The organism is Pseudomonas sp. URIL14HWK12:I12 (assembly GCF_003097135.1).
Classification (GTDB): Bacteria; Pseudomonadota; Gammaproteobacteria; order Pseudomonadales; family Pseudomonadaceae; genus Aquipseudomonas.
Map to the genome: position 1 here is coordinate 115,344 of NZ_QEQL01000003.1, position 57,671 is coordinate 173,014.

At 63.3% G+C, this 57,671-nt stretch carries 50 protein-coding genes, 1 tRNA gene and 1 pseudogene (2 of these 52 cut by a window edge); 43 read left to right on the plus strand and 9 right to left on the minus strand.

Features of this window, described 5'->3' with window-relative positions; all coding sequences use genetic code 11:
- Positions 1–2 carry a 2-nt sliver of a hypothetical protein gene (locus F474_RS22550; protein ID WP_125483377.1) on the plus strand. 571 nt of this gene lie to the left of the window's left edge, so only 2 of the gene's 573 nt are visible here; the start codon falls outside the window, past its left edge; its stop codon straddles the left edge of the window (only 2 of its three bases are visible, at positions 1–2).
- A 35-nt stretch (positions 3–37) separates the two neighbouring features.
- On the opposite strand, the gene F474_RS10625 is transcribed toward F474_RS22550, so the two are convergent.
- Positions 38–1,120: a site-specific integrase gene (locus F474_RS10625; protein WP_256577703.1), complete on the minus strand. Its 1,083-nt coding sequence runs from the start codon at positions 1,118–1,120 to the stop codon at positions 38–40.
- Between the two features lie 105 nt (positions 1,121–1,225).
- Positions 1,226–1,302, minus strand: a tRNA-Arg gene (locus F474_RS10630).
- 305 nt (positions 1,303–1,607) lie between these two features.
- On the opposite strand from F474_RS10630, the gene gabD reads away from it, so the two are divergent.
- The 3 genes from gabD to F474_RS10645 all read left to right on the plus strand — a co-directional run bounded on the left by gabD (position 1,608) and on the right by F474_RS10645 (position 5,847).
- Complete coding sequence (gabD, locus tag F474_RS10635) at positions 1,608–3,056, plus strand: NADP-dependent succinate-semialdehyde dehydrogenase (protein ID WP_097084376.1); 1,449 nt, start codon at positions 1,608–1,610, stop codon at positions 3,054–3,056.
- Positions 3,057–3,198: 142 nt separating this feature from the next.
- Positions 3,199–4,476: a 4-aminobutyrate--2-oxoglutarate transaminase gene (gene gabT / locus F474_RS10640; RefSeq protein WP_097084377.1), complete on the plus strand. Its 1,278-nt coding sequence runs from the start codon at positions 3,199–3,201 to the stop codon at positions 4,474–4,476.
- Positions 4,477–4,611: 135 nt separating this feature from the next.
- The gene (locus F474_RS10645; protein ID WP_097084378.1) at positions 4,612–5,847 is read left to right on the plus strand and encodes an HDOD domain-containing protein; all 1,236 of its coding nucleotides are present in this window, start codon (positions 4,612–4,614) and stop codon (positions 5,845–5,847) included.
- Positions 5,848–5,895: 48 nt separating this feature from the next.
- On the opposite strand, the gene F474_RS10650 is transcribed toward F474_RS10645, so the two are convergent.
- Both F474_RS10650 and desA read right to left on the minus strand, forming a co-directional pair.
- A complete protein-coding gene (locus tag F474_RS10650; protein WP_097084772.1) occupies positions 5,896–6,885 on the minus strand; it encodes a sensor domain-containing diguanylate cyclase in 990 nt (329 codons plus the stop codon).
- Between the two features lie 148 nt (positions 6,886–7,033).
- Positions 7,034–8,218, minus strand: a complete 1,185-nt coding sequence (gene desA, locus F474_RS10655) for a delta-9 fatty acid desaturase DesA (protein ID WP_097084379.1) — start codon at positions 8,216–8,218, stop codon at positions 7,034–7,036.
- A 138-nt stretch (positions 8,219–8,356) separates the two neighbouring features.
- Here desA and dibA point away from each other — a divergent pair, with 138 nt between their 5' ends.
- From dibA to F474_RS10715, 12 genes and pseudogenes are all read left to right on the plus strand, one after another.
- A complete protein-coding gene (gene dibA, locus F474_RS10660) occupies positions 8,357–10,249 on the plus strand; it encodes a phosphodiesterase DibA (RefSeq protein ID WP_097084380.1) in 1,893 nt (630 codons plus the stop codon).
- A gap of 99 nt (positions 10,250–10,348) precedes the next feature.
- Complete coding sequence (oscA, locus tag F474_RS10665) at positions 10,349–10,531, plus strand: sulfur starvation response protein OscA (protein ID WP_097084381.1); 183 nt, start codon at positions 10,349–10,351, stop codon at positions 10,529–10,531.
- 95 nt (positions 10,532–10,626) lie between these two features.
- Positions 10,627–11,646, plus strand: coding sequence for a sulfate ABC transporter substrate-binding protein (locus tag F474_RS10670; RefSeq protein WP_097084382.1), 1,020 nt, complete (start codon positions 10,627–10,629; stop codon positions 11,644–11,646).
- 61 nt (positions 11,647–11,707) lie between these two features.
- Entirely contained in the window at positions 11,708–12,526 is an 819-nt protein-coding gene (gene cysT / locus F474_RS10675; RefSeq protein WP_097084383.1) for a sulfate ABC transporter permease subunit CysT, read from the plus strand.
- A 10-nt stretch (positions 12,527–12,536) separates the two neighbouring features.
- Positions 12,537–13,397: a sulfate ABC transporter permease subunit CysW gene (cysW, locus tag F474_RS10680; protein ID WP_097084384.1), complete on the plus strand. Its 861-nt coding sequence runs from the start codon at positions 12,537–12,539 to the stop codon at positions 13,395–13,397.
- A 3-nt stretch (positions 13,398–13,400) separates the two neighbouring features.
- Positions 13,401–14,369, plus strand: a complete 969-nt coding sequence (locus F474_RS10685; RefSeq protein ID WP_097084385.1) for a sulfate/molybdate ABC transporter ATP-binding protein — start codon at positions 13,401–13,403, stop codon at positions 14,367–14,369.
- A 208-nt stretch (positions 14,370–14,577) separates the two neighbouring features.
- Positions 14,578–15,150 (plus strand): alpha/beta hydrolase, encoded by a 573-nt coding sequence (locus F474_RS10690; protein WP_097084386.1) that lies wholly within the window; start codon positions 14,578–14,580, stop codon positions 15,148–15,150.
- Positions 15,151–15,167: 17 nt separating this feature from the next.
- A pseudogene (locus F474_RS10695) lies at positions 15,168–15,977 on the plus strand (sigma 54-interacting transcriptional regulator); the annotation flags it as partial.
- Between the two features lie 103 nt (positions 15,978–16,080).
- Complete coding sequence (locus tag F474_RS10700; RefSeq protein ID WP_097084388.1) at positions 16,081–16,866, plus strand: MetQ/NlpA family ABC transporter substrate-binding protein; 786 nt, start codon at positions 16,081–16,083, stop codon at positions 16,864–16,866.
- A gap of 84 nt (positions 16,867–16,950) precedes the next feature.
- Positions 16,951–18,033, plus strand: coding sequence for an efflux RND transporter periplasmic adaptor subunit (locus tag F474_RS10705; protein WP_097084389.1), 1,083 nt, complete (start codon positions 16,951–16,953; stop codon positions 18,031–18,033).
- Entirely contained in the window at positions 18,030–19,094 is a 1,065-nt protein-coding gene (locus F474_RS10710) for an efflux RND transporter periplasmic adaptor subunit (protein WP_097084390.1), read from the plus strand. Before F474_RS10705 ends, F474_RS10710 begins: the two co-directional genes overlap by 4 nt.
- Positions 19,091–22,132, plus strand: coding sequence for an efflux RND transporter permease subunit (locus tag F474_RS10715; RefSeq protein WP_097084391.1), 3,042 nt, complete (start codon positions 19,091–19,093; stop codon positions 22,130–22,132). The genes F474_RS10710 and F474_RS10715 overlap by 4 nt, the downstream gene beginning before the upstream one ends.
- A gap of 5 nt (positions 22,133–22,137) precedes the next feature.
- Here the strand turns inward: F474_RS10715 and F474_RS10720 are convergent, their stop codons facing one another.
- From F474_RS10720 to tcyJ, 4 genes are read right to left on the minus strand one after another with little or no spacing between them, the layout of a single operon-like run.
- Complete coding sequence (locus F474_RS10720) at positions 22,138–22,761, minus strand: bifunctional 2-polyprenyl-6-hydroxyphenol methylase/3-demethylubiquinol 3-O-methyltransferase UbiG (protein WP_097084392.1); 624 nt, start codon at positions 22,759–22,761, stop codon at positions 22,138–22,140.
- A 39-nt stretch (positions 22,762–22,800) separates the two neighbouring features.
- Positions 22,801–23,547 carry an L-cystine ABC transporter ATP-binding protein TcyN gene (tcyN, locus tag F474_RS10725; RefSeq protein WP_097084393.1) on the minus strand — a complete coding sequence of 249 codons (747 nt, stop codon included), beginning with the start codon at positions 23,545–23,547 and terminating at the stop codon, positions 22,801–22,803.
- A 3-nt stretch (positions 23,548–23,550) separates the two neighbouring features.
- A complete protein-coding gene (gene tcyL / locus F474_RS10730) occupies positions 23,551–24,219 on the minus strand; it encodes a cystine ABC transporter permease (RefSeq protein WP_097084394.1) in 669 nt (222 codons plus the stop codon).
- Entirely contained in the window at positions 24,216–25,007 is a 792-nt protein-coding gene (gene tcyJ / locus F474_RS10735; RefSeq protein WP_097084395.1) for a cystine ABC transporter substrate-binding protein, read from the minus strand. Before tcyJ ends, tcyL begins: the two co-directional genes overlap by 4 nt.
- A gap of 212 nt (positions 25,008–25,219) precedes the next feature.
- Between tcyJ and epsC the strand changes: the two genes are divergently transcribed.
- From epsC to F474_RS10815, 16 genes are all read left to right on the plus strand, one after another.
- Positions 25,220–26,164, plus strand: coding sequence for a serine O-acetyltransferase EpsC (epsC, locus tag F474_RS10740; RefSeq protein WP_097084396.1), 945 nt, complete (start codon positions 25,220–25,222; stop codon positions 26,162–26,164).
- Between the two features lie 505 nt (positions 26,165–26,669).
- Entirely contained in the window at positions 26,670–28,022 is a 1,353-nt protein-coding gene (locus tag F474_RS10745) for an OprD family outer membrane porin (protein ID WP_097084397.1), read from the plus strand.
- Between the two features lie 163 nt (positions 28,023–28,185).
- Positions 28,186–28,824: a peroxiredoxin gene (locus tag F474_RS10750; RefSeq protein WP_097084398.1), complete on the plus strand. Its 639-nt coding sequence runs from the start codon at positions 28,186–28,188 to the stop codon at positions 28,822–28,824.
- Between the two features lie 261 nt (positions 28,825–29,085).
- The gene (locus F474_RS10755; protein ID WP_097084399.1) at positions 29,086–29,976 is read left to right on the plus strand and encodes an acetaldehyde dehydrogenase (acetylating); all 891 of its coding nucleotides are present in this window, start codon (positions 29,086–29,088) and stop codon (positions 29,974–29,976) included.
- The gene (gene dmpG, locus F474_RS10760) at positions 29,973–30,968 is read left to right on the plus strand and encodes a 4-hydroxy-2-oxovalerate aldolase (RefSeq protein WP_097084400.1); all 996 of its coding nucleotides are present in this window, start codon (positions 29,973–29,975) and stop codon (positions 30,966–30,968) included. The genes F474_RS10755 and dmpG overlap by 4 nt, the downstream gene beginning before the upstream one ends.
- Positions 30,969–30,991: 23 nt before the next feature.
- The gene (locus tag F474_RS10765) at positions 30,992–32,542 is read left to right on the plus strand and encodes an amino acid adenylation domain-containing protein (protein WP_097084401.1); all 1,551 of its coding nucleotides are present in this window, start codon (positions 30,992–30,994) and stop codon (positions 32,540–32,542) included.
- Between the two features lie 31 nt (positions 32,543–32,573).
- Entirely contained in the window at positions 32,574–33,545 is a 972-nt protein-coding gene (locus F474_RS10770; RefSeq protein ID WP_218275575.1) for a chlorinating enzyme, read from the plus strand.
- Complete coding sequence (locus tag F474_RS10775) at positions 33,539–33,769, plus strand: acyl carrier protein (RefSeq protein WP_097084402.1); 231 nt, start codon at positions 33,539–33,541, stop codon at positions 33,767–33,769. The genes F474_RS10770 and F474_RS10775 overlap by 7 nt, the downstream gene beginning before the upstream one ends.
- 52 nt (positions 33,770–33,821) lie before the next feature.
- Entirely contained in the window at positions 33,822–35,255 is a 1,434-nt protein-coding gene (locus F474_RS10780; RefSeq protein WP_097084403.1) for a class I tRNA ligase family protein, read from the plus strand.
- 16 nt (positions 35,256–35,271) lie between these two features.
- The gene (locus tag F474_RS10785; RefSeq protein WP_097084404.1) at positions 35,272–35,886 is read left to right on the plus strand and encodes a LysE family translocator; all 615 of its coding nucleotides are present in this window, start codon (positions 35,272–35,274) and stop codon (positions 35,884–35,886) included.
- Between the two features lies 1 nt (position 35,887).
- The gene (locus F474_RS10790) at positions 35,888–36,280 is read left to right on the plus strand and encodes a cupin domain-containing protein (RefSeq protein WP_097084405.1); all 393 of its coding nucleotides are present in this window, start codon (positions 35,888–35,890) and stop codon (positions 36,278–36,280) included.
- A complete protein-coding gene (locus tag F474_RS10795) occupies positions 36,273–37,016 on the plus strand; it encodes a thioesterase II family protein (RefSeq protein WP_165830303.1) in 744 nt (247 codons plus the stop codon). Before F474_RS10790 ends, F474_RS10795 begins: the two co-directional genes overlap by 8 nt.
- A gap of 25 nt (positions 37,017–37,041) precedes the next feature.
- Positions 37,042–37,638, plus strand: a complete 597-nt coding sequence (locus tag F474_RS10800; protein ID WP_165830304.1) for a LysE family translocator — start codon at positions 37,042–37,044, stop codon at positions 37,636–37,638.
- Positions 37,635–38,618, plus strand: coding sequence for a quinone oxidoreductase (locus F474_RS10805; RefSeq protein ID WP_097084407.1), 984 nt, complete (start codon positions 37,635–37,637; stop codon positions 38,616–38,618). Before F474_RS10800 ends, F474_RS10805 begins: the two co-directional genes overlap by 4 nt.
- Before the next feature lie 128 nt (positions 38,619–38,746).
- The gene (locus tag F474_RS10810) at positions 38,747–39,565 is read left to right on the plus strand and encodes an AraC family transcriptional regulator (protein ID WP_097084408.1); all 819 of its coding nucleotides are present in this window, start codon (positions 38,747–38,749) and stop codon (positions 39,563–39,565) included.
- A 180-nt stretch (positions 39,566–39,745) separates the two neighbouring features.
- The gene (locus tag F474_RS10815) at positions 39,746–40,765 is read left to right on the plus strand and encodes a branched-chain amino acid aminotransferase (RefSeq protein WP_097084409.1); all 1,020 of its coding nucleotides are present in this window, start codon (positions 39,746–39,748) and stop codon (positions 40,763–40,765) included.
- 12 nt (positions 40,766–40,777) lie between these two features.
- Here the strand turns inward: F474_RS10815 and treR are convergent, their stop codons facing one another.
- Positions 40,778–41,482, minus strand: a complete 705-nt coding sequence (gene treR, locus F474_RS10820; protein WP_097084410.1) for a trehalose operon repressor — start codon at positions 41,480–41,482, stop codon at positions 40,778–40,780.
- Between the two features lie 203 nt (positions 41,483–41,685).
- Between treR and treP the strand changes: the two genes are divergently transcribed.
- The 11 genes from treP to F474_RS10875 all read left to right on the plus strand — a co-directional run.
- Complete coding sequence (treP, locus tag F474_RS10825; RefSeq protein WP_097084411.1) at positions 41,686–43,128, plus strand: PTS system trehalose-specific EIIBC component; 1,443 nt, start codon at positions 41,686–41,688, stop codon at positions 43,126–43,128.
- A 32-nt stretch (positions 43,129–43,160) separates the two neighbouring features.
- The gene (gene treC / locus F474_RS10830) at positions 43,161–44,813 is read left to right on the plus strand and encodes an alpha,alpha-phosphotrehalase (protein ID WP_097084412.1); all 1,653 of its coding nucleotides are present in this window, start codon (positions 43,161–43,163) and stop codon (positions 44,811–44,813) included.
- A 139-nt stretch (positions 44,814–44,952) separates the two neighbouring features.
- Complete coding sequence (locus tag F474_RS10835; RefSeq protein ID WP_097084413.1) at positions 44,953–46,164, plus strand: carbohydrate porin; 1,212 nt, start codon at positions 44,953–44,955, stop codon at positions 46,162–46,164.
- A gap of 50 nt (positions 46,165–46,214) precedes the next feature.
- The gene (ptsP, locus tag F474_RS10840) at positions 46,215–48,746 is read left to right on the plus strand and encodes a phosphoenolpyruvate--protein phosphotransferase (protein WP_097084414.1); all 2,532 of its coding nucleotides are present in this window, start codon (positions 46,215–46,217) and stop codon (positions 48,744–48,746) included.
- 2 nt (positions 48,747–48,748) lie between these two features.
- Positions 48,749–49,060, plus strand: coding sequence for a PTS transporter subunit EIIB (locus tag F474_RS10845; protein WP_097084415.1), 312 nt, complete (start codon positions 48,749–48,751; stop codon positions 49,058–49,060).
- Between the two features lie 105 nt (positions 49,061–49,165).
- Positions 49,166–51,823, plus strand: a complete 2,658-nt coding sequence (locus F474_RS10850; protein WP_256577704.1) for a glycosyltransferase — start codon at positions 49,166–49,168, stop codon at positions 51,821–51,823.
- Entirely contained in the window at positions 51,823–53,262 is a 1,440-nt protein-coding gene (locus F474_RS10855; RefSeq protein WP_097084417.1) for a radical SAM protein, read from the plus strand. The genes F474_RS10850 and F474_RS10855 overlap by 1 nt, the downstream gene beginning before the upstream one ends.
- A gap of 12 nt (positions 53,263–53,274) precedes the next feature.
- Positions 53,275–54,084 carry a hypothetical protein gene (locus F474_RS10860; protein ID WP_097084418.1) on the plus strand — a complete coding sequence of 270 codons (810 nt, stop codon included), beginning with the start codon at positions 53,275–53,277 and terminating at the stop codon, positions 54,082–54,084.
- 2 nt (positions 54,085–54,086) lie between these two features.
- Positions 54,087–55,262 carry an MFS transporter gene (locus tag F474_RS10865; protein WP_097084419.1) on the plus strand — a complete coding sequence of 392 codons (1,176 nt, stop codon included), beginning with the start codon at positions 54,087–54,089 and terminating at the stop codon, positions 55,260–55,262.
- Positions 55,259–56,056 carry a hypothetical protein gene (locus tag F474_RS10870; RefSeq protein ID WP_097084420.1) on the plus strand — a complete coding sequence of 266 codons (798 nt, stop codon included), beginning with the start codon at positions 55,259–55,261 and terminating at the stop codon, positions 56,054–56,056. The genes F474_RS10865 and F474_RS10870 overlap by 4 nt, the downstream gene beginning before the upstream one ends.
- 279 nt (positions 56,057–56,335) lie before the next feature.
- Positions 56,336–57,671, plus strand: the 5' portion of a protein-coding gene (locus tag F474_RS10875; RefSeq protein ID WP_305881861.1) for a ShlB/FhaC/HecB family hemolysin secretion/activation protein. Its footprint extends 353 nt past the window's final position; the window shows 1,336 of its 1,689 coding nt (coding positions 1–1,336); it begins with the start codon at positions 56,336–56,338; the stop codon falls past the right edge of the window.

Genomic DNA, 57,671 nt, shown 5'->3' on the forward strand with positions numbered 1-57,671 from the left:
AACCTCCCATAGCATTCATTGATGCGGCGAGGAGACGTCACGCCAGCTTCGCTGCCAGCTCCTCCGCCGTAATGTTGTAATACCGTTTTAGCATGTTCACCTCCCGGTGCCCTGTCACGCTTGCCAGCTCGATCAGGTTCGGCAGCTTGGTCGCGAGCCTGCATGTAGCCTCATGACGCAGATCATGAAAGCGCAGATCAAGCAGGAAGTCCTCCTGAGGTGTTACGCATGCTTGACCACAGTCTGCCAAGTATTTTGCCCGTGCACGCTCCAGACCTCGTACAAACGCCTTCTTCAGAGCATCAGCGGAGGTAGGAAATACTTGACCACACAGGGAGCGCGGCAGTTCTCTCAATAGTTGGATGGCTTTGGGAGAGAGCGGAATCGTCCTTGGCAAACCATTCTTGGTCGCCGGTAAATGTGCGGTCCGGCGGTCCAGGTTCACGTGCTTCCAACGCAGCTCGAAGATCTCACCACGGCGCATGGCGGTTTCAATCGCCAGTTGGACGATGGGGCGTATCCAAGGATTGTGAGAGGCATCAGCATAGGTGCCGTCCGAACGGCGTTCGCACGGCTCCAACGCGCTGAGGATGTATTGCTCTTCAGCTGGATCAAGCCGCCGTGAGCGTTCGTCGTTGTAGCTTGGCCGGCTAACCATCCGCACCGGGTTCTCCGCGAGATGAATACCCCACTCGCGCCGGGCGACCTCGATCACGCATTGGAACAAAGCCAGCTCACGCTTCACCGTGTTGCCCTTGCGAATCTTCAAGCGCTCGTCACGGTAGCGGGCAAAATCCGAGGAGGTCAGGGTGGCGACGATGCGCGTTGCCAGCGGATGACGCTTGAGCGCTTCGAGTCGTTTGATTTCCGAATACGCGCCTTTGTGTTTCGGAGCGATCTCGAAGATGTATCGATCAATGAGCTGATGAAAGGCGGTGCGTTCAGCCTCAACGCGAGAGACAAAGATGCCCCGGTCGATTTCGCTTTCGATCATACGTGCCCAGGCTTGGGCGTCGGCTTTGGTTTCGAAGGTTTTGCGCTGGGCTGGATAGCCCTTACGGCGAATTTGCGCTTCCCACTGATACTCGCCGCGATTCCTGATTGTTGCCATTTCGACCATTCCCGCCGCACTTGAGTGTGGCAAATTTGTGGCAAAAACGACTTTCAGGACTAGGACAGGTTTTTATCAGAAGCGCTAACCCTTTGTGACACAAGGGAAAGAAGATGGCGCACTCGGCGGGATTCGAACCCACGACCCCTGCCTTCGGAGGGCAGTACTCTATCCAGCTGAGCTACGAGTGCAACGCGGGCGCCATGATACCCATCACAACCGCGCGCGTCCATGCCTGAAACGACCACAACGTTTTAACCGGGCCGCTTCTTATTCCAGAGGCTGTAACAGAAGCGTTTCAGCTTCAAAACCGGCCCCGTTCTTTTTTTCGAACACCCTCTTGTCCTTTATAGGCGTAGAACCTAACATCACGTTTGAGATTTCGAACGCCCTTGCGGGCTCGGTGGTGGGCGGTGAATCATGGCCGCCCCAGCGGCCTTTCCTTCAGGCCACACAATAAACAGCGAGGCGGCAGCCCCGCCCCAAGGAACCTGACATGCAACTCAAAGACGCGAACCTGTTCCGCCAGCAAGCCTACATCGATGGCGCCTGGGTCGACGCTGACAGCGGCCAGAGCATCAAAGTCAACAACCCCGCCACCAACGAAATCCTCGGTACCGTGCCGAAGATGGGCAAGGCTGAAACCCGCCGTGCCATCGAGGCTGCCGACAAGGCCCTGCCGGCCTGGCGCGCGCTGACGGCCAAAGAGCGTTCGGGCAAGCTGCGTCGCTGGTTCGAGCTGATGATCGAGCACCAGGATGACCTGGGCCGCCTGATGACCCTGGAGCAGGGCAAGCCGCTGGCCGAAGCCAAGGGTGAGATCGCTTACGCCGCGTCGTTCCTTGAGTGGTTCGCTGAAGAAGCCAAGCGTGTCTACGGTGACACCATTCCAGGCCACCAGCCTGACAAACGCCTGATCGTGATCAAGCAGCCGATCGGCGTGACCGCAGCCATCACCCCCTGGAACTTCCCGGCGGCGATGATCACCCGCAAGGCTGGCCCGGCCCTGGCGGCAGGTTGCACCATGGTGCTCAAGCCTGCATCGCAAACCCCTTACTCGGCACTGGCGCTGGCCGAGCTCGCCGAGCGCGCCGGTATTCCGAAAGGCGTGTTCAGCGTCGTGACCGGCAGCGCGGGTGAAGTGGGCAGCGAGCTGACCGGCAACCCGATCGTGCGCAAGCTGTCGTTCACCGGCTCCACCGAGATCGGCCGCCAGCTTATGGCCGAATGCGCCCAAGACATCAAGAAAGTGTCGCTGGAGCTCGGTGGTAACGCGCCATTCATCGTGTTCGATGACGCCGACCTGGATAAAGCCGTCGAAGGCGCCATCGTTTCCAAGTACCGCAACAACGGCCAGACCTGCGTGTGCGCCAACCGCCTCTATGTGCAGGACGGGGTGTATGACGCCTTCGCCGCCAAGCTCAAGGCAGCGGTAGAAAAACTGAAGATCGGCAACGGCCTGGAAGAGGGCATCACCACTGGCCCGCTGATCGACGAAAAGGCCGTGGCCAAGGTTCAGGAGCACATCCAAGACGCGCTGAGCAAAGGCGCCAAGGTGATTTCCGGCGGCAAGGCCCACACCTTGGGCGGCACCTTCTTCGAGCCCACCATCCTGGCCGACGTGCCCAAGGATGCGCTGGTGTCCAAGGACGAGACCTTCGGCCCGCTGGCGCCGCTGTTCCGCTTCAAGGACGAGGCCGAAGTGGTCGCCATGGCCAATGACACCGAGTTCGGCCTGGCCTCGTACTTCTATGCCAAAGACCTTTCGCGCGTTTTCCGTGTGGCCGAGGCGCTGGAGTACGGCATGGTGGGTATCAACACCGGCCTGATCTCCAACGAAGTCGCTCCGTTCGGTGGCGTGAAAGCCTCGGGCCTGGGCCGCGAAGGCTCCAAGTACGGCATCGAGGACTACCTCGAAATCAAATACCTGTGCATCAGCGTCTGATGCGCACGGGCCTGGCGTAACGCTCAGGCCCGCTACCCCAGGCGCCAGGGCCCACCGCAGTCGATCATCGTATGCTGCGCTGGCCACCCCTGGCGCTCAATCCTTGAACCACGCCGACGATGAGCGGCGAAAGAGGACTGTCATGAGCAAGACCAACGAATCCCTGATGCAGCGCCGCATGGCGGCCGTTCCCCGTGGCGTCGGCCAGATCCACCCGATCGTTGCCGACCATGCGAAGAACTCCACCGTCACCGACGTCGAAGGCCGTGAATTCATCGACTTCGCCGGCGGCATCGCGGTGCTGAACACCGGCCACCTGCATCCCAAAGTGGTGGCGGCGGTCGAGGCGCAGCTGCACAAGCTGACCCACACCTGCTTCCAGGTGCTGGCGTACGAGCCCTACATCGAGCTGTGCGAGAAGATCAACGCCAAAGTGCCCGGTGACTTCGCCAAGAAGACCCTGCTGGTCACCACCGGCTCCGAAGCGGTCGAGAACGCCGTCAAGATCGCTCGTGCCGCCACCGGCCGCGCTGGCGTAATTGCCTTCACCGGTGCCTATCATGGCCGCACCATGATGACCCTGGGTCTGACCGGCAAGGTCGTGCCGTACTCGGCAGGTATGGGCCTGATGCCTGGTGGCGTGTTCCGTGCCCTGTACCCATGCGAGCTGCACGGCGTGAGCACCGACGACGCCATCGCCAGCATCGAGCGCATCTTCAAAAACGACGCCGAGCCGCGCGACATCGCTGCGATCATTCTGGAGCCCGTGCAGGGTGAAGGCGGCTTCTACGTGGCGCCGAAAGACTTCATGCAGCGCCTGCGCGCCCTGTGCGACAAGCACGGCATCCTTCTGATTGCTGACGAAGTGCAGACCGGCGCCGGCCGCACCGGCACCTTCTTCGCCATGGAGCAGATGGGCGTTACCCCTGACCTCACCACCTTCGCCAAGTCCATCGCTGGCGGCTTCCCGCTGGCGGGCGTGTGCGGCAAGGCCGAGATCATGGACGCCATCGCCCCCGGCGGCCTGGGCGGCACTTACGCCGGCAGCCCGCTGGGCTGCGCCGCCGCGCTGGCCGTGCTGGAAGTGTTCGAGGAAGAGAAACTGCTGGAGCGCTGCGTCAGCGTCGGCGAGCACTTGACCGGCAAGCTGCGTGACATGCAGGCCAAATACCCGGTGATCGGTGATGTCCGCGGCCTGGGTGCGATGATCGCAGTCGAGCTGTTCGAAGGCGGCGATTCGCACAAGCCTAACGCAGCGGCCGTTGCCCAAGTGGTGGCCAAGGCACGCGAGAAGGGCCTGATCCTGCTGTCGTGCGGCACCTACGGCAACGTCTTGCGTATCCTCGTGCCATTGACGGCTGAGCAGGCGTTGTTGGACAAAGGCCTGGCGATTCTGGAAGAGTGCTTCGCCGAGCTGTAAGCCAAATGTGATCCATTCGGCAGAAAAGCCCGCCATTTGGCGGGTTTTTTTTTGCGTAATGGCACCATCGGGTCGTTAATGTTCTTACCTGCTGTAAGGGGCTTGAAAGCTGACCCCTCAAGGAGATTCTGGATCATGGCCGACCCCCACTCCGCAACCCCCAAGGTGCTGATCGCCGAGCCCGATGGCTGGGCGCGCGAGATGCTCACCCAGCTGATGCTGGACGTGCGCTGTGACGTTGACCTGACGGTGTGCGAAGACGGGCACCAGGCTTGGGCCGGTATCGCCAGAAGCCCCCACTTGATCATCGCCGCGCGTGAGCTGCCCGGCATTGACGGGCTCGAGCTGCTGCGCCGGGTTCGCAAGCAGCCCCGGCGGGTGCCCTTCATCCTGATGAGCGAGCGCAGCGATGCTGCCAGTGTGCGTGAAGCCCTGCCGCTGGCCCCCACTGCGTACCTGACCAAGCCGTTGAACGTGGCGGCCTTGCGCGAGCGCCTTCACACCTTGCTGCTCAACCCGGAAGAAGAGGTTTTTTGCGAAACACCGTCTTTGATGCCCGGTATCAGCCTTGAAAGCTTTCTGGAGTCGCGCCGTGAGGTTTCAGACGGCGCGCCGGTGATGGCCGACGTGCAAGCAGCGGTCAAACGCAGCCTGCAGGCGCGCAACCTCGACCTGCGGCAACTGGAAGAAGACATTCGCACAGATCCTCAGATCACCGCTGTGCTGATCTCTGCCGCCAACAGCGCGGCGCGCCATCGGGAAGGGGTGGTGCAAACCCTCATGCAGGCCCTTACCCGGCTCGGTGCCACGCAAAGCATGAACCTGATACTGGGCCTGGCGCTCAAGCGTAGCGCCCGGCTGAGCGACCCGATGCTGGCGGAGTACGCCGAGACCTACTGGAAACTCTCGCTGCACACCGCAGAATTCGGCCGCACCTTGGCGCGGCTGACCAGTATCGACCAAGAGCGTTGCTACTGCGCAGGCCTGCTTCACTGCCTGGGTGACCTGGCGCTGTTACGGTGCCTGCAGGAGTGGAAGCTCGCGGGCGGGGCGCTTGACGAGGCGCAGATCCAGCCGGCGCTGGACCAATATGGCGCAGGGTTTGGGTCGGCCCTGCGCACGCGTTGGCGCTTGCCGCTGGAATTGCGCGAGTTGATCGCTTCGATCTATGCGCTAGGGGGCGGGGTGTATTCGAGGGATAACCTGGTGATGAACCTTGCCGGCCAAATGGCCCGCATCGGCCCGGAAGACGATCAGCTCGAGGCCGTGGCCAGCGGTAAGACGGCGCGCCTGCTCAAGCTCAGCCGGGTCGACCTGGGGCGCTTGCGCAAGGCGCCATTGGTAGCGGCAGCGGGGCAGTCTCTGGATTGAAGAGGTTGGCTGGCGAGCAGCGGCCTGCCTGGGCAGCGATCGGGCTGATCAGCCGATGATGATCTGGTTCTTGCCCTGGCGCTTGGCCTGGTACATGGCCGCATCCGCCCGGGCGTAGAGGTTGTCCAGCGCCTCGTCGTTCTCGGCCAGGGTGGTCAGGCCCTGGCTGACGGTGACACCGAACTGGTGGCCGTCGCGGTTGAAGCCCAGCCGTTGGATTTCGCGCTGTAGGCGCTCGGCGATCTGCTGAGCCATCTCAAGCCCACACCCCGGGAAGACGGCCGCGAACTCCTCGCCGCCAATGCGGCCGAACAGGTCGCCGCGGCGAAAGGTGGTCTTACCGGCTTCGGCGATGTGCTGCAGCACATTGTCGCCTTCCTGGTGGCCGTAGGTGTCGTTGATCTGCTTGAAGTCATCGATGTCCAGCAGCAGGAACGACATCGGTGTGCCGTGCAGCCGAGCCTGCTCGAACTCGCGGTGGGCACATTCGAAAAAATGCCGGCGGTTGCTGCTCTGGGTCAGGACGTCAGTGGTGGCCAACCGTTGCAGCTCGGCCTCCAACTGCTTCTTTTCAGTGATGTCTTCAGTGATGCCAACCACCACCACCCGCTCGCCGGGGGTCTGTTGCTGGCTGATGAAGCACTTGTCGCTGACCCAACGGATCTGGCCGTCGGCGCGGATGATCCGGTATTCGCGATCTTCGATGGAGCCGCGCTCGAGCACTTCAGCCAGGCTGCGCTCGGCGTAGTCCAGGTCGTCGGGGTAAATGCTGTTACGCCACTCGTTGTAGTCGGCGAGCAACAGCCCGGCCGAGCGGCCGAAAATGCGCTCATAGGCGGGGCTAACGTAGATCATCTGCTGCAGTTGCCAATCGAACGCCCAGAGCACGGCATTGACGCTGGCGAGCAGCGTGCTGAAGAGATATTCCCGCTCACGCAGGCGCGCCGCTTCGCCTTGGGCGTGCATCAGGGCCAGCAGCGTCTCGGCGGCTTCCGGTATGGGGGTCGCGGGCGGTTGTGGCGGATGCTTCTCGACCATCATTACGGCTACTCGTCACGGTGCAGGGTGGCTCACCGGCGGGCGCCTGAGCTCTGGCCCACAGATGTTGCAGAACATGTCGTAAGAGCAGAAAAATGCTTCGAAGTTCCCGCCCGGCGCCCGTTTCGGGGCGCCAGGCTGAGCCAGGTCAATGCCCCGCCGGGCGCAGCGAATAGCTTTTGAGCTGCTGCGCGAAATCGCGCAACGCCTGGATGCCACTGGCTTCGGCTTCGTGGATCCATTGGCCGGTGGCGCCCAGCAGGTCGTGGCCATTGGCGCTGGCCTTGGCCCAGATTTGGGCGAGGGCCAGGCGCTTTTCGTAGATCACTTTCAACGCCTGGCTGTGTTCGAGCATGTGCTCGATGCGCGCTTGATGCTGGTCGCTGAGCAGGCTGGTTTCGCGGGCCAGCAGGCGCTTGGCGCGGCGGAAGCGATGGCGTACAGACGCATCGACCTGGCTGAGCTCCAGCCGCACGGCAGGTGCGATCACTTGGCGGCGGTACTGGGCCATCAGCTGGAAGCGGTTGTTGACCAGCGCAAGAGCGGTGTCCATGTCGAGCAGGCTCTTGCCCTGGACTCGATGCGGTACCGGCGCGACGCGCTGCACCTTGGCCAGGCGCAGGGCGCTGAGCACGCGGATCCAGAACCAGCCGATGTCGAACTCGAAGCGGCGCACCGAGAGCTTGGCGGAGTTGGGGTAGGTGTGGTGATTGTTGTGCAGCTCTTCGCCGCCGATCAACACGCCCCAGGGCACCAGGTTGGTCGCCGCATCGCGGCACTCGAAGTTGCGATAACCCACCGCATGGCCCAGGCCGTTCACCACACCGGCCGCCCACACGGGAATCCACATCATCTGCACCGCCCACACGGTGATGCCCAGCACGCCGAACAGGGCCAGGTCGATCAATGCCATCAGCACGATGCCGCCCATTGGGAAGCGCGTGTAGAGGTTGCGCTCGATCCAGTCATCGGGGCAGTTCTTGCCGTACATGCGCAAGGTTTGCTCGTTGCCGGCTTCTTCGCGGTAGAGCTCGGCGCCCCGCCGCATGACGGTGCCCAGGCCCAACACGACGGGGCTGTGTGGGTCTTCAGGGGTGTCGCACTTGGCGTGGTGCTTGCGGTGGATAGCGGTCCACTCGCGGGTATTCATGCCAGTGCTGAGCCACAGCCACAGGCGGAAGAAATGCTTGACCGCCGGATGCAGCTCTAGCGAGCGGTGGGCGGAGTAGCGGTGGAGGTAGATGGTCACGCTGAGAATGGTCACGTGCGTCATCAGCAAGGTGACGCCTACCAGTTGCCAGGCGGAAAGGTCGAGCAAACCGTTGTACCACATGGTCGATAACCTCGAGATTGGAGCGCTGGTTGTTGTATCGGCAGCCTTGCCTGTTGCAACAGCACGTTTGGCTGATAGGGGCCGGGAGGCCAAAGGGCTTATACTCCGGCACATTTGCGTAAGGGCTTTTCTTGCTTTATGGCTTCTCCCTACCGTAGCGCCCTGGTGGTCGCCGGCTTGTATTTCAGCGCTTGCGTGCTGTGGTGGCTGGCGACCGGCCGGCTATTGAACACCCTTTTCGATGACAGCACGGCCATTGCCCACGGGCAAATGGTAAGTGGATATGTCTGGGCAGCCGGCAGTGCCCTGGTGTTGTTTGCCTGGCGCAGCCGCCTGCTGCGCGTGATGGGGCGAGAATACCGTGCGCGCCGGGAGCGTCTCAACATGGCTGCGGCCGTGTTCGACAGCACCTTGGAAGGCGTGCTGGTTACCAATGCCCAGAATGTGATCGTGCACGTGAACCGTGCGTTTATCGACATCACCGGTTACAGCCAGGAAGAAGTGCTGGGCCAGAACCCTAGCAAATTCAAATCTGGCCGCCATGATGCCGCGTTCTACCGGCAGGTTTATACACAGCTCGACCAGGAGGGGCACTGGAGCGGCGAGATCTGGAACCGCCGCAAGAACGGCGAGATCTATCCGCAGTGGCAAACGATCCGCGCGGTGCGCGACGAGTTCGCCCGGGTCACGCATTACGTGGCGGTGTTTTCCGACCTTTCAGTGGCCAAGCGCTCCGAGCAGGAGCTGGCACGGCGCGATCATTATGATGCGCTTACCGAACTGCCCAACCGTGCGCTGATGCAAGACCGCGTCGAACAAGGCCTGCGCCAGGCGCAATCGGAAAAGCACGGCGGCGCGCTGCTGATGATCGACCTGGATTATTTCCAGAACATCAACGACAGCTACGGCCATGGCCTCGGCGACCGGGTGCTGCGCGCCGTCGCCCAGCGGCTGGCCACGCACTTGCGCCCCACCCAGACCCTGGCACGGCTGGGGGGCGACGAGTTCGCCCTGTTCGACGAGCGCTGCGGCCAGTTGGCCGAGGCGGCGGCGTTGGCGCGGCGGCTGCTCGACCAACTGGTGGAGCCGTTCGAGCTGGGCGACCGTTCGCTGTTCGTTTCGGCCAGCATCGGCATCAGCCTGTTCCCCAACGACGCCAGTGATGCCGAGCAATTGTTGCGCAACGCCGACTCGGCCCTGTTCAAGGCGAAACAGAGTGGCCGCGCCGGCTACGCCTTTTATACCGAGGCGCTGACGGCCCAGGCCCAGCAGCGCCTGGAGGTCGCCACTGAGCTGCGCCGGGCGATCGAGCAGGGCGAGCTGCGTGTGTTCTATCAGCCCGTGGTGCACTTGGTAACCGGCAAGTTGGCCGGCGTCGAGGCACTGGTGCGTTGGCAACATCCCGAACGCGGGCTGGTGCCGCCGGGCGAGTTCATTCCGGTGGCCGAGCACAGCGGGCTGATCGCCGACATCGATCGCTGGGTGCTCGCCGAGGCCTGCCGGCAGCGTGTGCGCTGGATCGAAGCCGGCTGGCAGGAGGGTTTTATGGCAGTGAACCTCTCCAGCCGGCTGTTCGGCCGCCCTGAGCTGGAACGCTGGGTGGCTGAAGCCCTTAGCGACACCGGCCTGCCGCCCGCTTTGCTGGAGCTTGAAGTGACCGAAAGCGCGATCATGGACGACCCCGATACGGCGCTGGAGCAGCTGCACCGCCTGCGAGCCTTGGGCCTGCACCTGGCGATCGACGACTTCGGCACCGGTTACTCCTCATTGCTGAGGCTCAAGAACCTGCCGGTGAACAAGCTCAAGATCGATCAGGGCTTCGTGGCCGGCCTGCCCGGCGACGACAGCGATGCGGCAATCGTCCGTGCGGTGATCGTGCTGGCACGCAGCATGGGCATGACGGTGCACGCCGAGGGCATCGAGCACCCCGAGCAAGCGCGTTTTCTGCTTGAGCACCAATGCGAGCTCGGCCAGGGCTATGGTTTCGGCAGGCCGGTGCCACCCGAGCAGATAGAACTAAAAAACATATAAAAATTCTTAAACATTATTTTTAAGAATATCTACTCCCTCCTATAGTGCGCTCATCCCGGCGGCAAACGCCGGCTTTCCCCAGGTGAAAGGAGCACATTCATGAGCGCACCCCTGCGTAGCGTCGACGGGCAGGACGAAGCTGCCGTTCTGCGTGAGATTCAGAGCGCGTTGCGCGACCTGCGTTTCGGCGCCGTGGAGATCACGGTGCACAACGCTCAGGTCGTGCAGATCGAACGCAAGGAAAAATTCCGGCTGCAGAACACCGGCGGCAAATCGCACTGACCGCTGGCACCTGCCTGCGCGCCTGGCCAATCGCTGCCGCCAGCAGGCCCCATAATTAGAACTGCCCATAGAATTGCCATCAGGAGCAACACACCATGTCTTTGCGCCGTTATGCACTGGCTGCCGCGATCAGTGCGGTTTTTGCGGGGCCCGCGATCGCCCAGGATTACAAGCTGCTCAACGTTTCTTACGACCCGACCCGCGAGCTGTACGTGAAGTACAACGCCGAGTTCGTCGACTTCTGGAAGAAAGCGCACCCCGGCGACACCGTTGAAGTGCAGCAATCCCACGGTGGCTCGGGCAAACAGGCGCTGTCGGTGATCAACGGCCTGAAGGCAGACGTGGTGACCTTGGCGTTGGCCGGTGACATCGACGCCATCGCCGAGAAAACCAAGAAGCTGCCCGCCGACTGGCAGAAGCAGCTGCCCAACGCCAGCACGCCCTACACCTCCACCATCGTGTTCCTGGTACGCAAGGGCAACCCCAAGGGCATCAAGGACTGGAGCGACCTGGTCAAGGACGGCGTATCGGTGATCACGCCCAACCCGAAAACCTCCGGCGGGGCGCGTTGGAATTTCCTGGCCGCCTACGCCTATGGCCTGAAAGCCAATGGCGGTGATGAAACCAAAGCCAACGCCTACATCAAAACGCTGTTCAAGCACGTGCCGATCCTCGACACCGGTGCACGCGGTGCGACCATCACCTTCACCGAGAAAGGCCAGGGCGACGTGTTGCTCGCTTGGGAAAACGAAGCCTTCCTGGCACTGGACGAGAACAACGGTGAGGGCAAGGCCAAGTACGACATCGTCGTTCCGCCGACTTCGATTCTGGCGGAGCCGCCGGTGGCGGTGGTGGAGCAGAACGCCGAAAAGAATGGCAATGCCGCCATTGCCAAGGCCTACCTGGAACACCTCTACAGCCCGGCCGGCCAGCGCATCGCCGCACAGAACTACTACCGCCCGCGTGACGAGAATGTGGCCAAGCAGTTCGAGAAGCAATTCCCGAAAGTGGAGCTGGTGAAGATCGACGACCCGATTTTCGGTGGGTGGGCCAAGGCTCAGCCTAAATTCTTCGGTGATGGTGGTATCTTCGACCAGATCTACCAGCCGCAATAACTTACCGCGTAGCTCAAGCCCGGATCAGGTCCGGGCTTCGTTCGTTCGAATAAGGACACCTATGTCGCGTCGCATCTCCCCTGTCATACCCGGCTTCGGGTTGACCCTGGGCTACACGCTCTTGTACCTCAGCCTGATCGTGCTGATTCCTCTGGCGACCATGTTCATTTTCGCTGCCAGCCTGACCTGGGCTCAATTCTGGGCCATCATCAGTACGCCCCGGGTGCTTGCAGCGCTCAAGCTCAGTTTCGGCACAGCGCTGTTCGCCGCCGTCATCAACGGGCTCATCGGCCTGCTGCTGGCCTGGGTGCTGGTGCGCTATCGCTTCCCAGGGCGCCGGCTCATCGAAGCGATGATCGACCTGCCGTTCGCGTTGCCCACGGCGGTAGCGGGCATTGCCCTGACGGCCCTGTACGCCCCCAACGGCTGGGTTGGCCAGCTGGCCACCAGCCTGGGCTTCAAGATCGCCTATACCCCGCTTGGCATCACCCTGGCACTGACCTTCGTGACCCTGCCGTTCGTGGTGCGGACGCTTCAGCCGGTTCTGGCAGACATCCCCCGCGAGGTGGAGGAGGCCGCCGCCTGCCTGGGGGCCAAGCCGTTCCAGGTGTTCCGCCACGTACTGGCCCCCGCGCTGCTGCCGGCCTGGCTCACCGGGTTCGCGCTGGCGTTCGCACGGGGCGTGGGTGAGTACGGTTCGGTGATTTTCATCGCAGGCAATATGCCGATGAAAACCGAAATCCTGCCGCTGCTGATCATGGCCAAGCTCGATCAGTTCGACTACCCCGGCGCTACCTCCATTGGCGTGTTGATGCTGGTGGTCTCGTTCATCCTGTTGCTGCTGGTGAACCTGCTGCAGCGCCGCGTCGAAACACCCTGAGGGCCCCGTCATGAATTCAAACACAACGCCGGCCAACGCGGCACGGCGCGGCAGCCCGGCTGCCCGCGCGGTGCTGATCGGCCTGGGTTACCTGGTGTTCGCGCTGTTTTTGCTGCTGCCGTTGGCTATCGTGCTGACCCAGGCGCTCAAGGCAGGTGTGGGCACGTTTTTCGAAGCGATGATCGAGCCCGACGCGATCAGCGCACTGAAGCTGACTTTGCTCGCCGTGGTTGTGTCGGTGCCGCTGAACCTGGTGTTCGGCGTGTCGGCTGCCTGGTGCGTGAGCAAGTACCAATTCAAGGGCAAGAGCATTCTGGTCACCTTGATCGACCTGCCGTTCTCGGTGTCGCCAGTGATCGCCGGCCTGATCTACGTGCTGCTGTTCGGCGCGCAGGGCCTGCTGGGGCCGTGGCTGGAGGCGCACGATATCCAGATCATCTTCGCCCTGCCGGGCATCGTGCTGGCGACGGTGTTCGTGACCGTGCCTTTCGTAGCCCGCGAGTTGATCCCGCTGATGCAGGAGCAGGGCACCCAAGAGGAGGAGGCTGCACGCCTGCTCGGCGCCAACGGCTGGCAGATGTTCTGGCATGTGACCCTGCCGAACATCAAATGGGGCCTGATCTACGGCGTGGTGCTGTGCACCGCGCGGGCGATGGGCGAGTTCGGCGCGGTGTCGGTGGTGTCCGGGCATATCCGCGGCCAGACCAACACCCTGCCGCTGCACGTCGAGATTCTCTACAACGAATACAACATCGTGGCTGCCTTCGCCGTGGCCAGCCTGCTGTTGATCCTTGCGCTGCTCATCCTGCTGCTCAAGCAGTGGAGCGAAGCCCGCCTTGACCGCCAGCGCAACAGCGCCGCGGAGGAATGAACCATGTCGATCGAAGTTCGTAACGTCAGCAAGCGCTTCAACAGTTTCCAGGCTCTCGATGCCATCGACCTGGACATCCAGAGCGGCGAGCTGGTGGCGCTGCTCGGCCCTTCGGGCTGCGGCAAGACCACCCTGCTGCGCATCATCGCCGGGCTGGAAACCCCCGATCAGGGCAGTATCGTGTTTCACGGTGAGGATGTGTCTGGCACCGATGTGCGTGATCGCAACGTCGGCTTCGTATTCCAGCATTACGCGCTGTTCCGCCACATGAGCGTGTTCGACAACGTCGCCTTTGGCCTGCGCATGAAACCGCGCAACGAGCGCCCGAGCGAAACGGTGATCGCGCAGAAGGTGCACGAGCTGCTGAACATGGTGCAGCTCGACTGGCTGGCCGACCGCTACCCCGAGCAGTTGTCCGGCGGCCAGCGCCAGCGTATCGCCCTGGCCCGGGCGCTGGCCGTAGAGCCCAAGGTGCTGCTGCTCGACGAACCGTTCGGCGCGCTCGACGCCAAGGTGCGAAAAGAGCTGCGCCGCTGGCTGGCGCGCTTGCACGAAGACATCAACCTGACTTCGGTGTTCGTGACCCACGATCAGGAGGAGGCGATGGAAGTCGCCGACCGCATCGTGGTGATGAACAAGGGCGTGATCGAGCAGATCGGCTCGCCGGGCGAGGTGTATGAAAAGCCGGCCAGCGATTTCGTCTATCACTTCCTGGGCGACTCCAACCGCCTGCACCTGAGCGACGACCGCCATGTGTTGTTCCGGCCCCATGAAGTGTCGCTGTCGCGGCATGAGGTCGAAGGCCACCATGCGTCCGATGTACGCGACATTCGCCCACTGGGTGCGACCACCCGCGTAACGCTGAACGTCGAAGGGCAGCCAGACCTGATCGAGGTGGAAGTGGTGAAAGACCACGACGCGCTGGTCGGGTTGGAAAAGGGCCAGGCGTTGTTCTTCCGGCCGAAGGTCTAGCCACTGAGCACTTGGTTTGAAAGCGTGGGAGGGCGGCTAGCTGAGCGACGTGCTGACCCGCGCGTCGCGCAGCTAGCCGCGAGCCGCCCTCTCACAACGACTTTCTATAAAAGTTCTAGTTATTAATAAATAATTTCTTATTCCTTAAAGAATATAAACCCCCTCCCTATACTGGCACCCGTTCCCCCGTCCTTTCGGAGCCGCTGCCATGCACGCCGATACCATTCGTTACCTCATCCTGCCTGGCTGGCAAAACTCCGGGCCTGACCACTGGCAAACCCATTGGGAGCAACTGCTGCCCAATAGCGCTCGGGTGCAGCAAGCCGACTGGCAGGCACCTAAGCGGGGTGCCTGGGTTCAGGTACTGGATGACGCGGTGGCCGCCAGCGAGCACCCCGCCATCCTCATCGCTCACAGCCTTGGTTGCATCACTGTTGCGCATTGGGCCGCACAGGCCGGTACGGCGGCGCTGGCCAAGGTGCGAGGGGCCTTGCTGGTGGCGCCTGCGGATGTCGAGCGGCCCAACTGCCCCACGGCACTGGCCGGCTTCGCCCCCATCGCCCGGCAACCGTTGCCGTTTCCCAGCCTGCTGGTGGGCTCGGACAACGACCCGGCGGCCAGCGCGCCGCGCGCGTTGGAATTGGCCCGCGCCTGGGGCAGCGAGGCTGGCGTGCTGGCGGGTGCTGGCCATATCAACGCCAAGGCCGGCTATCACCACTGGGAGCAGGGTTTCGCCTACCTCTACCGCCTGCAAACCCGGCTGCGCCAACGCGCCGCCTGACCTGACCGGAGCCTGTGATGTCTGTTCTGCAAACCGGCCAGGAGCCGCTGCTGACCTTTTCCGAGAGCGAGCGCAGCCCGTTGTCGATCCGGGCGCGCGCCCTGGTGTTCATCGACCCGCGCTCGCTGCAATTGCGTCACGACCTGGAGCGTTTGGCGCCGACCCATGTGCCGGTGCTGATCCGTGGTGAAACCGGCACTGGCAAGGAGTTGCTCGCCCGCCATCTGCACAAGGCCAGCAACCGTACCGGGCTCTTCGTTTCGGTGAACTGCGGGGCGATCAGCGCGCGCCACGCCGAGGCTGAGCTGTTCGGCTACGCCGCCGGCACTTACGCCAGCGCTGCAGGCCGCACCGGCTGGTTCGGCTCGGCCAACGGCGGCACCCTGTACCTGGATGAGATCGGCGACCTTCCGTTGGGCCTTCAGGCCACGTTGCTGGCTGCACTGGAGAACCACGAAGTAACCCGCGTGGGCGCTCAGCACCCAACGCCCCTGGACGTGCGGCTGGTGGTCGCGTCGAGCATCGACCTGGCCTTGGCCGTGGCAGCAGGCAAATTCAACGCCCGGCTATTCAGTTACCTGAACGAAGGCCACCTGGCATTGCCGGCGCTGCGCCACCGCCCGGGCGACATCCTGCCGCTGGCCGAGTACTTCCTGGGTATCTATTGCCAGCGGCTTGGCCTTGCAATGCCGGTGATCAGCCCCGAGGCGCAGGCGCACCTGGAGCGTCATCCCTGGTCGGGCAACACGCGTGAGCTGGAAAATGTCGTCCACTTTGCCTTACTGGTGTGCAACGGCGAGCAAATCTTGCCTGAGCACCTGAATCTGCTTCAGTTATAACCGTCAACGTAAATGTTATTTCGCCAGCATCTAACAAGGCGGTATCGTTGCCGCCATGCCCGCAACCCGCGCTTAACTACTGGATTTTTCGATGAAAAAAACAATTCTGCTGACCGCCTTCTCTGCCGCACTGTCCTTCGCAGGCCTTACCCAGGCTGCCGAGGTGCTTAAGGTGGGTGCTACCCCCGTTCCACATGCTGAAATCCTCGAGCTGGTCAAACCGGTGTTGGCCAAGGAAGGGGTCGACCTGCAGATCAAGGTCTTCACCGACTATGTGCAGCCCAACGCCCAGGTCGCCGAGAAAAACCTCGACGCCAACTACTTCCAGACCCTGCCTTATCTCGAAAGCTTCAATAAGGGCAAAGGCACCAACCTGGTGACCGTAGTCGGCGTGCACGTCGAGCCTTTCGGTGGTTACTCGAAGAAGTACAAGAGCCTGAACGACCTGCCTGAAGGCGCCACCGTTGCGATCCCCAATGAGGGCAGCAACAGCGGCCGGGCCCTGTTGCTGCTGCAGAAAGCTGGCCTGATCACCCTGAAAGACCCGAAAAATGCGCTGGCCACCCCCAAAGACATCGCCCAGAACCCTAAAAAGCTCAAGTTCAAGGAGCTGGAATCTGCCGTGCTGCCGCGCGTGTTGGATCAGGTCGACCTGGACATGATCAACACCAACTATGCTCTGGAAGCCAAGCTCAACCCGGCCAAGGATGCGCTGATCATCGAGGGTTCCGATTCGCCTTACGTCAACTACCTGGTTGCCCGCCCGGACAACAAGGACAGCGACGCTTTGCAGAAGCTCGCCAAGGCCCTGACCAGCCCCGAAGTCAAAGCCTTCATCGAGAAGAAATACGACGGCGCGGTACTGCCGGCGTTCTGATCGACACTCCTGCCGTGCTTGCAGGAACCCCGCCGCCGGAGCACAGTCGCATGCTCATTGGAACTGGCGTGCAAGGGAGCCTGCATGGGGCACAGGGGTAAAAAAGCGGCAGCTTCGCTGCTGCTGATGGCCACGGTGGCGCTCGCCGCCTGTGGCCGCGAAGCGCCGGTTGAGCCGGATACACCGAGGGTGCAGGTGCTGGAAGTCAAACCCGCGACCTACAACCCTCGCGTGCAACTGACCGGCGACATCCGCGCCCGGGTGCAAACCCAGCTCGCCTTCCGCGTCAGCGGCAAGATCACCGAGCGCAAGGCCGACGTGGGCGACCGCGTCACCCCTCGCCAGGTACTGGCTCGCCTGGACCCCAAGGACCTGCAGAACAACGTCGACTCGGCCAATGCTGCCGTGGCGGCTCAACAAGCCCGCGTGACCGAAGCCCGTGCCGCCTTCCAGCGCCAGGCCATTCTGCTGCCCAAGGGCTACACCAGCCGTAGCGAATACGACAATGCCCAAGCGCAGTTGCGGGCCAATGAAAGCTCGCTGGCCGCAGCGCAGGCGCAACTGGCCAACGCCCGCGAACAGCGCGGCTACACCGACCTGGTGGCCGATGCGCCCGGTGTGATCACCGCACGCCATGCTGAAGCCGGGCAGGTGGTGCAGGCCGCTGCGCCGATCTTCGACCTGGCCCGCGACGGCGAACGCGATGCCGTGTTCAACGTTTATGAAGCACTGGTGGGCCAGGCTGCCGAAGGCACGCCGGTGACGGTCAGCCTGCTGGAAAACCCCGCCATCAGCGTCGTTGGCCAGGTGCGCGAAGTCACACCGGCCGTGTCGTCACAGAGCGGCACGCTGCAAGTCAAAGTGGCGTTGCCTGAACTGCCCACTGCCATGCGCCTTGGCGCGGTGGTCAGCGGCAGCGTCGAGACCCCCGGCAAGGCCATGGTCGAGCTGCCGTGGGCGGCGCTGACCAAGGACGTGCACGACCCTGCGGTGTGGTTGCTGCAAGAGGGCAAAGTGGTGCTGCGCAAAGTGGTGGTGGCGCGCTACCTCACCGGCAAGGTGATCATCGCCGACGGCCTGCAGGCCGGTGATACGGTGGTGGTCGCTGGCGGGCAGGTGCTGCATCCGGATATGAAAGTCGAAGTCGCCCAGCGGGTGAACCCATGAAGCGCCTGTGGATGATAGGGCTGCTGGCATTGGCCGCCTGCTCCAAGCAAGAGGCTGCCGAGCCGCCGCCGCGGCCCGTGCTTACCGCCACGGTTCAGAGCCTGGACATCGCCCATTGGGGCAGCTTCGCCGGGAATATCCAGGCACGCTACCAGAGCGAAGTCGGCTTCAGGATCGATGGCCGGATTGCACGCCGTTTAGTGGATGTCGGCGATGAAGTGCGCCAAGGGCAGTTGCTGGCGGTCCTTGACCCTACCGACCAGCAGAACCGCCTGCGCGCCAGCGAAGGCGACCAGGCGCGCCTGCAGGCGCAGTGGCTCAATGCCCAAGCGGATGCCAGGCGCCAACAGGAGCTGTTCGACCGTGGCGTGGGTGCACGGGCCCAGCTCGACACCGCCAACGCCAACCTGAAAGCCGCCGCCGCTTCCCTGGACCAGGCCAAGGCATCGGCCAGCCAGGCACGCGACCAGCTCACCTACGGCGAATTGCGCGCCGACCATGATGCAGTGGTCAACGAATGGCGCGCAGAAGCCGGCCAGGTGGTGGCGGCAGGCCAGGTGGTGGCGGTGCTCGCCCGGCCCGACGTCAAAGAGGCCGTGATCGACCTGCCCGCCGAGCTGGTGGATCAACTGCCCCCGCAGGTAGCCTTCATGGTGCAGGCACAGCTGGACCCCGCCACCACCAGCGCCGCCACGGTGCGCGAGATCGAGCCCCAGGCCGATAGCACCACCCGCACCCGCCGCGCGCGGTTGACGTTGGCGCAGCAGCCAGTGGGCTTTCGCCTCGGCACGCCGATCCGCGTGAGCCTGAGCAGCGCCATTGCCGAGCGCCTGCAAGTGCCGGCGCGCGCCATTCAGGAAGTCGACGGCCATACCCAGGTATGGCGCCTGGACACCGCCAGCCACAAGGTCAACCCGCTCAGCGTTCGGGTAGTCGGCCGCAGCCAGGACCACGCCATTGTCGCGGGGGACCTCAAGGCTGGCGATCAGGTGGTCACCGCTGGCCTGAACAGCCTCAAACCCGGGCAACCGGTCAAAGCCGAACAAGGACGCGCGCAATGAGCAAGGGTTCGTTCAACCTCTCCGATTGGGCGCTGCGGCATCAATCGTTCGTCTGGTACCTGATGTTCGTGGCCCTGCTGATGGGCGTTTTTTCCTACATGAACCTGGGCCGCGAAGAAGACCCGTCCTTCACCATCAAGACCATGGTGATCCAGACCCGCTGGCCCGGCGCTACCCAGGACGAAACCCTGCAGCAAGTGACCGACCGCATCGAGAAAAAGCTCGAGGAGCTGGATTCGCTCGACTACACCAAGAGCTACACCCGCCCCGGCGAATCGACGGTGATGCTGTTTCTCAAGGACACCACCAGCGCCAAGGCCATCCCGCAGATCTGGTACCAGGCGCGCAAGAAGATCGACGATATACGCGGCCAGTTCCCCCAGGGCTTGCAGGGGCCGGCCTTCAACGATGAATTCGGCGATGTGTTCGGCTCGATCTACGCCTTCACCACCGACGGCCTGAGCATGCGCCAGCTGCGCGACTACGTGGAGCAGGTGCGCGCCGAAATTCGCTCGGTGCCGGGGTTGGGCAAGGTCCAGGTGATCGGCGCCCAGGACGAAGTCATCTACTTGAATTTCTCCACCCGCAAGCTGGCGGCGCTCGGGCTGGATCAAAACCAGGTGGTGCAGGCGCTGCAGGCGCAGAACGCCGTTACCCCTGCCGGGGTAATCGAAGCCGGGCCCGAACGCATCAGCGTGCGCACCAGCGGGCAGTTCCATTCCGAACAGGACCTGCGCCAGGTCAACCTGCGAGTGGGCGAGCGCTTCTACCGGCTGGCGGACATCGCAGACATCCAGCGTGGCTACAGCGATCCGCCCACCCCGCTGTTCCGCTTCAACGGGCAACCGGCGATCGGCCTGGCCATCGCCATGCAGGATGGCGGCAACATCCAGACCTTCGGCAAGGCGTTGCACGCGCGCATGGACGAAGTGACCGGTGATCTGCCGATCGGGGTGGGTGTGCACGTGGTCTCCGACCAGGCGCAGGTGGTGGAGAAAGCCGTGGGTGGCTTTACCAGTGCGCTGTTCGAGGCCGTGGTGATCGTGCTGGTGGTCAGCTTCGTGAGCCTGGGGCTGCGTGCGGGCCTCGTGGTGGCTTGCACCATCCCGCTGGTGCTGGCGATGGTGTTCGTGTTCATGGAATACAGCGGCATCACCATGCAGCGGATTTCCCTGGGTGCGCTGATCATCGCCCTGGGCTTGTTGGTGGACGATGCGATGATCACGGTGGAGATGATGGTCACGCGGCTGGAAGCCGGCGACAGCCGGGCCGACGCCGCCACCTACGCCTACACCTCAACCGCCTTCCCGATGCTGACCGGCACCTTGGTGACGGTGGCGGGCTTCGTGCCCATCGGCCTCAACGCCAGCTCCGCCGGGGAGTACACCTTCACCCTGTTCGCGGTAATCGCCGTGGCGATGCTGGTGTCCTGGGTGGTGGCGGTGTTCTTCGCCCCCGTATTAGGCGTGCACCTGCTCAGTGAAAAGGTCAAAAAACACGAAGAGAAAAAGCCCGGGCGCGTGGCGCGGGCGTTCGATGGCGGGCTGGTGTTCGCCATGCGCCATCGCTGGCTGACGATCATCGGCACGATCGTGATGTTCGCCCTGGCGCTGTTCGGCATGCGCTTCGTGCAGAACCAGTTCTTCCCATCCTCCGACCGCCCTGAGGTGCTGGTAGACCTTAACCTGCCACAGAACGCCTCCATCAACGAGACCCGCCGAGTGGTCGACCGCTTCGAAGCCTCGCTCAAGGATGACCCGGACATCGCTCGCTGGAGCACCTACATCGGGCAAGGGGCGGTGCGTTTTTATCTGCCGCTGGACCAGCAGTTGGAAAACCCTTTCTATGCACAGCTGGTTATCGTCAGCAAGGGCCTGGAAGAGCGCGGCGCCTTGATGGCGCGGCTCAATAAACACCTGCGTGAAGATTTCGTCGGGGTGAGCGGGTTCGTTCAACCGCTGGAGATGGGCCCGCCGGTAGGGCGGCCCGTGCAGTATCGAGTCAGTGGGCGCGATGTGGACCAGGTGCGCAAGCATGCGATGGAGCTGGCTGCCTTGCTCGACCGCAACGAGCACATCGGCGAGATGGTTTACGACTGGAGCGAACCGGGCAAGGTGCTGCGTATCGACATCGCCCAGGACCGCGCTCGGCAACTGGGTTTGTCGTCCAAGGACGTTGCCGACCTGATGAACTCGGTGACCCAGGGCCAGACGGTCACCCAGGTGAACGACAGCATCTACCTGATCAACGTGATCGGCCGCGCCGAGGACGCCGAGCGTGACTCACCGGAAACCCTGCAGAACCTGCAGATCGTCACGCCCAGCGGCACGTCCATCCCGTTGCTGGCCTTCGCCACCGTGCGTTATGAGCTCGAGCAGCCGCTGGTGTGGCGCCGCGACCGCCTACCGACGATCACCCTCAAGGCGTCGGTGCGCGATGCCATGCAGCCGACAGACCTGGTCAACCAACTGCAGCCGGAGATCGACCGCTTCGCCGACGGCCTGCCTGAGGGCTACAAGGTCGCTACCGGCGGCACGGTCGAGGAGAGCGGCAAGGCGCAAGGCCCGATCGCGCATGTGGTGCCATTGATGCTGTTTTTGATGGCCACCTTCCTGATGATCCAGCTGCATAGCGTGCAGAAGATGTTCCTGGTGGCCAGTGTGGCCCCGTTGGGGATCATCGGCGTTGTCATCGCGCTGGTGCCCACGGGCACGCCGATGGGCTTCGTGGCGATCCTCGGCATTCTGGCGCTGATCGGCATCATCATCCGCAACTCGGTGATTCTGGTCACGCAGATCGACCAGTACGAGCGGGACGGCTACCGCCCCTGGGACGCTGTTCAGGAGGCGACCCGCCACCGCCGCCGGCCCATCCTGCTGACGGCCGCAGCAGCCAGCCTGGGGATGATCCCTATCGCTCGCGAGGTGTTCTGGGGGCCGATGGCCTACGCGATGATCGGCGGCATCATCAGTGCCACGGTGCTGACGCTGATGTTCCTGCCGGCGCTTTACGTGGCGTGGTACCGCATCAAGGAGTGATGCGCCTACCCCTTGCGCCAGGCGCTCGCCAGCCAGGGCTGCTGCTCACGCGGTAGCCCGGCGGGGCGGTAATAGTGCTCCAGCTCCTGAAAGCCCGCGGCCTGCATGACCTGGCGCCACTGCTCGATGCTGTGAAAGGCGCCATAGCGTTGCCCTTTGAAACCCTCTTGGCCCTCGCCTCGCGGGTTGGAGCTGAACAACACCCCGCCCGGCTTCAAGGTGGCGTGCAGCTCGGCCAGCACCCGAGGCAGTTCCTGGCTCGGCACATGGAAAAGGCTGGCGTTGGCGAACACGCCGTCGAAATGCTCGGCGGGCAGCGCCAGCCCCAGGAAGTTCTGCTCCCACACCTCGCAACCACTGGCCTCACGGGCCATGGCGACGAACGCCGCGCAGCCGTCCAGGCCCACCGGTGAATGGCCGCGGGCCTTGAGGGCGCTCAGGTCGCGGCCGGGCCCGCAACCGAAGTCCAATATCACTGCCTTTTCAGCAGGCAGGTAGCGCAGCAGGGCATCGATGTTCTGGCTTACGTCGTGGCCGGCTGTGCCATCGCGGAAGGCTTCGGCCACGGCCTGATAATCGGCCAGGGTGCGGGTGCTGAGGTGTTGCAGGTCTGCCGGGCTGAGGGCCATGGCGGGCTCCGGTGGGTCAGGTGGCACTGTAGGTTGGGCTCAGTGGGCGAGAAACTTGCTGAGGAACTGCCGTGTGCGTTCGTGCCTGGGGTTGGCGAACAGCGCCTTGGCCTCCCCCTGCTCGACAATGTGGCCCTGGTCGAAAAACACCACGCGGTTGGCCACGTCCCGGGCGAAGGCCATTTCGTGCGTGACGATGATCAGTGTGCGCTTTTCTTCTGCCAACCCACGGATGGTCGCCAGCACCTCGCCCACGCGCTCGGGGTCCAGCGCGGAGGTGGGCTCGTCGAACAGAATCGCCTGGGGCTCCATGGCCAGTGCCCGGGCAATGGCCACCCGTTGCTGCTGGCCACCGGACAACTGGCGTGGGTAGGCATCTTCTTTACCGGCCAGGCCCACCTTGGCCAACAACGCCACGGCCGCCGCCTGGGCTTGCGGGCGAGGCACCCGCCGCACCACCAGCGGGCCCTCCATCACGTTTTCCAGCGCGGTGCGGTGGGGGAACAGGTTGAAGTTCTGGAACACGAAGCCTACCTGCTGGCGCAACGCCCGCACCTGCGCCTGTTGCTGGCTGAGCGGGCGAGTGCTGTCGATCTGAAGATCGCCGATGCGCACGCTGCCGGTGTCTGGTGTTTCGAGCAGGTTCAGGCAACGCAGGAAGGTGGTCTTGCCCGAGCCGCTGGGCCCGATGATCGCCACCACTTCACCCGCGTCGACCCGCAGGTCGATGTTCTCCAGCACAACCTGGCCGTTGAAACGCTTGCTCAGCCCTTTTACGTCGATCATCGGTCAGCGCTCGGCAGCATGGCGGTTGACCCTGGACTCCAGGCGCTGCTGCAGGTGCGACAGCACCGTGGCCAGCACCCAGTAGAGCAGGGCGGCGGTCAGGTACATGGCGAACACCTCGAAGGTGCGCGCCGTGACCAGTTGCGCCTGGCGGAACAGCTCAGGCACTTGAATGGTGGCGGCCAGTGCGGTGTCCTTGACCAGCGCGATGAAGCTGTTGCCCAGTGGCGGCAAGGCGGTGCGCGCAGCCTGGGGCAGCACGGTACGGCGCAGGGTTTGCCAGCGGGTCATGCCCAGCGAGGCGCTGGCCTCCCATTGGCCCGGCTCGATGGCGCTGATGGCCGCACGCAGGATCTCGCTGGCGTAGGCGGCCATGTTCAAGGAAAACCCGATCAGCGCGGCTGGCAGTGGTTCGAGCTGGATACCCAGCGATGGCAAGCCGTAGTAGATCAGAAACAGCTGCACCAGCAGGGGCGTGCCGCGAAAGAACGACACATAGCCGCGTGCTACCCAGCGCAGCGGGGCGACTGCCGACAGCCGCATCAGGGCCATGGCGAAGCCCAGCAGCAGGCCGAAGAACATGCCGCCCAGGCTCAGCACCACGGTGAACCAGGCGCCCTGCAGCAGAAATGGCAGCGACTGCCAGGCGACGTTGAGGCTTTCCTGGTTCATTGAGTGACGTCAGCACCGAACCATTTGTTCGACAGCGCCGCCAGGGAGCCGTCGTCACGCATGGCCTTGAGGGCCTTGTCGAGTGCTTCCAGCAGCTCCGGCTCGCCCTTGCGTACGGTAATGCCCGACTCGATGCGGGAGAACGGCTCGCCGGCAGCGGCCAGCTTGCCGTGGGTTTTCTTCACCATCTCAAGCGCCGCCAGGCGGTCCACCAGTACCACGTCGATGCGGCCGTTGTTCAGGTCGGCGATCTTGCTGGGGTCATCTTCATAGGTGCGCACCTCGGCCTTGGGCACATTGGCGCGTACCCATTGCTCGTAGTTGGTGCCCAGGCCTACACCGACCTTTTTGCCCGCCAGGTCCTGGGCGGTCTTGATGGTGCCCTGGTCGGCCGTGCGCGTCAGCGCCTGAATGCCAGAGACGGTATAGGGCGTTGAGAAGTCGTATTTCTTGCGGCGCTCATCGGAGATGCTCACCTGGTTGATGACGACGTCCAGGCGCCGCGACTCCAGGGCCGCCAGCAGGCCATCCCATTTGGTGGTCTGCAACTTGGCCTGCACGCCGAGCTTGGCTGCGATGGCCTGCGCGAGCTCTACCTCAAAGCCGGTGAGCTTGCCGCTTTCATCCACGAAGCTGAACGGTGGGTAGGTGCCTTCAAGGCCCACGCTGATGGCCTTGTTGGCCTGGATCTGCTGCAGTTGCTCACCAGCGTGCACGGTGCCGGAAAGCAGCCCGGCGATGGCCAGGGCGGTGAGGGCGAACGGGCGTAGCGTTGCGAATGCGGGCATATCGGCTCCTTGGCTTGAATAGGCAGGGCGCCACCCGCGGCGTGGGTAGGCGACTTGCGACTATAAGTACCGCCCAGGCCCCGGGCAACCGCTATCGATGCGGAACCCGCCGCGCCGGGTGGCGCTCACACAGGTGTGTGACAGCGATGGCGCACGCGCGTGCTGGCGGTTTAGAGTGGCCCGCTATCGGCCTTTGATGCAGGAGAACAACCTTGAACGAGCGTGTACCTGGCCAGGCGCCATCGGAGCCTTGGCAATTGCAGGAGATCGTTGGCCAACTGCGCACCGCCCGCCAGGCCTGGCGCCGGCAGAACGGCCGCAGTTGCGGCCACAGCGGCGGCCGGCAGTTGCCTTCCCGCGAGGCGATGGCCGATATCCTCGCGCAGTTGTGCAGTGCCTTGTTCCCGATGCGCCTGGGGCCGGTGGACCTGCGCGAAGAGAGCGAGGACTTCTACGTCGGCCATACGCTCGACGCCGCCCTGAACGGCCTGCTGCTGCAAGCGCGGCTGGAGTTGCGCTATGCCAACCGCCAAGGCCCGTGCGATGTGGAGTCGCTCGACGCCAGTGCCTTGCGGCTGGTGCAGGGGCTGGCTGCAGCACTGCCCAGCCTGCGTGTGCAGCTTGACACCGACGTGCTGGCCGCCTACCAGGGCGACCCGGCCGCGCGCAGCGTGGATGAGGTGCTGCTGTGCTACCCCGGCGTGCTGGCGATCATTCATCACCGCATTGCCCATCATCTGTATAGCGTGGGCCTGCCGCTGCTGGCGCGGATCGCTGCAGAGCTGGCGCATTCGGCCACCGGCATTGATATTCACCCCGGTGCTCGCATCGGCTCGAGCTTCTTCATCGACCACGGCACCGGTGTGGTCATTGGCGAAACGGCGATCATCGGCGAACGGGTGCGGATCTATCAGGCCGTTACCTTGGGCGCCAAGCGCTTCCCCACCGACGACAACGGCACCCTGCAGAAGGGCCTGCCTCGCCACCCGATCGTCGAGGATGACGTCGTGATCTATGCAGGCGCCACCATCCTGGGGCGCGTGACCATCGGCGAAGGCTCCGTGATCGGCGGTAACGTGTGGTTGACCCGCAGCGTGCCAGCGGGCAGCAACATCACCCAGGCGAACCTGCAGCTCGAAGACGGCACACAGAAGTAATCCCGCCAGCCCCGGCGCCTTGCCGGGGCACCTCCTCACATGAAAGTGCCGCTCGTCGGATGTCGCACCTTTCACGAAACCTGACGGTTGGTAGCCTCTGGCCACTGGACTGTCACGCTGAACCGGCTAAGGTCCATCTGGCATCGCAACGTTGCGCCTCGAAACCCTTTCCATGCTGGGTCGCTCTCGCTAAAGCCGCGCCATGCACGGCCGATAGCGAAATCACGGGCTGGTCGTGCTTAGTCCTTCGAGTTCTAAGAAGTGTGATGCTGATCGCAACAAGAGATATGCTTAGCTCGAAGCGATTGGTGACAACGTTTTTTTAATATGGTTTCTTATGCGCCTCGGTTCTTAACGAAATTGCAACAAATGGTTATTAGATTGTAAAAAAATCTTTAACCGGACGTTGAGACCGTTGGCGCCATGAGCGCCAGGCGACGCCAAGGGGCACCAAGACCCCATACAACTGCAAGACAAAAATTAGAAAGCAAGAGGAGCAATACCAGTGAACAAGTCTACCCTGGCACTCGCTGTCGCCATGGGCGTGCTGGCCCAACAGGCCAGCGCCGCCGGTTTCATCGATGACAGCAAAGCATCCGTAAGCTCGCGCACCTTGTATTTCGATGGGGATAACCGCCAAGGCGGTAACGATCAGCGCCAAACCGTCACCGGCCTGAAGTTCGACTTCCTGTCCGGCTACACCCAAGGCGTCGTAGGCTTTGGTCTCGACCTGCAGGGCATGGTAGGTGTGAACCTCACCGGTGGCATCGATCACCAAGGCCCGGGCACCGCCAACACCGTTAGCCCGGTCGACAGCGACGGTACCCCGGTTCACAACTGGAGCCGCATCGGCGCCAACGGCAAGATCAAGTTCTCGAAAACCGAGATCAAAGCGGGTAACGCCCTGGCGCCTAACCTGCCGATCCTGGTTGCGAACGACGGCCGCCTGCTGCCTGCTTCCTACCAAGGTGCAATCCTGACCTCCAAGGAACTGGACACCGTCACCTTCACCGCAGGTTACCTGAACCGTGAAATCGGCCGTGCTTCGAGCAACTGGGCCGCTATCGGCGCAGGCGGCAGCCGCGGCTCGGATGGCTTCAGCTTCGGCGGCGCCGACTGGAAAGTCACCAAAGACCTGACCCTGCAGTACTACTACGCCAAGCTGGACGACTATTACACCCAGAACTTCCTGGGCGCTACCCACGTCTTCCAGATCGCGCCTGATCAGTCCTTCAAGACCGACCTGCGCTACTTCAACAGCAACTCCGACGGTGCCAACGGCAACGACAGCCGCTTTGCCTACCGCAACGGCTACAACTCCGGTGGCCGCGGTGAAGTCGACAACAACACTTGGGCTGCTGCGTTCACCTACACCCTGGGTGGCCACTCGCTGACCCTCGGCCATCAACGCGTGAGCGATGACGGCGGCATGGTTGCGGTCAACAACGGCAACATCGTCGACGGCCGTGGCCGCCCTGAAGGTGAAGGTGGCAACAGCTACTACCTGATGACCGACATCATGGCCAACAGCTTCACCCGCGCCGGTGAGAACTCCACCTTCGGTATCTACAGCTACGACTTCGCCAAGCTGGGCGTGCCAGGCCTGAAAGCCACCTGGACCTACGTCAGCGGCCGCGACGCACGTGGCCTGGGCGGCGCTGGTGCCAACCAGTCGCGCGCGCGTTACGACGAGTGGGAAAGCGACTACCGCCTGGACTACACCCTGCAGAGCGGTCCCCTCAAGGGCCTGGGCTTCTCGGCTCGCCATGCGACCTACCGCACCGAGCTGCCGGCTGCTACTCAGCAGAACGTCGACCAGACTCGCTTCTACGTCAACTACACTTACGCCTTCTGGTAACAGCGGCGTTGTGTGAAAGAGCCCCGCCTCGGCGGGGTTTCTTTTGGCTTCGAATTTATATTTCAAATAGTTATTACAATAAGTTTATCTATTCTTTTTGTTTTTTCACCACATCCCTCACATTGATCCCATGCCACCGCGCCCCCTCAGAGGACACCGCACCATGGGACTCAAACTCGGCGACATCGCCCCGGACTTCAAACAAGCCTCCAGCGAAGGCGACATCCAGTTTCATCAATGGCTAGGCGACAGCTGGGGTGTGCTGTTCTCGCACCCGGCCGACTTCACCCCGGTGTGCACCACCGAGTTGGGCTACACCGCCAAGCTTGCCGAGGCGTTCGCCAAGCGCAACGTCAAGGCGATCGCCCTGTCGGTAGACCCGGTGGAGTCTCACCTACAGTGGATCGATGACATCAACGATACCCAGAACACTCGGGTCAACTTTCCCATCCTGGCCGATGCCGACCGCAAGGTGTCTGACCTCTACGACCTGATCCATCCCAACGCCAGCGACACGTTGACGGTGCGCTCGTTGTTCGTGATCGACCCGAACAAGAAAGTGCGCCTGACCATCACCTACCCCGCCAGCACTGGCCGCAATTTCAACGAGATTCTGCGGGTGATCGATTCGCTGCAACTGACCGACAGCCACAAAGTGGCTACCCCCGCCAATTGGCAGGATGGCGACGAGGTGGTGATCGTGCCCTCGCTCAAAGACGAGCAGGAGATCCGCCAGCGCTTTCCAAAAGGCTACCGCGCCGTGCGCCCGTACCTGCGGCTGACGCCACAGCCGAATAAGTGAATCTGTGTTGCAGGGATTTTAGGCCGCGAAAGCGGCCTTTTTTTTGCCTGGTGCGCCCAGCCCCTGGGCTCTGAATCGCCCTCGGCCATGGCCGCCCGACACTGCACAAAGCTGATCGGTTCCTCAGAATTTTCCGTTATTCCCAAGAACGTACAAGCAATGCGCAGGGCTGAACGCTTATGGTTTTCACACCAGGCAACAAATCGTCGAAAACAGCCTCGGCGAACGGATGGCACTCGATTTCAGGAAGGAGTTAGCAATATGGAAGCTGCAATTTCTCGCAGGCGGGCTGCGATCATCGGCTCGGGAAGCATCGGCATAGACCTGATGTACAAGGCCATGCGCTCTCCCCACTTGGATCTGAAAATGGTGGTGGGGCGCAGCCTCGCCAGTGAGGGCTTGGCCCGCGCCCGTGAGCTGGGCATCGCCACTTCGGCCGAAGGCATCGGTTTTCTCGCGCATCACGCCAGCGGCATCGATATCGTGTTCGACGCCACTTCGGCGCAGTCGCACCGTATCAACGACCCCTTCTTTCGCAAGGCCAACCTGCTGGCGATCGACATGACCCCGGCCAAGATCGGCGCGATTTGCGTACCCTCGATCAACCTCGACAACATGGCTGCCGAACGCAACGTGAACCTGGTGACCTGCGGCGGCCAAGCGAGCATCCCGCTGGCCTACGCCATCGCGCAGGCATTCGACACGCTGGAGTACATCGAAGTGGCCTCGACCATCGCCTCTGACAGCGCGGGCCTAGCCACACGCGAGAACATCAACCAATACATCCTCACTACCGAGCAGGCGCTGCGGCAGTTCAGCGGTGCGGGCAAAAGCAAAGCGGTACTGAACATCAACCCGGCCAAGCCCGGTATCAACATGCAAACCACCGTGTTCGCCAAGGGGCGTTATCAAAGCCTTGAGAAGGTGAAAGCAAGCGTGCGGGAGATGGTTGCCCGGGTTCAGCGCTACGTGCCGGGCTACGAAGTGGTGCTGGAGCCGGTGGAAACCAAGGGCTACCTGACCGTGAGCGTGACCGTGCGAGGCAGTGGCGACTACCTGCCTGCCTACGCCGGCAACCTCGATATCATCAACTGCGCCGCCATTGCTGTCGCCGAATTCAATGCTGTTTGCTGGGAACGGACCGCCGCATGATTACCATCACTGACTGCACCCTGCGCGACGGCAACCATGCGGTGCGGCATCAACTGAGCGAGGCACAGATTCGCCAGTATGCCGCGCAGGCCGACGCCGCCGGCGTCGACATCATCGAAGTGGGCCATGGCAATGGGCTGGGGGGCTCCTCGGCGCTGCTGGGCACCAGTTGCCTGGCTGACCGCGAGATGCTCGAAACAGCCCGCGAGGTGATCACCAATGGCCGCCTGGGGATTCATTTCATTCCCGGGCTGGGCACCTCTACCGACCTTTCGGAGGCCATCGAGGCGGGGGTCGATGTGTTCCGTATCGCCTCCCATTGCACCGAAGCCAATATCACCGCGCCGTACATCGAGTCGGTGCGCAACCAGGGCAAGAGCGTGTATGGCGTGCTGATGATGAGCCATATGGCCGAGCCCGCCGCGTTGGCGCAACAGGCTGCGCTCATGGCCAGCTACGGTGCCGATGCCGTGATCCTGATGGACAGCGCCGGTTACCTGGCCCCCGACGACGTGCGCTGGCGCGTGCAGGCAATCCAGGAACTGACCGACATCAGGCTGGGGTTCCATGCCCACAACAATCTGGGCCTGGCCGTGGCTAATTCCATCGCGGCGGTGGAAGAGGGCGCTCAACTGCTGGACGCCTGCATCAAAGGCTTCGGCGCCGGGGCGGGCAATACCCAGTTGGAAACCTTGATCGCCGTGCTCAACCGCTCGGGCTACCGCACCCGCTGCACCTTCGATGCAGTGGCCGGGCTGGCGCGCGCTTCGGAGCAGTACCTGGACTGCCTGACCCCGCACATCGGCACCGCCAACATCGCCAGCGGCATCAACGGGCTGTTTTCCGGGTTCGCGCCGCACATCAAGCGCGCGGCCGAGCAATTCAAGGTCGATGAATTTCAGCTGTACCGCTTGCTAGGCCAACGCCAGCTGGTGGCAGGGCAGGAAGACATCATCCTGGAAGCCGCCGCCCGGCTGTCCACTACACACTGAACCCACCTTCAGGTATCGAATCGATGGCTGCCATTGATAAGCAGGGCCTTCGCTCGCCCATGATTCACGAAAAAGTCGCTCACTGGGCGGCCTTGACCCCCGACGCGCTCGCCGTTCGCAGTGCATCGGAAACACTGACCTACGCCGAACTGGATCGGCAGTCGTCTGCCCTTGCCAGCTACCTGCGCGAGCAGGGCATCGGCACCGGCAGCCTGGTCGGGGTGTATTTCCAGCCTTCGCCGGCCACGCTGGTGTGCATGCTGGGCATCCTCAAAAGCGGCGCAGCCTACGTGCCGCTGGACGTCGCCAACCCGATTGCGCGGTTGGTGCAGATGATCGGGCAGTTGGCCGACCTCAAGCTGATCTTCAGCTCGGCGCCGTTCATGGCCAACCTTGGGGAACAAGCGGTGGCCTTTGCCGACATCGAGCAGGTCCGCGAACTGTTGGCGGGGCTACCCCCGCCCCTGCCGAGCCCTTGGCAGGTTCAGGAAGATGCCCTGTGCTACACCGTGTTCACCTCCGGCACCACCGGCGTGCCAAAAGCCGTGGCGATCACTCACCGCAGCTGGGCGAACCTGATCGACTGGCACGTGCGCGAATACAGCCTGGGGCAGGATGCCAACGGCATTTTGGTATCGGCCTACGGGTTCGATATCTCCCAGCGCAGCCTGGTTACGCCGTTGTACAGCGGGGCGTCGATTTCGCTGGCCAGCAGCCGCATGTTCGATGGCTACGAAATTGCCGCACTGATCCAGGAGCACCAGGTAGCGAGCATCCACCTGGCGCCCAGCTCGCTGTACCTGATCCTCCAGGCCGGCCAGGCCGGTGAGCAATTGGTAAGCCTGCGGCACTTGTTCATCGGCGGTGAAGCCCTGTCGCCCGCTCGGGTGGTGGAGTGGGCCAAGGGCAAGGGCGCGGCGTGCAACCTGATCCATCAATACGGTGTGGCGGAATGCACCGATGTGGCTACCTGCCACCGCATGGTCGATTACGCCACCTACCTCACCGATGGCATTCCCATGGGCCAACCGGTGGGCAATTGCCGCGTCGACGTGCTCGATGAGCACGACCGCCCCGTGGCTGCCGGCGAAACCGGGCAGATCGTCATCTCCGGCATGGGCGTGGGCCAGGGTTACCTGAATAACCCCGTGCTGCAGGCCGAGCGCTTCAGGCCCGTGGTCGTCGATGGTGTTACCCGTGCGGCTTATTTCACCGGTGACTACGCACGCCGCCAGGTCGACGGCGGTTTCATCTGCCTTGGCCGGCGCGATAACCAGATCAAGATCCGCGGCATGCTGGTGAACCTGTCCGAGATCGAGAACGGCGTGCGCAACGCCCTGGCCACCGTCGAGGACGCGATCGTCCTCAACACCCAGGCCCAGCCGGGCCAGGAGGCCGAGCTCACCGCCTTCGTGACCACTTCCGACGAGCTGCCGGCCCTGCGCGACATCGGTCGACAGCTCTCTGCCCTGTTGCCCAGCCACATGCACCCGCGGCGCTATGTGGCCTGCAAGCAATTTCCCCTGACCCAGAACGGCAAGATCGACCGCCAGGCACTGCTGGGAATGGGCTGAATACCCCGTCACCATCAACAAGGAGTTTTACATGACACAGATGGACCAAAAAATATCCGCTACCACCGGCCTGCCGGCTGGCGCGGTGATCACTGATGATATTCGGGCAGACATCGAATCGTTCGAGCGCAACGGCTTCATTGGCCCGATCAAACTGTACGAGCCCGAAGAAGCAGCGGAAATCCTGCGGGCCCTGCGCGTGGCCAACCATGACCGCTCGCACATCCTGTACGACAACAACATGAACTACGACCGCCACTTCGATATTCCCGAGCTGTCGCGGCACATCATGCACCCGACCATCCTCAAGTACCTGCGCGGCATTCTGGGCAGCGACCTGCTGTGCTGGCGCTCGGAGTGGTTTGCCAAATTCCCCGGTGGCCGCGGCACCGAGTGGCACCAAGTGCGCGACTACAGCTACACCGACGGTAACCCGCTGATCGTGCCGACTGAAACGGACTGGAACGCCTACATCGACCTGACCGTGTGGACCGCCTTCACCCCGGCCACCAAGGAAACGGCGTGCATGCGCTTCCTGCCAGGCTCGCACAAGAAGTTCTACTACGACGAGAAGAAGAGCGTTACCACCGGCCGTAATGGTGATTACCAGCACACCAAGACCGACACCGGCTTCTTTGGCTATGACTTCTCTGAATTCAAGGTCGACCCGGCCTGGGACCCGGAAAGCGCCAACCCGGTGGACATGGAACTGCAAGCCGGCGAGTGCGTGATTTTCACCGCTTCGTGCGCCCATGCTTCGCACAACAACACCAGCGAGCGGCAAACCCGCCTGGCGATCTCCGGCCGCTACGTGCCCACCCATGTGCGGGTGTACCCCGACCTGTCGAGCTACAACGCCCACGGCGAAACCTTCGACCTGGCCAACTACGCCACCGTGCTGGTGTCGGGTGCCGACACCTACGGGCACAACAAGGTGCGCAGTGCCACCAACCGCGACCAAGCCTTCTCGTTCGCCCCTCTGGAGGAGCAAGTCCCATGCTGAATGCCATTCATGAAATTTGCTCCAAGGCGCTGGATTACCCGCAACTGAAGCTGGACGACGACTTTTTCGACGTTGGCGGCCACTCGTTGATGATGGCGGAGATCCAGCGTCAGCTGCACGAAGAGCTGAAGGTGCAGATCGACATGGAATCGCTCTTTCGCAACTCGTCGGTGATCCAGCTGAGCAAGGCCATCCAGCCGTCGTTCAGCCACCAAGCGGGTTAATGCCGGGCCGGCCAACTGTGATCGGTTGGCCACCCCTCAAGGAGATAAGAAAATGAAAACCTTTGCGTTGCTGGAGCAACCTTACAGCGGTGAGCCGGCAGACCTGACGCTCAAGCGGGCTTCGCTGTTCGCTGCCTTCATGAGCCGGGCTACTCAGTGCGTGCCGGTCAGTGCCGACAACGCTGCGGCCGCCAAGCATGTGAACCACCTGCTCGAGCAGGGCCACGTGCACTTCAATGCCCTGGAAGGCGGTGCCTTCGAGGCCTTCTATGGCCCCTCGTGCGAGGCCACCGCACAGATCTCCACACGCATTCCTTTCTGGTCGGAAAAGATCGTCGCGAAAATCCGCAAGAGCGTGCGCCAGTCCCAGGGCGCCATCTGCTCGCTGCAACTGTTCGATGCCGAGAACAGCATCGATGTGTTCGTGACCGACTGGAGCTCCTGCACCGCGGCCTGCGCCATCGCCGTGCACAAATATCACTGGTTCACCCGTAACCTGGCTGACCGGCCTGATGCCGACAACTATTTCACCGGCGCCTACGTACGTAACCCGCTGACTGGCGATTTGATGTCGGTGTGGGTCGCTGACTGGGTCAAGCCCGACTTCGGCACCGGTGCCGTGCTGGTTAACCCCGCTCATAACAAGACCGACCTGGATTTCGCCCGGCGCGTAGGTTTGCCGATCCGCTTCGCCCTGTCGATCGAGGCGCAGGCCGATGAGCACTCGATGCCCATCCCGCCGGTGCTCAAAACCGGCCACGCCGTGCGCGCGGGCTTTCTGGATGGCAAACCGGCGCCGCAGGTGCACAACGAAACGGTCAACGTGTTGCTGCGCAAGGGCAGTGCCCGGGTGCATGAAGACAAACGCATTCCCGGCGAAGCCATCGCCCGCATCGAGCCCACCACGCCTGAGCAAGCTCAGCTGTACTGGAACCCGCACCTGGGCACCTTCCATGAGGATGCCGCCCAAGGGTTGCCGGTTCGCGTCGAATTCAGCGCGTCTTTCAAAGCCGCTGTGACCACCGTCACCCACCGCCCCGACCACCTGCAAGTCGATGCCTCGATCCAGAAGAAGAACATCGGCGTGCTCGCCGCGTTGATCTTCGACCTGGGTGGGGTAGAGGCCTTCGTGCCGCTGACGCTGCTCGAATCGGTCGAGTACGCCGGCAGCCGCGCCGACGGTGATCAGGCTGTGGACCTGGCGTTGCTGGTGGGTGAGGAGCCAGAGAAGGTGCTGGTGATCCGCAAGGCATTGATCGACCAGATCGACAGCTTTCTCAGTGGCTGCCAGAAGCTTTCTGCCCGGCTTGGCGAAAACGGCACGCAGCCGCCGGACCAGGTGAGCACCCTGCTGGAACACGGCGACGCTGTGTCGGCGTTCCGCTCTTTGTACCAGTGGCAAAAACAAATGGTCGCCAATGACGAAGTGATCGACCAGTGCGCCTACACCTCAGTGCTTTCGAAGCTCGGCGTTCGGTCGGCTTGAACCAGGAGATTATCTGATGGAAATTTTCCTCTACGCCTTCAGCGTGATGTACAGCCCCGGGCCAGTCAACGTGATGGGCCTGAACGCGGGGCTGACCGGCCAGTTCCGTCGCACGGTCGGCTTTTTCATCGGCGTGGGCTGCGCGATGTTTGCGTTGTTCCTGATCTTTGGGTACACCGGCGAGGCCTTGATCTCACGCTCGGTGCTGCCGTACCTGGCCTTGGTGGGCGGGCTCTACACGCTGTACCTGGCGTTCAAGGTATTTACCTCCAAAGTGGTGCTGCCCGGCAAAGCCGAGCCGGCATCGGCGGCCGATAAACCGTTGACGTTCTGGAACGGCTTTTTGATCCAGGCGCTGAACCCCAAGGGGATGATGGTGGTGCTGCCGATCACCACGGTGATGTTCCCGGCGGCTCACGTGACCGGCACGGGCATCGCGCTGGTCTCGACCTTGATCGCGCTGGGGGGCGCCGGTGCGCCAGGCATCTATTCGTTCCTGGGCGCAGTGCTGGGCAAGCGCATCACCAAAGAGTCGTACTTCAACTTCTTCAACCGGTTGATGGGTGTGGCGCTGGCGGTATGTGCAGCCTTCATGCTTTACGACTTCTACCTTCACGTTCAAGGGGTTTGAGATGATCAAGCCACACACGGCGGTCAACTGGGACGCCGTCGCCAAAGAGCAGTTGGGCGATTCGATCGTGCGCCAGATCGTGCACGGCGACGAACTGATGATGGTCAAGCTGACGATGAAAGCCGGGGCGGTGGTCAAGCACCACAGCCACCCCAACGAGCAGATGACCTACATCCTCAAGGGCAGGATCCGCTTCACCCACGGCTGGGATATGGAGCAGAGCACCGTGCTGTGCGCCGGCGACGTGCTCCACCTGGCGGCCAACGTGCCGCACGCCGCCGAATGCCTGGAAGATACCGTGGACCTGGACGTGTTCACCCCGCCACGCAGGGACTGGTTCGCCGCCCATGGCAACGACTACTTCGCCCAGCCCGCCGAGGCCAGCCATGACTAGCCCGGCCCCGAACAAGTGGTTGCACCGGACCGTGCAGCCCGAGGCGCGCACTCGCCTGCTGTGCTTCCCTTTCGGGGGTGGCAGCGCCTCGTTCTACCGCGATTGGCAAACCCGGCTGGGGCCGCAGGTCGAAGTGTGCGCCGTGCAGCTGCCGGGGCGTGAGGCTCGCTTCGCCGAGCCGTTCTTCACCGACATCGACCAACTGCTACCGCCCTTGGCCCAGGCGCTGTCGGGGCTGTTCGACCTGCCGTTGCATCTGTTTGGCTACAGCCTGGGTGCGGGGATCGCGCATCGGTTCGCCAGCTACTGCGCCGAGCATTACCCCGCGGCACGCATCGAGTCGCTGACCGCCTGCGCCAGTTCCGCAGCGTTGGGCAGCCGCGTGAGCGCCGCGGCCATGAGCGACGAGCAATTTCTGGCGTACATCCAGGCCTTGGGCGGCTTGCCGGGCGAGGTGGCCGACAACCCCGGCCTGCGTGCGATCGCGCTGAGAACGCTGCGCCATGATTTCGCGCTTTCCGAAAGCATCGACTTGCCGACGGCTGCGCCGGTGGCGCTGCCGATCCTGGCGATCGGCGGCGACCTCGACCCGTCAGTGCCAGTCGATGGCTTGCAGGCCTGGGCGGCCAAGACCACCGAACCGGCCCAGCAACAGGTATTTCCCGGGGATCACTTTTTCGTTCGCCAGAACCTGCCAGGGGTGCTGCAAGCCCTGCGAAGTTTCGCCGCCGTGTGACCACCAGGATGGGATCGCTACTGTAATGGACTATATGACTGCTTCGTTCAATATCGCCGCCGGCGCTGCGCTGATATTGCTGATGCCGGGGCCCACCAACACCTTATTGATGACCTCGGGCTACACCAGCGGGCCGGCCCGCACTTCACCCCTGATCGCTACCGAGGCCTTCGGCTACAGCATCGCGATCAGCGCCTGGGGCTTCGTGCTGATCGCCCTGGCCACTCGTTACCCCGACATCGGCATCGGTCTGAAATTGCTGTGTGCAGGCTACCTGGGCCTGCTGGCCTACCGCATCGCTTCGCTGAGGCAACTGGCGAGCGAGCCGGGGCGCGGCGTGGTCAGTTGCAGGGCCTTGCTGATGGCGACCCTCCTCAACCCCAAGGCGCTGATACTGGCGTCGGTGGTGTTCCCCCGTGAGGTGTATGCCACCGCCGAACGCTTCGGTTGGGCCCTGCTTTCGTTTCTGCTCATCCTGGTGCCAATCGGTTTCGCCTGGGCATGGCTCGGCACGGTGGTCAGCCGCGCGCCTCACCATAATGTGCACCGGTGGGTGCCCAAATTGGTCGGGCTGTCACTGTCGTCCTTTTCCGTTTACCTGACTTATTCGGCCCTCAAATGAACGTCCACCACAGGCATAGAACCGTATTTCGCAGCCACGGCGCGCCCTCGGTGCTCGAACGTGCACCGCTTGCCCTGGAGCCGTTGGCCCCCGGCCAGGTGCGGGTGCGCAACCAGGCGGTCGGGGTGAACTATATCGACACCTATTTCCGCTCCGGGCTATACCCACCGCCGAGCCTGCCGTCAGGGCTGGGTACCGAAGGGGCCGGCACGGTGGTGGAGCTTGGCCCTGGCACCCAGGAATTCGAAGTGGGCGATCGCGTGGCCTATGTGCAGTCTGCCCTGGGGGCCTACGCCACCTACCATGCTGTCGACCAGCAGCGCCTGGTTCGCCTGCCCGCCGACATCGATTTCACCACCGCCGCGGGCGGGTTGCTCAAAGGGCTGACGGTGCTGTGCCTGTTCAACCAGGTCAGCCGGCCCCAGCGCGGCGACACGGTGCTGTTTCATGCAGCTGCAGGCGGCGTTGGGCTGCTGGCCTGCCAATACGCCCGCCGCCAAGGCATCCGCCTGATCGGCGTGGTATCCAGTGCGGCCAAGGCCGCGCAAGCCAAGCAAGCCGGCGCCTGGGCCACCTTGCTGGCCGACGAGCCTATCGCGGAGCGAACCCGTGCGCTGACCGGCGGCGAAGGCGCACGTTTCGTCTACGATTCGGTGGGCCGTAGCACCTGGAACGCCTCGCTGGGCGCCACGGCGGCCCGCGGCCACTTGATCAGCTTCGGCAATGCCTCCGGGCCGGTCGAAAACGTTGCGCTGGCCGAGCTGGCAAGGGCGGGCTCGCTGACCGTCAGTCGCCCTATGCTGTTCGACTACATCAGCGATTCGGCATCATTACGGGCATTGGCTGAAACGTTTTTCCAATGTGTTAGAGACGGTATGGCCGTGCACATCGGCGCCACCTTCGCCCTGGCCGAGGCTGAACGGGCACATGTGTTGTTGGAAAGCCGTAAAGCGACTGGCTCGATCGTCCTCATCCCTTGATGAGGTTTTCATGAAGATCGACCCGTGGCCTTCAAACCTTGGGATCCAAATGCTAATTTGGTGTCTCGCCTGTTTTAAAGTGTTTACTCGGTACGCCCAGATGGAACCGCCCGCTAAGGATCAGCACCATGATTGAACTGCCTTCTTCCAAAGACTGGGTACGGCATTCCCATCCATCCTCCAAAATGGAGCGGCTGGAGGCCTTCTTCAGTGGGCATGGTTTTGACCCGCACCGCCACGACACCTACGCGATCGGCCGCACCCTGGCGGGCGTGCAGAGCTTCCGTTACCGCGGCGAGGCGCGTAACAGCCTGCCGGGTAGCACCATGGTGTTGCACCCTGACGAAGAGCATGACGGCCATGCCGGCAGTGACTCGGGCTTTCGCTATCGCATGCTCTACATCACCCCGGAGCTGGCGCAAGAGGTGCTTCACGGCAAACCTCTGCCGTTTCTCAAAGGCGGCATCTCGAACGACCCGCACTTGGCTATGGCTGCCGACAGCATCCTCAATTCGCTCGACGATTCGGTTGACCCCCTGGCCGAGGACGACGCGATTTTCCAGCTGTTCACGCGGCTGCAAACCATGTGTGGCGAAAGGCCGGCCAACAACGCCAGCTGTTTCACGGCGGCGAACCTGGCGCGTGAATACATGAACGACAACCTGCACTTGCCCGTGAGCCTGGATGACTTGGCCGAATGCACCGGGCGTGACAAGTGGAGCCTGTCCAAAGACTACCGGGTGTACTTTGGCACCAGCCCCCACCGCTACATCACCATGCGCCGCCTGGACCGCGTGAAAGCATCGATTCTGGCGGGGCGGCCGCTGAGCGAGGCGGCGCTGGATGCCGGCTTCTTCGACCAAAGCCACATGAGCCGGCACTTCAAGAATGCATTCGGCGTGTCGCCCGCACGCTGGTGCCGCTCCCGCGACAGGGCCTTGGCGTAAGCCGCGCATGCCCTGAGCGGTGGGCCGGGCCTGCCCGCCCATGGCGGTAAGGCCATTACGCCCTGACAGCAACTTCAACAGCCTGTGAGGGGGTTCCCAAGAACCCGCCTCGGCAGGCGCACGCCCGCGTGAAGGGCAAAACGAGACATGTTCATCCAATAGAACTTGAGGAGCGAGGATATGGAAGATCCGAAACTTGACTGGGACGCGCTGGGTTTCAGCTATCGCAAAACCGATCTGCGATATGTGTGCCACTGGCGAGATGGCCAATGGCAAACCGGTTACCTCACCGAAGACAACCAACTGCACCTGAGTGAAGGGTCCACGGCCCTGCACTATGGCCAGCAGTGTTTCGAAGGCATGAAGGCCTACCGCTGCCGAGATGGCTCTATCAATTTGTTTCGGCCCGACCGGAACGCTGAGCGCATGCAGCGCAGCTGCGCGCGGCTGTTGATGCCCCCGGTGCCCACCGAGCACTTCATCGAAGCCTGCAAGCAAGTGGTGCGCGCCAACGAAAGATTCTTGCCACCCTACGGCAGTGCCAGCGCTCTTTACTTGCGGCCGTTCGTGATCGGCGTGGGCGATAACATCGGTATTCGCACTGCCCCGGAGTTCATCTTCTGCGTGTTCTGCCTCCCGGTGGGGCCCCTGTTCAAAGGGGGGCTGCAGCCCAGCAACTTCGTGATCTCCGATTACGACCGCGCCGCCCCCAACGGCACCGGCGCGGCCAAGGTAGGGGGCAACTACGCCGCCAGCCTGTTGCCGGGCACTCAAGCAAAGGCGGCGAACTTCGCCGACTGCATCTACCTCGACCCGATGACGCACACCAAGATCGAAGAGGTCGGCTCGGCCAATTTTTTCGCGATCACCCTCAGCGACACTTTCGTCGCCCCGCGTTCGCCCTCGACGCTGCAAGGCATCACCCGTGATTCGCTGCTGGAGCTGGCCCGCAGCCGGCTGGGCCTTCGCACGGTCGAAGAGGATGTGTACGTCGATAACCTGGATGCCTACAAGGAAGCCGGGGCCTGCGGGACGGCGGCCGTGATCACGCCCATTGGCGGCATCCAACACGGCGAGCGGCTGCACGTGTTCCACAGCGAGCATGAGGTGGGGCCTTTCACCCAGCGGCTGTACGACGAGCTTACCGGTATTCAGAAGGGCGACATCGAAGCACCCGCCGGTTGGATCGAGAAGGTGTAACTGCGCCTGTCGCTAGCGGCGGGCAACATCCGAAAAATAGAACTTGTCCAGCGTATGGCGCGATTCGGTGTATTCGAATTGCCGGCCATCCTGCAGGAATGTCTGGTTGCTCACCACGATCACGTGGCTCTGGCCGTCCAGGTCCAGATGCCGCTGGTCGTCCTTACCGCGCGGCATCGCCTCGATGGTGCGGCGCGCATAGCTGATCTGCAGCTGCAGGGTCTGCTCGATGAACGCATAGATCGACTGCTCGGCAATTTCCGGTGTGAGGCCGGGGATGAGTTCGGCCACGAAGTGGTTGATGTCGAGGATCTCCCGCTTGCCGTCGATGTGGCGCACACGCTTGATGCGCGTCACCAGGCTGCCTTCCTCGGCCTGGATATGTTCGAGCAGGCTACCCTGCAACTCTACCTGGCCGAACTCAACCACCTCGGTGCGCACATCGTTGCCCAGCCGTGGATAGGTTTCCTGGAAGCTGACGATGCCACCCAACTGGAATTCGATCGGTGCCGGTGAGAGCACGAAGGTGCCCTTGCCATGAACCTTCTGTGCGAACCCCCTTTCCTGCAGTTGCTCGATGGCACGGCGCACGGTGCCGCGGCTGGTCTGGTAGCTGTCCATCAATTCGGTTTCGGAGGGCAGGCGGGCGCCCGGCTGCAAGCGTTCGGTGGTGATGCTGGCTAGCAGATCACTGTAGATCTGGTTGTATTTACTCATGAATCAGGCTCGGTACCGGGTGCGCGAAGGGGGAACCATAGGGATGGCATCAAGGTTTGTCGATGGCGATGCGACAGCCGACGGCCAACCATTGTCGCAAACTCGTCTGTACGAGTTGTTGCGCCAACTCGTACAGACGAGTATGTTGGATACACACGGTAGCGGCAACGCACCCCAATAACAAAAAAAAGCAGGTCACAAGCATGAGCCACGATTACGCGAACATCGCCAGTGCGTTGCTGCAAAGCCTCGGCGGCCGGGGCAACCTCGAACAGGCCGCGCATTGCGTCACCCGCCTGCGCCTGTCACTGAAAGACCCCAACCAGGTCGACCGCGGCACGCTCAACCAGATCGATCTGGTCAAAGGCTCATTCTTCAGTGGCGGCCTGTTTCAGGTGGTCATCGGCCCCGGCGAGGTCGAGAAAGTGTATGCCGCCCTGCGCGAGCAAACCGGCCTGGCGGCCCTCACCATCGCCGACCTCAAGCAACAGAGCGCCGCCAAGGTCAATGGCGTGCAGCGCCTGGTGCGGGTGCTTTCCGATGTGTTCATGCCGATCCTGCCGGCGCTGATCATCGCCGGCCTGCTGATGGGCGTGAACAACCTGATCGGTGCCAAGGGCATGTTCGTCGAGGGCCAGACCCTGCTGGAGGCCTACCCAACGCTCGAAGGCGTATGGAGCCTGATCAACCTGATGGCCAACACCTCCTTCGTGTTCCTCCCCGCGCTGGTGGGCTGGTCGGCTGCCAAGCGCTTCGGCGGTAGCGAAATTCTCGGCATCGTGCTCGGCCTGATGCTGGTTCACCCCGACCTGCTCAATGCCTGGAACTACGGCAAGGTGGTGGCCGGGCTGGGCGGGCAGGGCATGCCGTATTTCGACATTTTCGGCTGGTTCAAGATCGAGAAGGTCGGCTACCAGGGGCAGATCCTCCCCATCCTGCTGGCAACCTACGTAATGAGCGTGATCGAGAAGTGGCTGCGGGCGCGGGTTCCGAACGCCATCCAGCTGCTGGTGGTGCCGATCACCACCATCGTCATCACCGGCGTGCTGGCCCTGGCCCTGATCGGCCCGGTCACGCGCCACCTGGGCATCCTGATCACCGAAGGGCTGGTGGCGTTGTTCGACCTGGCGCCGCTGTTGGGCGGGGGCATCTTCGGCCTGCTGTTCGCACCGTTGGTGGTCACCGGCATGCACCACATGTTCCTCGGGGTCGACCTGCAACTCATCTCCACCCAAGGCGGCACCTTCATCTGGCCGATGATCGTGATGTCGAACCTGGCCCAAGGCAGCGCAGCGGCGGCGGTCTTCTACATGACCCGCAACGCCCGCGACAAGAGCATGGCCTCTACCTCGGCCGTGTCGGCGTACTTCGGCATTACCGAGCCGGCGATGTTCGGCATCAACCTGCGCTACAAGTACCCCTTCTATTCCGCTTTGATCGGCTCTTCGATGGCCTGCATCTTCCTGTCGATGAACAAGGTCCAGGCCTCGGCGATTGGGGTCGGCGGCTTGCCCGGGTTCATTTCCATCATGCCCCAGTACATCCCGGTGTTCGTGGTCGGCATGGTCATCGCCATGATCGTGCCGTTCCTGCTCACCTGCGCGCTCAGCGCCAAGCTCATCCGCCCCGGTTATCGGGTGGCCTGAGCCCACGCCCCAACCACTGAAGGATTCGCGCCATGCAAGCCTGGCAGCATTCGGTGATCTACCAGATCTACCCCAAAAGCTTCCACAGCCACGCCGGCAACCCCACCGGGGACCTGCTCGGGGTGGTCGACAAACTCGATTACCTGCACTGGCTCGGCGTCGATTGCCTGTGGCTTACGCCCTTCCTGCGTTCGCCCCAGCGCGACAACGGGTACGACATCAGCGACTACTACGCCATCGACCCCAGCTACGGCACCATGGCCGATTGCGAGCTGCTGATCGCCGAGGCGGGCAAGCGCGGCATCAAGCTGATGCTCGACATCGTGGTGAATCACACCTCCATCGAGCACGCGTGGTTCCAACAGGCGCGCAGCAGCCTCGACAACCCCTATCGCGATTTCTACATCTGGCGCGACCAGCCCAACAACTGGGAATCCAAGTTCGGTGGCTCGGCCTGGGAGTACGAGACCCAGACGGGCCAGTACTACCTGCACCTGTTCGACCACACCCAGGCCGACCTGAACTGGGACAACCCCAAGGTGCGCGAAGAAGTCTTCAAGATGATGCGCTTCTGGCGCGACAAGGGCGTGGGCGGGTTCCGCCTGGATGTGATCAACCTGATCTCCAAGCCGGCGGACTTCCCAGAAGACGACACCGACGGGCGCGGCTTCTACACCGACGGGCCGAACGTGCACCGCTACCTGCAGGAAATGCACCGCGAAGTGTTCGAGGGCCACGACCTGGTGAATGTCGGCGAGATGTCCTCGACCCGCCTGGAGCATTGCATCCGCTATTCCCACCCGGCGTCCAAAGAGCTGTCGATGACGTTCAACTTTCACCATTTGAAAGTGGACTATCCCAACATGCAAAAGTGGGTCTACGCCGACTTCGACTTCATCGAGCTCAAGCGTATTTTCTCGCTGTGGCAAACCGGTATGCAGGCGGGCGGCGGCTGGAACGCGCTGTTCTGGTGCAACCACGACCAGCCCCGGGTGGTGTCGCGCTTTGGCGATGACGGCGAACACCGTGTGGTGGCCGCCAAGATGCTTGGCACCGCGCTGCATTTTCTGCAAGGCACCCCCTTCATCTACCAGGGTGAAGAGCTGGGCATGACCAACCCCGGCTTCGACCGTATCGAGCAGTACCGCGACGTCGAAACCCTCAACATCTATCGCCTCAAGCGCGACGCGGGCGAAAGCGATGCCCAGTGCATGGCCACCATCATGCAGAAATCGCGAGACAACGCCCGCACGCCCATGCAGTGGAACAGCCAGCCCGATGCCGGCTTCGGCAGCGCCACGCCCTGGATCGACCTGCCGGCCAACGCCGGGCACATCAACGTCGAGCACCAGTACAACGACCCGGCCTCGGTGCTGCACCACTACCGCCAATTGATAGCGCTGCGCCGCGAAACGCCGTTGATTCAGGCCGGGGTCTACCGCGACCTGCTGCCCGGCCACGGCCAGGTGTGGGCCTATCTGCGCGAGGGCGACGGCGAGCGGCTGCTGGTGGTGAGCAACTTCTACGGCAGCGCCTGTGAAGTGGAATTGCCTGAGCCGGTGATCGAAACCGCGGCCTCGCAGCGTGTGCTGATCAGCAACTACGAGGGCAGTGGGCAACGCCAGCGGCAGTTGTTTCTAAAGCCCTATGAATCGTTCGTGCTGCACCTGGCTGGCAACCGCTGATACCCGTTATCGCACAGGGCTGCCACAAGGCCCTGTGCTGCTGAACTTCGCTGCGCCTGGGGTTTGCCGCAGAGGAGCGTTTCGCCCGCAAGACCTTTCACAACAATAAAAAAGACAGGGGTGGATTTTGAAAACCAACATGACGTTCAAACTTGCCGCTTCGTGCGTTTACCTTACCTTGCCGTTCACCGCGCAGGCGCTGGACTTCGAAGGTTACCTGCGCAGCGGCCTGGGCGGCACCGATAAAAACCAAACGCAATCGTGCTTCGCGCTGCCCGGTGCCCAGAGCAAATACCGCCTGGGCAACGAGTGCGAACAGTATGCAGAGCTCGAACTGCGCCAGGCCCTGGCGACCTTCGACGATGGTTCGGTGCTCAGCATCGACGGCATGGCCTCGCTCTACAACCGTTATGGCGAGGCGCTGACCTTTCAGGGCGACAACGGCACGGTGCGCCTGCCCCAGGCCTACGCGCAGTGGTCGAACCTGCCCAGCCTCAATGGCGGGTCGGTGTGGGCCGGCCGCCGTTACTACAAGCGTAACGACATCCACATCTCTGACTTCTACTACTGGAACCAGAGCGCCACCGGCGCCGGTATCGAGGACGTGAAGATCGGCGGCCTGAAATACAGCTACGCGTTTTCCCGCAAAGACAACCTTTACCAGAAAGACTACGTGACCCGGCAGGACTTCAACGTCGGCGGCTTCCAGACCAACCCCGGCGGTGAGCTGGAAGTGGGGCTGAGCTACCTCGACAAGCCCAGCCGCCGCGATGCCCACGCAGGCTGGGCCGTCACCGCCCAGCACGTGCAGCAGGGGTTTCTGGGCGGCAAGAACAAACTGGCGTTGCAATACGGCGAAGGCCCAGGCACCGGACTAGGCTACACCGGCGACACGGCGCTGGATGACAGCAACAAGAGCTATCGGATCGTGGAGTTTTTCGACTGGCAGGTGACGCCGCGGTTCGGCGGCCAGTTCGAGGCGGTGTACCAGAAAGACATCCGCCCCGATGGCAGCGACCAGACCTGGATCTCCGTGGGCGTTCGGCCGGTTTATGCGCTCACCGAGCAGTTCAAGCTGGTCGCAGAGCTTGGCCATGACCAGGTCGATGCCCCCGGCGGTACGCGCAAGCTCAGCAAGGCTACCTTCGCCCCCACCTGGTCGCCCAAAGGGCCTGGGTTCTGGACCCGGCCAGAGGTGCGCTTGTACTACACCTACGCCAGCTGGAACGCCGCGGCCCAACGGGCGGCCAACGAGCTGGCAGCAGGTTCGGCGCTGTCGGACAGCGGCGCGTTCGGCTCGGCGCTGCATGGGGCCAACGCCGGTGTGCAGGTTGAGTACTGGTGGAAATAAACGATGGCGCTGCGGCCCGCACGTCGAAGAACAACAACACAGGTGAAACCATGACAGACCCTCGACCCTTGCAACTGCTGGCACCGCTGCCTGGGGTGCTGATCCCGCTGAGCGATGTGCCTGACCCGGTCTTCGCCGAACGGGTGATCGGTGACGGGCTGTGCATCGACCCCACCGCCGAAACCCTCTGCGCACCCATGGCTGGTGTGGTCAGTGACCTGCAGCGCAGCGGCCATGCCCTTACCCTCACCAACGATCAGGGTGTGCAGGTGCTGCTGCACATCGGCCTGGATACGGTGAACCTGGCCGGCGAGGGGTTTACCGCTCAGGTCGAGCAAGGGCAGCGCGTGGAGGCCGGGCAGCCGTTGATCCGCTTCGACGCCGACTACATCGCCCTGCATGCGCGCAGCCTGATGACGCTGATGCTGGTCGCCAGCGGCCAGCCCTTCACGGCATTGGCCCGCGAAGGGCAAGTGGAAGCCTTGCAGCCGCTGCTCGAGCTGGGCACTGGCAGCGAGGCCGCGCCAGCCGAGCACGCCGAGGCCGAGGCGGTGTTTTCCGCGCCGATCCCGCTGCCTAACGCCAACGGATTGCATGCACGCCCCGCAGGCACGTTCGCTCAAGCGGCCAAGGGCTTCGAGGCGCGCATCCGGCTGCACACCGCGCAAGGCAGCGCCAACGCTAAATCCTTGGTGGAAATCATGGCGTTGCACACTGGCCGGGGCGATGAGCTGCGCATCAGCGCCGCCGGCAGCGACGCCGAGGCAGCCCTTGCGACGTTGAGCGCGTTGCTGGCCGAGGGCAGTGGCGAGGCGGTGACACCTGCCCCAGCGGCGCCGGCCGCCAGCCCGCAGGCACCGGTTGACGCCGGGCGGCTGCGCGGAACCTGTGCGTCGGCCGGTGCAGCATTCGGCCAGGTGGTACAGGTGAGTGAACGCGCCCTTGAGTTGGCGGAAACCGCCGACGACCCAGCCGCCGAACGGGCCGCGTTGAAGGCCGCGCTGGCCGAAGCGATGCAGGCGTTGCAGGCACTGCGCGACAGCGCCGGCAGCGAAGCCCAGGCGCAGATCTTCAAGGCGCATCAGCAACTGCTGGAAGACCCGAGCCTGGTCGAGCAGGCCCAGGCGCTGATCGAACAGGGCAAAAGCGCTGGCTTCGCCTGGCGGCGGGTCACCGAGGAAACGGCAGCGCTGTTCAGGGCCGGTGGCAATGCCTTCATGGCCGAGCGGGCGCTCGACCTGCAAGACGTTGGCCAGCGGGTGCTCAAGTGCCTGCTGGGCGTGCAGGACACGGGCAGGGCCTTGCCCGACCAGGCCATTCTCATCGCCGACCAGCTCACGCCTTCGCAAACCGCCGCGCTCGATACTAGCAAGGTGCTGGGCTTTGCCACCGTGGCGGGCGGCGCCACCAGCCATGTGGCCATCCTTGCCAGGGCCCTGGGCATCCCGGCGCTGTGTGGCCTGCCCAAGGCGGTGCTCGAGCTGGCTGAGGGCACTGCGGTGCTGCTCGATGCCGACGCGGGTGAGCTGCGCGTCGACCCGCCCGCCGAGGTGGTGCAGCAATTCAAGGCTAGGCGCCAGGAGCAGCAGCAGCGCCAGGCCCACGAGCTGGCGCAGGCTCCCCAGCCCGCCTGCACCCGCGATGGCCACCGTTTCGAAGTCACTGCCAACGTCGCCTCGTTGCTGGAAACCGAACATGGCATGGCGCTGGGCGGGGAGGGCGTGGGGCTGCTGCGCTCTGAGTTTCTCTATCACGAACGCGCCACCGCCCCTACCCAGGATGAGCAGGCGGCCGCCTACGCCGCCATCGCCCGCGCCGTGGGGCCGGCACACAACCTGGTGGTGCGCACCCTGGATGTCGGGGGCGACAAGCCCCTGGCCTACGTGCCGATGGACAGCGAAGCCAATCCGTTTCTGGGCATGCGCGGTATCCGCCTGTGCCTGGAGCGCCCGCATCTGCTGCGCGAACAGTTTCGCGCCATCCTGGCCAGTGCTGGCCTGGCGCGGTTGCACATCATGTTGCCGATGATCAGCCAGCTCGCCGAGCTGCGCCTGGCCCGGCAGGTGCTCGAAGAGGAGGCCCGCGCGGCCGGGCTGGAGGCGTTGCCCAAGTTGGGGATCATGGTCGAGGTGCCGTCTGCTGCGCTGATGGCTGACCGCTTCGCACCGGAGGTGGACTTCTTCTCGATCGGCACCAACGACCTGACCCAGTACACCCTGGCGATGGACCGTGACCACCCGCGCCTGGCCAGCCAGGCCGACAGCCTTCACCCCGCCGTGCTGCGGCTGATCGCCACCACCGTCAAGGCTGCCCACGCCCATGGCAAGTGGGTGGGCGTGTGCGGCGCGCTGGCTTCCGAAACCCTGGCCGTGCCCGTGCTGCTGGGGCTGGGGGTGGATGAACTGTCGGTCAGCGTGCCGCTGATCCCGGCGGTGAAGCAGGCGATTCGTGACGTTGAATTGAGCCGCTGCCAGGCCCTTGCCCAGCAGGTGCTGGGCCTGGACAGCGCTGAGCAGGTACGCGAGGCCTTGCGCGAACAGCCGCAGGCCGCGCGCGTTGTTTCTCATGTGATGGAGAGTTGAGCATGTTAAGGAAACTGCAAACCGCCTTCTGGAAGGCGTTAACGCCAGACCTGGTACCCGACGGGCCCCCTGCGCAGGCCCTACCGGCCGACGCTGAGCTGCCCGCTGGGGTCCTCGACGCGTTGGGCGGCCCGGACAACCTGGCCTCGCAACAGCGAGTGGCCGTCACCCGCGTGCGGGTTCAACTGCGCGATGCCAACCGGCTCGACCAGCCGGCGCTGCTGGCGGCCGGTATCGCCGGCGTGATGGTGCTCGCTGAAGGCGTGATTCACCTGCTGGCCCCCGTTCCCCCTGCGGCCGCCGCCGCGCACTGATTCTTCTTTTCTATACCTATTGACCAGATCTGGGGCGCACCGACGCCCTGGCATCGAAGTTGGCCAACTGCGTGATAGTCAGAAACTTTCTACTGTGTAGAGGTCATGAGTATGCATGCTGGCGCTTTATTCATTTCGTTCGATGCTGTCGCTGTTTCCGGTATTACTGTCGAAGCGTTGAAAACTGCAAAAAGCCTGGAACCCAAAGGCGTAACTTGTTACCTGGACCTGGGTTACGACATCAAGGTCGACAAAGGCAACTTCAATAAACCCTACGAGGAGGAAAATGCACTGTATCGAAGTGTCTTCACGCTGGTGCGCGTTGAAGGCCTCGATACGATTCCCCACTACAGTGCCGCGTTCATCGAGTCTGTGAACGATGTATTGATCAGGCAACGCAAGGCTGCCACCCCCGAAGAACAACAGCGGCTGCTTGCCGCGGTCGATGAAAGTGCCCAGGCGTTGGCCGTGCGGATGGTGCACCTGTGGCAGCGGCTCAATATCCGCTACCTGATCATCGAAAACGGCACCTTGCCCGAGAACATCATCTACACCCGGGCGCTGTACCTGGCCATCGACATTCACGGTGCGCGGCAGGGCCTGGGCAACTTCGTGATCTGGCGTGACCACGACCTGATGTGGAACAGCGAACAGGGCGCCCTGAAATACGGCCCCGAGCCCTACACCCACGCCGTCAAGCCGGTGCCGTCGCCCTACATCACCTACGTGACGCTCAACCAGAACCTCAAGCACAAGCTTGAAGCCTGGTGCGACCACGCAGTGCAGGTGCAGGTGCGCAAGAACACCTATGACTTCGGCGGCCAGCGCACCTACCGCAGCCTGCGTGCCCAGTTGGACATCCGCGACAATGACCTGCTCATCGCCCGCACCACGCGGATCATCGAGCAGAAACGCCAGGACCGTGACATTCACCTGGTGGCGCGGCTGAACCGGCTGTTCGCCGAAACCGGCAGCCAGCGAAAAGTCTACCTGGTAATCGCCGGCGACCCGCAGGAGCAGCCCGCCTACTTCGAGCAGCTGCAGCAGTTGGCCGCGCAACTTCAGGTGGAGCCGTTCATCAAGTTCATCGGTTCCTTGCCCCATGCCGACATGTGCCATACCCCCGAGGCGATTCGCATCGAGGACCTCTACCACGCCTGTGACCTGGTGTCGTTCCTGACCTCCTGGGGTTACGACAGTTATGGCAACCCCGTCGGCGAAGCGATCAGCCACCAGCGTTGCTACATCACCACCGGCTACGAGTATTACCAGGAGGTGTATGGCCAATACGGGTTCGAGGCGCCAGTGATGGCGGTGTCACAAGAGGCCGATGGGCTGCCGGACGAAGCGTTCGTTCACGCGGTTTACCACCTGTTGAATGACCCGCCGCGCCGCCAGGCCATCGCCCAGAAGAACTTCGCCCTCGGCCAGCGAACACTCTCCAACGACCTCATCGCAATGCTCGACTTCAACGCCACAGGAGGCACCATGCGTGAACAGGTTTTTGTATCGGTGGTATTGCCGGTCTACAACGAAAGCGACCGTATCGACCCTGTGCTGCGCTCCCTGTACGAGCAGAAGACCCAGGGCGGGCTGATGACGCACTCCACGTACGAACTGATCATCGTCGATAACAATTCCACCGATGACTCGGTCGCCAAGGTCGAGGCGTTCAAGGCGAAGCACCCGTCCCTGGATATCCACGTCATCCGGGAAACCACCCAAGGGGTGTCGTCGGCGCGCAAGCGCGGCATGGACTACGCGGCCACCCGCTCCCGCGCCCGCGACATGACCTTCGGCAGCCACCAGCGGCACTACATCGCCTCGGCCGATGCCGATTGCACCGTCGACCCCTACTGGCTGCACGCGCTGATCGAGAAGATGATGGCCGAGCAGGCAGACCTGGGCACCTGCAACTATTACTACGACCCTGCCGCCTTCGCCGAGCGGCCCAACCTGTTCAACGAAATCCAGAAGACCCTGCGCTGCCGGGAGATGTCCTTTTCGCTGTTCGGGGGCTTTCCCGACGGCAAGGGTTTTGCCGTGGAACGCGAGCTGTACGAGCAGGTGGGCGGCATCGAGATTTTCTACCAACTCGAGCAGGGCCGTTTCGTCGAGCACCTCTCCGATGATTGGGACTTCGGTATCCGCGTGATCGCCTGGGGTGGCAAGCCGGTGTATGCCCACGGCTCTCGGGTCGAGATCAACAGCCGGCGGGTCGACACCCTGCTCGAAGAAGTGATCACCGGCAACGCCTACGGGCGCGACGGCATCATCGTCATGAAAGACGTGCGCCCCGGCCAGCAGCGTGGGCCAGCCTTCTGCGACACCACAGCCGAGCAGACGCAACAGGCGTGGGACTATTCGATCAAGGACTACGTGCCCAAGAACATCGTGCTGCCGGTGCTGCTCAACCCACAGTGGCTGCTGGAGCGCGAGGACATCCGCGCGTTTTTCCAAGGCCCGGTGGCCGACCGCCTTTATGAGCGCATCGGCCAGATCAAGCACGAAACCCGGGTGATCGACTTCAAGCCCATCCACGCCTACAAGACCCCCGCCTATCGCCTGTATTTCGAGTTTCGCGACGAGATCTTCAGCGCGCTGCGCCGCGCCGTAGGCGAAGACATCGGCTATGCACCGCCGCTGCCGGCCTGCTTCGAAGGGGTCAAGCCCGAAGACTTCCAGCGTTTCGTCTACTACTTCTGCGAAGACCGCGAGTCAGGCGAAGCCCACAACTACTTTGCCAATGGAGGGGTGTTCTGATGAATGCTCAAGCGCTCGGCTCACTCAACGACCTGGACCCAAACTACCCCGTGCCACGGGTGCATGAGTTTCTCGCTGACCCTACCAACAGCGCGATGCTCGACTACGTGTACAACGACCCGTTCGGCTGCCACGTGTTTCCCGGCGACATCGAAGGCTACCCCCTGGGCCAGTTCTTCCAGGACATGGACCAAGAGATCGGCCAGGCCCGGCAGATCCACCTCTGGGCCTACATTCCCACGTGCCGCTACCGATGCCACTTCTGCCAGTACCCGACGGTAATTCTCAACCCCAAGGCGGCCTCGTCGCAGCAAGTGTTCACTGACGTTGTGGACTACAACATCAAGGAGGCGAGCCTCTGGCTGCAAAAAGTGCCGGCCCTGGCCACCGCGCAAGTGGGCGAATTCAACATTTTCGGCGGCACCCCATCGCTGTTGCCGGAGGCCGAGCTGCGCCGGCTGATGGGTTTCTACCGCAGCCATTTCGATTTTTCCGCGGCCACGCTGCGTTTCGAAGGTGAGCCCGGCACGCTGAACAAACCCTACCTGAGCCTGCTCAAGGAGCTGGGCTTCACCAAGATCAGCTTCGGTGCGCAGTCGTTCGACGACCGCATCATTTCGGCCTGCGGGCGCATGCACTCGGCCCAGGAATGCGTCGACACCATCGAGTACGCCCGGGCGATCGGGCTGGAGTGGGTCAGCGTCGACCTGATCTACGGCATGCTCGGCCAGGCGGTGGACGATGTGAAATACGACATGGAGAAAACCCTGGAGCTGGACCTGTCGCACGTGGTGATCGCCAAGCTGCACATGGAGGAGTTCATGAAGACCCGCACCGGGGTGTCGGGCGAGCGGCAGAGCCACTGGCAGCGCAAGGGGCTGATCAACATCGGCGACATGACCTTCCCCGGCCTGGGCAAGCAGTACCAGATGCGCGAGCTGGTGGAGCAGTACCTGGCGCCGCGCTACAACGAGCAGCCGACCATGTATTTCCACCGCCAGCACCAGCCCCCGGAGAAGTGGAAAGGGCTGATCACCAACCTCGACACCCAGTACCCCGAAGTGGCGATCGGCCTGGGCGGCAGCTCCAAATGCACCCGCGCCGAGGCCATCAACATCACCGGCTACAACGCCTACAAGCAGGCCCTGGACGAGGGCCGGCTGCCCATCGACCAGAGCCGCGGTGTGTCGCCACTGCACCGAGAGGTCAACGCCTTCAAGATGGCGCTTTCCACGCTCATCCCGGTCGACGATCAGGTCTTCCGCCAGCGCTTCGATGGCCGCAGCTACCACGACAACCCGATCATCAGCCAGGCCCTGCAAGGGCTGCAGGCCAAAACGCTGGTGCGCGTCGACGGCGAGCAGGTGCAGCTCACGCCTAACGGCGTCACCTTGGTCGAAGCGGTGATCAACACTCAATTTGCCGCCGCACAGGCCTGAGGGAGCACGCCGATGAAACCTGATGACAATGCCGCCGCGCCGGTTTTCAGCTTCTATTACATCGCCATCGACACCGAGGCCGGTGTTACCCCGGAGCAGTTCGAGACCTTCGTGCGCGAGCAGGGTGTGAAGATCCCCTGCTACCCGGGCTGGAGCTGGACGCTACTGCGCGGCCTGCGTGCCGAGCGGGCGGGGCAGTACCTGATGCTGTTCGAAATCGACAGCGCTGCGCAGCGCGACCGCTACGTTGCCGCCGATGGCAACCAGACGCCGCTGGCGCGCCAGTTCTGGGAGCAGCATGCCCAGGCGCGGCCACTGATCGAGCAGTGGAAGCGCTATGCGACCTTCAGCGAGCTACCGACGTTGTTCACCGACTACCGGTTGCTGGCCGAGAACATCCACAGCACCGTGCCACCGGGGCCGCGCTATCAAGAACGGCCCGGCCAGGCGCCCCTGGCGCGGGTGATCGGCATCCACACCATCGCCTTGCGCGCCGATGTGCAGCCGCACACCTTCGAAACCTTCATCGCCGACAACCACCACCGCATCGTCGACTACCCGGACTGGAAGTTCCGCCTGCTCAAGGGCGAGCGGGGCAACCGCCTGGACCCGTACGTGGTGCTGATGGAAATCGCCAGCCTGGAGGCGCTGGATGCGTTCTACCCCGAGCCGGACATCGCCACCGACAAGGCAGCGGTTTTCGCCCAGGCCCATCGCGACACCAAGCAGATGTATGAAGAGTGGAAGCAGCTGGCGTCGTTTTCCGGCTCGCCGCAGCTCTACACCGACTACATCGCGGTGGCTCAGAGCCAGGGAGGGTGAGCATGGCGGGGCCAGCCGTTTCAAACCTTCGCCAGCAACAGGCCACCCGCGCGGTGTTTTTCGTCGCCGGGTTGGCCATGGCGGCATGGGCGCCGTTGATCCCCTATGCCAAGGCGCGCCTGGGCATCGACGAGGGCACCCTGGGGCTGTTGCTGTTCTGCATCGCCGCCGGCTCCATGCTGGCGATGCCGATGGCCGGGCGAGCCATCGCCCGGTTCGGCTGCCGGGTGTTGATCCTCGCCTGTGCCGGGGCCTTCTGTGGGGTGTTGCCGCTGATGATGCTGGCCCGCACGCCGCTGGAGATGGGCGCCGCCTTGCTGTTGTTCGGCGCAGCCAATGGCCTGCTGGATGTGACGATGAACGCCCAGGCGGTGATCGTCGAACGCGAAAGCGGGCAGGCACGGATGTCAGGCTTTCATGGCTTCTACAGCCTGGGCAGCGTCGCCGGGGCAGGGGGCGTGAGCCTGATGCTTGCAGCCGGCGCGGGGCAACTGCTGGCGGTAGGTGGGGTAGTGGCCTTGATCGCGCTGCTCACCTTGCCGGCCCGTAGCGGCCTGCTGAGCGTGCGGCCGAGCGACAGCAGCGGCCCCGGTGGTGCGTGGCGGGCGCTGGCCCAGCCGGGGCTGCTGTTCATTGCCGGGCTGTGCTTTTTCATCTTCATGATCGAGGGCGCCATGCTGGACTGGTCTGCCGTGCTGCTTCACAGCCAGCATGGCCTGGCCAAGGACCACGCAGGCCTGGGCTACACCCTCTACGCCATCACCGTAGCGCTGGCCAGGCTCTGGGGCGACCGGCTGGTCAACCGGCTTGGCAGGCCGCGTGCCTTGGGCCTAGGGGCGGGCTGTGCGGCAGCGGGGCTGCTGGCGGTGGTGTCATTCGCCGAGCCCGGCCTGGCCCTGGCCGGTTTCGCCCTGGTGGGGCTGGGCCTGGCCAATATCGTGCCGGTGCTGTTCAGCAGTGCTGGCAACCACGCAGGCGTGCCGTCGAGCACTGCCCTGGCGGCCGTCACCCTGGTGGGCTACACCGGCCTGCTCAGCGGCCCTGCCTTGATTGGTGTGGTGGCCCGCCACACCGGCTTGCCGGCGGCGTTCAGCGCCGGTGTGGTCATCCTGCTGCTGGTGTGTGCCAGCAGCCGATTCATTCCTTTTCATCGCACACAGGCCATGGAGCTTTCATGAACACTTCTTCGCCGGTCTACAGCCTTCACTATGTAGGGCTGAACCTGAAAAAAGGCGTTACTGCCGAGCATTTCGAAGCCTTCGCCCGCGAGCAGGGCACGGCTATCCCGGCGTACCCGGGTTGGCGCTGGACGCTGCTCAAAGGGCTGCGCGGCGAGCGGCAGAACCAATACCTGATGCTGCAACAGGCGCCCAGCGCCCAAGCCTATGCGCAGTACATCGACCCCCAGGGCGACCCCACACTTCTGGCACGGCAGTTTTGGCAGGCCAGGCCGCAGGCCACCGAGCTGATCGCGCAGTGGAAACGCTTCGGCACTTTCGCCGAACGCCCGACGATCTTCTCGTACTACGCCCAAGTGGCTGAAAACACCGCCAGCACCCTGGCCGATGGCCCCAACTACCAGGCCCGGCCCGGCCAGGCACCCGTGGCGCGCGTGGTGGGCCTGCACAACCTGGCGCTGCGGCCGGGTGTTACACCCGACACCTTCGAGCACTTCATCACCCGCAACATCCACCGCATCGCCGACTACCCCGGCTGGAAATTCCGCATGCTCAAGTGCCAGGGCGGCAGCCGCATGGACCAGTACCTGGTGATGCTGGAGATCGAAAGCCTGGACTCGCTCAATGCGTTCCACCCTGAGCTGGACGTTTCCACGCCCAAGGCACTGGCCTTCGTGGAAGCCCACCAGGATGCCGAGCGCATGAACGACGAGTGGCGTGAGCTGGCCTCTTTCTCGGGGGCCCCGCAGTTGTATACCGACTACATCAGCGTGGCCGGTAGCGCCGCTTCCTGAGTGGCTCAGCGGGAGGGGTGCAACGCCCCTTCCTTGGCTGCTACGGCCTGCCATTGCCGCCGGCTTCCCCCGCCTCGCTTCAACGCCCCCCACCTGATACGCCTGCCCCGGCGCGGGCCTGCCAACTGAACGGCAGGGATTGTGCGCCGGTTCTCAATTCGGCGACGCGGCAAATGTATCCACAATGAAACACCTGACGAACGGGCTGGGCCTCAACGGCATGAGCTACTAGAATGCCGCCCCTCAAATGATGCCGCTTTGATATTACACGGAAGTATGATGAAACACTTCGCCGTCGCTGCCGCCTGCCTGCTCGCCAGCCTGGCCGCCCACGCTGCCCCCACGCCTGGCGAACAAGACCTGCTGCTCGAACGCCAGCAGCGCTTGCTCGATGACCAGCAGCGCCGCCTCGACGACCTGCGCAACCTGCCTGGCGAACAAAAAGCTGCCCCCGCCGCGCCGAGCACGGCGCCTGCCCGCTGCTTCACCATCGAGCGCGTGCAACTCGACGGCATCACCTTGCTGCCCCTGGCCACCCAGCGCCGGGTAGTGGCGGCCTACGAAGGCCAATGCGTAGGCGTGCCGCAGCTCAACGACCTGCTCAAGGCCATCACCGCCGAATACATCGCCCGGGGTTATGTGACCAGCCGCGCCTACCTGCCTCAGCAAGACCTGGGCAGCGGTGTGCTGCGGGTGCAAGTGGTCGAAGGCCGCCTTGAAGGCGTGGCGCCCGCCGAAGGCAGCCAGCTCTTGCCCCGTGAAGTGGGCATGGCCTTCCCGGGCCGCGAAGGCCAGCCGCTGAACCTGCGGGAAATCGAGCAGATGGTCGACCAGCTCAACCGCCTGCCCTCCAACCAGGTGCAGATGGACCTGCTGCCCGGCGAGCAAGTGGGCGGCAGCCAGGTGCAGGTCAAGAACACCCCGGCCAAGCCCTGGCGCGCTTCGCTCTCGCGCAACAACAACGGCCAGCGCAGCACCGGCGAGCAGCAGTGGGGCGCGAGCCTGGAGTGGGACAACCTGCTGGGCCTGGCCGACCAGCTGCGCCTGCGTGGCGGCCACGATGCGGTGAGCGACCGCACCCGCGCCTCGAAGAACGGCAGCATCGACTACAACCTGCCGTGGGGCTGGTGGACCTTCGATTACAACTACAGCCAGAGCGACTACCGCTCCAAGTTCGACGCCCAGGGCCTGACCTTCGCCCAGACCGGCGACAGCCAGAACCACAGCGCCCGCGCCGAGCGGGTGATCCACCGCGACGCCCTGAGCAAGACCTCCCTGAGCACCGGCCTTTCAGTGCTGCGCACCAACAGCTACATCGACGACACCCGCCTGATCCAGAGCAGCAACCGCATCACCGAAGCGCAGCTGGGCTTCAACCACGGCCGGCGCATCGGCACCGCGTTCGTCAACCTCGACCTGGGCTGGCAGCACGGCATCGGCGCCTTCGACGCCCAGGGCGACGGCAACCCCGGCCCGGGCGTGCCCACTGCGCGCTACAACAAATACACCGGCACCCTCAGCTACCTCCAGGGCTTCGACCTTTTTGGCCAGCGCCTGCAATTCACAAGCCTTGGCACCTGGCAACACAGCGAAGACGCCCTCTACAGCCCCCAGC

What these genes read in the sequence shown, in the direction of transcription:
- treP (WP_097084411.1), top strand. Translation starts at nt 41,686, where the DNA reads ATGAGCCACGATTACGCGAACATCGCCAGTGCGTTGCTGCAAAGCCTC.
- F474_RS10720 (WP_097084392.1), bottom strand. Translation starts at nt 22,761, where the DNA reads ATGGCCCTCAGCCCGGCAGACCTGCAACACCTCAGCACCCGCACCCTG.
- F474_RS10670 (WP_097084382.1), top strand. Translation starts at nt 10,627, where the DNA reads ATGTCTTTGCGCCGTTATGCACTGGCTGCCGCGATCAGTGCGGTTTTT.
- treR (WP_097084410.1), bottom strand. Translation starts at nt 41,482, where the DNA reads ATGAGTAAATACAACCAGATCTACAGTGATCTGCTAGCCAGCATCACC.
- F474_RS10775 (WP_097084402.1), top strand. Translation starts at nt 33,539, where the DNA reads ATGCTGAATGCCATTCATGAAATTTGCTCCAAGGCGCTGGATTACCCG.
- dibA (WP_097084380.1), top strand. Translation starts at nt 8,357, where the DNA reads ATGGCTTCTCCCTACCGTAGCGCCCTGGTGGTCGCCGGCTTGTATTTC.
- F474_RS10700 (WP_097084388.1), top strand. Translation starts at nt 16,081, where the DNA reads ATGAAAAAAACAATTCTGCTGACCGCCTTCTCTGCCGCACTGTCCTTC.
- F474_RS10865 (WP_097084419.1), top strand. Translation starts at nt 54,087, where the DNA reads ATGGCGGGGCCAGCCGTTTCAAACCTTCGCCAGCAACAGGCCACCCGC.
- F474_RS10855 (WP_097084417.1), top strand. Translation starts at nt 51,823, where the DNA reads ATGAATGCTCAAGCGCTCGGCTCACTCAACGACCTGGACCCAAACTAC.
- F474_RS10705 (WP_097084389.1), top strand. Translation starts at nt 16,951, where the DNA reads ATGGGGCACAGGGGTAAAAAAGCGGCAGCTTCGCTGCTGCTGATGGCC.
- tcyN (WP_097084393.1), bottom strand. Translation starts at nt 23,547, where the DNA reads ATGATCGACGTAAAAGGGCTGAGCAAGCGTTTCAACGGCCAGGTTGTG.
- F474_RS10715 (WP_097084391.1), top strand. Translation starts at nt 19,091, where the DNA reads ATGAGCAAGGGTTCGTTCAACCTCTCCGATTGGGCGCTGCGGCATCAA.
- F474_RS10795 (WP_165830303.1), top strand. Translation starts at nt 36,273, where the DNA reads ATGACTAGCCCGGCCCCGAACAAGTGGTTGCACCGGACCGTGCAGCCC.
- F474_RS10845 (WP_097084415.1), top strand. Translation starts at nt 48,749, where the DNA reads ATGTTAAGGAAACTGCAAACCGCCTTCTGGAAGGCGTTAACGCCAGAC.
- treC (WP_097084412.1), top strand. Translation starts at nt 43,161, where the DNA reads ATGCAAGCCTGGCAGCATTCGGTGATCTACCAGATCTACCCCAAAAGC.
- F474_RS10690 (WP_097084386.1), top strand. Translation starts at nt 14,578, where the DNA reads ATGCACGCCGATACCATTCGTTACCTCATCCTGCCTGGCTGGCAAAAC.
- cysT (WP_097084383.1), top strand. Translation starts at nt 11,708, where the DNA reads ATGTCGCGTCGCATCTCCCCTGTCATACCCGGCTTCGGGTTGACCCTG.
- tcyJ (WP_097084395.1), bottom strand. Translation starts at nt 25,007, where the DNA reads ATGCCCGCATTCGCAACGCTACGCCCGTTCGCCCTCACCGCCCTGGCC.
- F474_RS10685 (WP_097084385.1), top strand. Translation starts at nt 13,401, where the DNA reads ATGTCGATCGAAGTTCGTAACGTCAGCAAGCGCTTCAACAGTTTCCAG.
- F474_RS10750 (WP_097084398.1), top strand. Translation starts at nt 28,186, where the DNA reads ATGGGACTCAAACTCGGCGACATCGCCCCGGACTTCAAACAAGCCTCC.
- desA (WP_097084379.1), bottom strand. Translation starts at nt 8,218, where the DNA reads ATGTGGTACAACGGTTTGCTCGACCTTTCCGCCTGGCAACTGGTAGGC.
- cysW (WP_097084384.1), top strand. Translation starts at nt 12,537, where the DNA reads ATGAATTCAAACACAACGCCGGCCAACGCGGCACGGCGCGGCAGCCCG.
- gabD (WP_097084376.1), top strand. Translation starts at nt 1,608, where the DNA reads ATGCAACTCAAAGACGCGAACCTGTTCCGCCAGCAAGCCTACATCGAT.
- F474_RS10835 (WP_097084413.1), top strand. Translation starts at nt 44,953, where the DNA reads ATGACGTTCAAACTTGCCGCTTCGTGCGTTTACCTTACCTTGCCGTTC.
- F474_RS10625 (WP_256577703.1), bottom strand. Translation starts at nt 1,120, where the DNA reads ATGGTCGAAATGGCAACAATCAGGAATCGCGGCGAGTATCAGTGGGAA.
- F474_RS10860 (WP_097084418.1), top strand. Translation starts at nt 53,275, where the DNA reads ATGAAACCTGATGACAATGCCGCCGCGCCGGTTTTCAGCTTCTATTAC.
- F474_RS10765 (WP_097084401.1), top strand. Translation starts at nt 30,992, where the DNA reads ATGGCTGCCATTGATAAGCAGGGCCTTCGCTCGCCCATGATTCACGAA.
- F474_RS10800 (WP_165830304.1), top strand. Translation starts at nt 37,042, where the DNA reads ATGGACTATATGACTGCTTCGTTCAATATCGCCGCCGGCGCTGCGCTG.
- F474_RS10805 (WP_097084407.1), top strand. Translation starts at nt 37,635, where the DNA reads ATGAACGTCCACCACAGGCATAGAACCGTATTTCGCAGCCACGGCGCG.
- dmpG (WP_097084400.1), top strand. Translation starts at nt 29,973, where the DNA reads ATGATTACCATCACTGACTGCACCCTGCGCGACGGCAACCATGCGGTG.
- F474_RS10770 (WP_218275575.1), top strand. Translation starts at nt 32,574, where the DNA reads ATGACACAGATGGACCAAAAAATATCCGCTACCACCGGCCTGCCGGCT.
- tcyL (WP_097084394.1), bottom strand. Translation starts at nt 24,219, where the DNA reads ATGAACCAGGAAAGCCTCAACGTCGCCTGGCAGTCGCTGCCATTTCTG.
- F474_RS10790 (WP_097084405.1), top strand. Translation starts at nt 35,888, where the DNA reads ATGATCAAGCCACACACGGCGGTCAACTGGGACGCCGTCGCCAAAGAG.
- F474_RS10785 (WP_097084404.1), top strand. Translation starts at nt 35,272, where the DNA reads ATGGAAATTTTCCTCTACGCCTTCAGCGTGATGTACAGCCCCGGGCCA.
- F474_RS10850 (WP_256577704.1), top strand. Translation starts at nt 49,166, where the DNA reads ATGAGTATGCATGCTGGCGCTTTATTCATTTCGTTCGATGCTGTCGCT.
- F474_RS10755 (WP_097084399.1), top strand. Translation starts at nt 29,086, where the DNA reads ATGGAAGCTGCAATTTCTCGCAGGCGGGCTGCGATCATCGGCTCGGGA.
- ptsP (WP_097084414.1), top strand. Translation starts at nt 46,215, where the DNA reads ATGACAGACCCTCGACCCTTGCAACTGCTGGCACCGCTGCCTGGGGTG.
- F474_RS10870 (WP_097084420.1), top strand. Translation starts at nt 55,259, where the DNA reads ATGAACACTTCTTCGCCGGTCTACAGCCTTCACTATGTAGGGCTGAAC.
- F474_RS10810 (WP_097084408.1), top strand. Translation starts at nt 38,747, where the DNA reads ATGATTGAACTGCCTTCTTCCAAAGACTGGGTACGGCATTCCCATCCA.
- F474_RS10815 (WP_097084409.1), top strand. Translation starts at nt 39,746, where the DNA reads ATGGAAGATCCGAAACTTGACTGGGACGCGCTGGGTTTCAGCTATCGC.
- F474_RS10650 (WP_097084772.1), bottom strand. Translation starts at nt 6,885, where the DNA reads ATGGTCGAGAAGCATCCGCCACAACCGCCCGCGACCCCCATACCGGAA.
- gabT (WP_097084377.1), top strand. Translation starts at nt 3,199, where the DNA reads ATGAGCAAGACCAACGAATCCCTGATGCAGCGCCGCATGGCGGCCGTT.
- oscA (WP_097084381.1), top strand. Translation starts at nt 10,349, where the DNA reads ATGAGCGCACCCCTGCGTAGCGTCGACGGGCAGGACGAAGCTGCCGTT.
- F474_RS10710 (WP_097084390.1), top strand. Translation starts at nt 18,030, where the DNA reads ATGAAGCGCCTGTGGATGATAGGGCTGCTGGCATTGGCCGCCTGCTCC.
- F474_RS10780 (WP_097084403.1), top strand. Translation starts at nt 33,822, where the DNA reads ATGAAAACCTTTGCGTTGCTGGAGCAACCTTACAGCGGTGAGCCGGCA.
- F474_RS10645 (WP_097084378.1), top strand. Translation starts at nt 4,612, where the DNA reads ATGGCCGACCCCCACTCCGCAACCCCCAAGGTGCTGATCGCCGAGCCC.